General features: G+C 63.3%; 48 protein-coding genes and 1 tRNA gene. 17 read left to right on the forward strand and 32 right to left on the reverse strand.

Annotation, left to right across the window (positions count from 1 at the left end; genetic code table 11):
• Positions 1-259: 259 nt before the first annotated feature.
• From ACYCTF_RS07225 to ACYCTF_RS07240, 4 genes are all read right to left on the reverse strand, one after another.
• Positions 260-333: transfer RNA gene (locus tag ACYCTF_RS07225), tRNA-Gln, on the reverse strand.
• A 12-nt stretch (positions 334-345) separates the two neighbouring features.
• The gene (gene rpsI, locus ACYCTF_RS07230; protein WP_461283114.1) at positions 346-738 is read right to left on the reverse strand and encodes a 30S ribosomal protein S9; all 393 of its coding nucleotides are present in this window, start codon (positions 736-738) and stop codon (positions 346-348) included.
• A 9-nt stretch (positions 739-747) separates the two neighbouring features.
• Positions 748-1,185 carry a 50S ribosomal protein L13 gene (rplM, locus tag ACYCTF_RS07235; protein ID WP_461283115.1) on the reverse strand — a complete coding sequence of 146 codons (438 nt, stop codon included), beginning with the start codon at positions 1,183-1,185 and terminating at the stop codon, positions 748-750.
• Positions 1,186-1,510: 325 nt separating this feature from the next.
• Entirely contained in the window at positions 1,511-1,840 is a 330-nt protein-coding gene (locus tag ACYCTF_RS07240) for a (2Fe-2S) ferredoxin domain-containing protein (protein ID WP_461283116.1), read from the reverse strand.
• Between ACYCTF_RS07240 and ACYCTF_RS07245 the strand changes: the two genes are divergently transcribed.
• The gene (locus ACYCTF_RS07245) at positions 1,839-3,086 is read left to right on the forward strand and encodes a (Fe-S)-binding protein (protein ID WP_461283117.1); all 1,248 of its coding nucleotides are present in this window, start codon (positions 1,839-1,841) and stop codon (positions 3,084-3,086) included. The two genes, ACYCTF_RS07240 and ACYCTF_RS07245, sit on opposite strands and share 2 nt — an antisense overlap.
• Positions 3,087-3,096: 10 nt before the next feature.
• The gene (gene coq7 / locus ACYCTF_RS07250) at positions 3,097-3,732 is read left to right on the forward strand and encodes a 2-polyprenyl-3-methyl-6-methoxy-1,4-benzoquinone monooxygenase (RefSeq protein WP_461283118.1); all 636 of its coding nucleotides are present in this window, start codon (positions 3,097-3,099) and stop codon (positions 3,730-3,732) included.
• Here coq7 and ACYCTF_RS07255 read toward each other — a convergent pair.
• The 5 genes from ACYCTF_RS07255 to ACYCTF_RS07275 are packed head-to-tail and all read right to left on the reverse strand — an operon-like array spanning position 3,729 to position 6,962.
• Positions 3,729-4,160, reverse strand: a complete 432-nt coding sequence (locus ACYCTF_RS07255) for a VOC family protein (RefSeq protein ID WP_461283119.1) — start codon at positions 4,158-4,160, stop codon at positions 3,729-3,731. The two genes, coq7 and ACYCTF_RS07255, sit on opposite strands and share 4 nt — an antisense overlap.
• Positions 4,150-4,569 carry an OsmC family protein gene (locus ACYCTF_RS07260; protein ID WP_461283120.1) on the reverse strand — a complete coding sequence of 140 codons (420 nt, stop codon included), beginning with the start codon at positions 4,567-4,569 and terminating at the stop codon, positions 4,150-4,152. Before ACYCTF_RS07260 ends, ACYCTF_RS07255 begins: the two co-directional genes overlap by 11 nt.
• The gene (trpC, locus tag ACYCTF_RS07265; RefSeq protein WP_461283121.1) at positions 4,553-5,365 is read right to left on the reverse strand and encodes an indole-3-glycerol phosphate synthase TrpC; all 813 of its coding nucleotides are present in this window, start codon (positions 5,363-5,365) and stop codon (positions 4,553-4,555) included. Before trpC ends, ACYCTF_RS07260 begins: the two co-directional genes overlap by 17 nt.
• A complete protein-coding gene (trpD, locus tag ACYCTF_RS07270) occupies positions 5,362-6,390 on the reverse strand; it encodes an anthranilate phosphoribosyltransferase (protein WP_461283122.1) in 1,029 nt (342 codons plus the stop codon). Before trpD ends, trpC begins: the two co-directional genes overlap by 4 nt.
• Complete coding sequence (locus ACYCTF_RS07275; RefSeq protein ID WP_461283123.1) at positions 6,387-6,962, reverse strand: anthranilate synthase component II; 576 nt, start codon at positions 6,960-6,962, stop codon at positions 6,387-6,389. Before ACYCTF_RS07275 ends, trpD begins: the two co-directional genes overlap by 4 nt.
• Before the next feature lie 860 nt (positions 6,963-7,822).
• Between ACYCTF_RS07275 and ACYCTF_RS07280 the strand changes: the two genes are divergently transcribed.
• The gene (locus ACYCTF_RS07280) at positions 7,823-9,097 is read left to right on the forward strand and encodes a nitronate monooxygenase (protein WP_461283124.1); all 1,275 of its coding nucleotides are present in this window, start codon (positions 7,823-7,825) and stop codon (positions 9,095-9,097) included.
• Positions 9,098-9,215: 118 nt separating this feature from the next.
• Here the strand turns inward: ACYCTF_RS07280 and trpE are convergent, their stop codons facing one another.
• The 3 genes from trpE to rpe all read right to left on the reverse strand — a co-directional run bounded on the left by trpE (position 9,216) and on the right by rpe (position 12,193).
• Entirely contained in the window at positions 9,216-10,751 is a 1,536-nt protein-coding gene (gene trpE, locus ACYCTF_RS07285) for an anthranilate synthase component I (RefSeq protein ID WP_461283125.1), read from the reverse strand.
• Positions 10,752-10,820: 69 nt separating this feature from the next.
• Positions 10,821-11,528, reverse strand: coding sequence for a phosphoglycolate phosphatase (locus tag ACYCTF_RS07290; protein WP_461283126.1), 708 nt, complete (start codon positions 11,526-11,528; stop codon positions 10,821-10,823).
• Positions 11,525-12,193, reverse strand: a complete 669-nt coding sequence (gene rpe / locus ACYCTF_RS07295; protein ID WP_461283127.1) for a ribulose-phosphate 3-epimerase — start codon at positions 12,191-12,193, stop codon at positions 11,525-11,527. Before rpe ends, ACYCTF_RS07290 begins: the two co-directional genes overlap by 4 nt.
• A 285-nt stretch (positions 12,194-12,478) precedes the next feature.
• Between rpe and zwf the strand changes: the two genes are divergently transcribed.
• Together zwf and pgl are read left to right on the forward strand one after the other, a co-directional pair.
• A complete protein-coding gene (zwf, locus tag ACYCTF_RS07300; RefSeq protein ID WP_461284761.1) occupies positions 12,479-13,996 on the forward strand; it encodes a glucose-6-phosphate dehydrogenase in 1,518 nt (505 codons plus the stop codon).
• Positions 13,993-14,694, forward strand: a complete 702-nt coding sequence (gene pgl / locus ACYCTF_RS07305; protein ID WP_461283129.1) for a 6-phosphogluconolactonase — start codon at positions 13,993-13,995, stop codon at positions 14,692-14,694. Before zwf ends, pgl begins: the two co-directional genes overlap by 4 nt.
• 3 nt (positions 14,695-14,697) lie before the next feature.
• On the opposite strand, the gene ACYCTF_RS07310 is transcribed toward pgl, so the two are convergent.
• The 3 genes from ACYCTF_RS07310 to ACYCTF_RS07320 are packed head-to-tail and all read right to left on the reverse strand — an operon-like array spanning position 14,698 to position 16,527.
• Positions 14,698-15,420, reverse strand: a complete 723-nt coding sequence (locus tag ACYCTF_RS07310; RefSeq protein WP_461283130.1) for an energy transducer TonB family protein — start codon at positions 15,418-15,420, stop codon at positions 14,698-14,700.
• Positions 15,421-15,439: 19 nt separating this feature from the next.
• Positions 15,440-15,838: an ExbD/TolR family protein gene (locus ACYCTF_RS07315; RefSeq protein WP_461283131.1), complete on the reverse strand. Its 399-nt coding sequence runs from the start codon at positions 15,836-15,838 to the stop codon at positions 15,440-15,442.
• On the reverse strand, positions 15,835-16,527 hold the full coding sequence (locus ACYCTF_RS07320) for a MotA/TolQ/ExbB proton channel family protein (protein ID WP_461283132.1): 693 nt from the start codon (positions 16,525-16,527) through the stop codon (positions 15,835-15,837). Before ACYCTF_RS07320 ends, ACYCTF_RS07315 begins: the two co-directional genes overlap by 4 nt.
• 283 nt (positions 16,528-16,810) lie before the next feature.
• Here ACYCTF_RS07320 and ACYCTF_RS07325 point away from each other — a divergent pair, with 283 nt between their 5' ends.
• Together ACYCTF_RS07325 and rimO are read left to right on the forward strand one after the other, a co-directional pair.
• Positions 16,811-17,260 carry a CopD family protein gene (locus tag ACYCTF_RS07325; protein ID WP_461283133.1) on the forward strand — a complete coding sequence of 150 codons (450 nt, stop codon included), beginning with the start codon at positions 16,811-16,813 and terminating at the stop codon, positions 17,258-17,260.
• Positions 17,261-17,307: 47 nt separating this feature from the next.
• Positions 17,308-18,663, forward strand: coding sequence for a 30S ribosomal protein S12 methylthiotransferase RimO (gene rimO, locus ACYCTF_RS07330; protein ID WP_461283134.1), 1,356 nt, complete (start codon positions 17,308-17,310; stop codon positions 18,661-18,663).
• A gap of 121 nt (positions 18,664-18,784) precedes the next feature.
• On the opposite strand, the gene ACYCTF_RS07335 is transcribed toward rimO, so the two are convergent.
• From ACYCTF_RS07335 to ACYCTF_RS07380, 10 genes are all read right to left on the reverse strand, one after another.
• Entirely contained in the window at positions 18,785-19,204 is a 420-nt protein-coding gene (locus tag ACYCTF_RS07335) for a DUF302 domain-containing protein (protein WP_461283135.1), read from the reverse strand.
• Positions 19,205-19,278: 74 nt separating this feature from the next.
• Positions 19,279-19,677 carry a hypothetical protein gene (locus ACYCTF_RS07340; RefSeq protein WP_461283136.1) on the reverse strand — a complete coding sequence of 133 codons (399 nt, stop codon included), beginning with the start codon at positions 19,675-19,677 and terminating at the stop codon, positions 19,279-19,281.
• Positions 19,678-19,896: 219 nt separating this feature from the next.
• Positions 19,897-20,961, reverse strand: a complete 1,065-nt coding sequence (fba, locus tag ACYCTF_RS07345; RefSeq protein ID WP_461283137.1) for a class II fructose-bisphosphate aldolase — start codon at positions 20,959-20,961, stop codon at positions 19,897-19,899.
• A 33-nt stretch (positions 20,962-20,994) separates the two neighbouring features.
• A complete protein-coding gene (pyk, locus tag ACYCTF_RS07350) occupies positions 20,995-22,437 on the reverse strand; it encodes a pyruvate kinase (RefSeq protein ID WP_461283138.1) in 1,443 nt (480 codons plus the stop codon).
• A 113-nt stretch (positions 22,438-22,550) separates the two neighbouring features.
• Positions 22,551-23,735 carry a phosphoglycerate kinase gene (locus ACYCTF_RS07355; protein WP_461283139.1) on the reverse strand — a complete coding sequence of 395 codons (1,185 nt, stop codon included), beginning with the start codon at positions 23,733-23,735 and terminating at the stop codon, positions 22,551-22,553.
• Between the two features lie 18 nt (positions 23,736-23,753).
• Entirely contained in the window at positions 23,754-24,767 is a 1,014-nt protein-coding gene (gene gap / locus ACYCTF_RS07360) for a type I glyceraldehyde-3-phosphate dehydrogenase (RefSeq protein WP_461283140.1), read from the reverse strand.
• 82 nt (positions 24,768-24,849) lie between these two features.
• Positions 24,850-26,895 carry a transketolase gene (gene tkt / locus ACYCTF_RS07365; RefSeq protein WP_461283141.1) on the reverse strand — a complete coding sequence of 682 codons (2,046 nt, stop codon included), beginning with the start codon at positions 26,893-26,895 and terminating at the stop codon, positions 24,850-24,852.
• Positions 26,896-26,923: 28 nt separating this feature from the next.
• Complete coding sequence (locus tag ACYCTF_RS07370) at positions 26,924-27,847, reverse strand: phosphoribulokinase (protein WP_461283142.1); 924 nt, start codon at positions 27,845-27,847, stop codon at positions 26,924-26,926.
• Between the two features lie 258 nt (positions 27,848-28,105).
• Positions 28,106-28,924, reverse strand: coding sequence for an inositol monophosphatase family protein (locus tag ACYCTF_RS07375; RefSeq protein ID WP_461283143.1), 819 nt, complete (start codon positions 28,922-28,924; stop codon positions 28,106-28,108).
• Between the two features lie 7 nt (positions 28,925-28,931).
• Positions 28,932-29,486 (reverse strand): thioredoxin family protein, encoded by a 555-nt coding sequence (locus tag ACYCTF_RS07380; protein WP_461283144.1) that lies wholly within the window; start codon positions 29,484-29,486, stop codon positions 28,932-28,934.
• A gap of 113 nt (positions 29,487-29,599) precedes the next feature.
• Here ACYCTF_RS07380 and ACYCTF_RS07385 point away from each other — a divergent pair, with 113 nt between their 5' ends.
• Entirely contained in the window at positions 29,600-30,397 is a 798-nt protein-coding gene (locus tag ACYCTF_RS07385; protein WP_461283145.1) for a phosphate/phosphite/phosphonate ABC transporter substrate-binding protein, read from the forward strand.
• 161 nt (positions 30,398-30,558) lie between these two features.
• Entirely contained in the window at positions 30,559-31,914 is a 1,356-nt protein-coding gene (locus ACYCTF_RS07390; RefSeq protein ID WP_461283163.1) for an adenosylmethionine--8-amino-7-oxononanoate transaminase, read from the forward strand.
• On the opposite strand, the gene ACYCTF_RS07395 is transcribed toward ACYCTF_RS07390, so the two are convergent.
• From ACYCTF_RS07395 to ACYCTF_RS07425, 7 genes are all read right to left on the reverse strand, one after another.
• Positions 31,890-32,351: a chemotaxis protein CheW gene (locus ACYCTF_RS07395; protein ID WP_461283146.1), complete on the reverse strand. Its 462-nt coding sequence runs from the start codon at positions 32,349-32,351 to the stop codon at positions 31,890-31,892. The genes ACYCTF_RS07390 and ACYCTF_RS07395 overlap by 25 nt on opposite strands.
• Entirely contained in the window at positions 32,335-32,790 is a 456-nt protein-coding gene (locus tag ACYCTF_RS07400; protein ID WP_461283147.1) for a hypothetical protein, read from the reverse strand. Before ACYCTF_RS07400 ends, ACYCTF_RS07395 begins: the two co-directional genes overlap by 17 nt.
• The gene (locus ACYCTF_RS07405; protein WP_461283148.1) at positions 32,787-38,141 is read right to left on the reverse strand and encodes a hybrid sensor histidine kinase/response regulator; all 5,355 of its coding nucleotides are present in this window, start codon (positions 38,139-38,141) and stop codon (positions 32,787-32,789) included. The genes ACYCTF_RS07400 and ACYCTF_RS07405 overlap by 4 nt, the downstream gene beginning before the upstream one ends.
• Positions 38,142-38,167: 26 nt before the next feature.
• Complete coding sequence (locus ACYCTF_RS07410) at positions 38,168-40,300, reverse strand: methyl-accepting chemotaxis protein (RefSeq protein ID WP_461283149.1); 2,133 nt, start codon at positions 40,298-40,300, stop codon at positions 38,168-38,170.
• A 54-nt stretch (positions 40,301-40,354) separates the two neighbouring features.
• The gene (locus ACYCTF_RS07415; RefSeq protein WP_461283150.1) at positions 40,355-40,900 is read right to left on the reverse strand and encodes a chemotaxis protein CheW; all 546 of its coding nucleotides are present in this window, start codon (positions 40,898-40,900) and stop codon (positions 40,355-40,357) included.
• A complete protein-coding gene (locus ACYCTF_RS07420; RefSeq protein WP_461283151.1) occupies positions 40,897-41,259 on the reverse strand; it encodes a response regulator in 363 nt (120 codons plus the stop codon). Before ACYCTF_RS07420 ends, ACYCTF_RS07415 begins: the two co-directional genes overlap by 4 nt.
• 64 nt (positions 41,260-41,323) lie before the next feature.
• Positions 41,324-41,674, reverse strand: a complete 351-nt coding sequence (locus ACYCTF_RS07425) for a response regulator (RefSeq protein WP_461283164.1) — start codon at positions 41,672-41,674, stop codon at positions 41,324-41,326.
• Positions 41,675-41,974: 300 nt separating this feature from the next.
• Between ACYCTF_RS07425 and gshA the strand changes: the two genes are divergently transcribed.
• The 8 genes from gshA to ACYCTF_RS07465 form a co-directional block, all read left to right on the forward strand.
• Entirely contained in the window at positions 41,975-43,285 is a 1,311-nt protein-coding gene (gene gshA, locus ACYCTF_RS07430) for a glutamate--cysteine ligase (RefSeq protein WP_461283152.1), read from the forward strand.
• Positions 43,282-44,247, forward strand: a complete 966-nt coding sequence (gene gshB / locus ACYCTF_RS07435; RefSeq protein ID WP_461283153.1) for a glutathione synthase — start codon at positions 43,282-43,284, stop codon at positions 44,245-44,247. Before gshA ends, gshB begins: the two co-directional genes overlap by 4 nt.
• Positions 44,244-45,113 (forward strand): energy transducer TonB family protein, encoded by an 870-nt coding sequence (locus tag ACYCTF_RS07440; protein ID WP_461284759.1) that lies wholly within the window; start codon positions 44,244-44,246, stop codon positions 45,111-45,113. The genes gshB and ACYCTF_RS07440 overlap by 4 nt, the downstream gene beginning before the upstream one ends.
• A gap of 183 nt (positions 45,114-45,296) precedes the next feature.
• The gene (locus tag ACYCTF_RS07445; RefSeq protein ID WP_461283155.1) at positions 45,297-45,860 is read left to right on the forward strand and encodes a YqgE/AlgH family protein; all 564 of its coding nucleotides are present in this window, start codon (positions 45,297-45,299) and stop codon (positions 45,858-45,860) included.
• Positions 45,857-46,321: a Holliday junction resolvase RuvX gene (ruvX, locus tag ACYCTF_RS07450; RefSeq protein ID WP_461283156.1), complete on the forward strand. Its 465-nt coding sequence runs from the start codon at positions 45,857-45,859 to the stop codon at positions 46,319-46,321. Before ACYCTF_RS07445 ends, ruvX begins: the two co-directional genes overlap by 4 nt.
• Before the next feature lie 26 nt (positions 46,322-46,347).
• Positions 46,348-46,806, forward strand: coding sequence for a bifunctional pyr operon transcriptional regulator/uracil phosphoribosyltransferase PyrR (gene pyrR, locus ACYCTF_RS07455; RefSeq protein WP_461283165.1), 459 nt, complete (start codon positions 46,348-46,350; stop codon positions 46,804-46,806).
• The gene (locus ACYCTF_RS07460) at positions 46,803-47,774 is read left to right on the forward strand and encodes an aspartate carbamoyltransferase catalytic subunit (RefSeq protein ID WP_461283157.1); all 972 of its coding nucleotides are present in this window, start codon (positions 46,803-46,805) and stop codon (positions 47,772-47,774) included. Before pyrR ends, ACYCTF_RS07460 begins: the two co-directional genes overlap by 4 nt.
• A partial coding sequence (locus ACYCTF_RS07465) for a dihydroorotase (protein ID WP_461284760.1) occupies positions 47,771-49,051 on the forward strand: 1,281 nt, incomplete at its 3' end. The genes ACYCTF_RS07460 and ACYCTF_RS07465, both read left to right, overlap by 4 nt.

Consider the following 49,051-nt stretch of genomic DNA (forward strand, 5'->3'; position numbering starts at 1 on the left):
GATGACTGACTGCCTGCCCGACCCGGTGACAACACCCCCCGGATCATGGTCGACTGGGGGTAGCAATCATGCCGGGCCGGACTGGCCGTACCTCTATTGTAGAGGCAGGAACATAGTAACGGGGGTGAGGAGCGGAGCACGACGCCTGCGCCTGAAAAGAAAACGAGCGTTGGAGGCGAAATCGCCTTGTATCTGGAGGCGATTCCGCCTCTCGTCACACAACGTGGGCCTAGGCGACTACCTAGGCCCGTCACGGGATTGGCTGGGGGACGAGGATTCGAACCTCGGTTAACGGAGTCAGAGTCCGCTGTCCTACCACTAGACGATCCCCCAAGAGGGATGTCTTTACCGCTTCGAGTACTGCGGCCGCTTGCGGGCCTTGTGGAGACCCACCTTCTTGCGCTCCACCTCGCGCGCATCGCGCGTAAGGAAGCCGGCGCGGCGCAAAGTCGAACGCAGCGATTCGTCATAGGCGAGCAAGGCGCGCGAGATGCCATGCAGCACGGCACCGGCCTGACCGCTTGGGCCGCCGCCGCGCACATTCACACGGACATCAAATTGATTCTCGGTCTCGGTGACCGCGAATGGCTGGCGCACCAGAGTCCGCGAGGTCTCGCGCCCGAAATACTCGTCGACGGGCCGGTTGTTGACCAAAAACGCGCCCTTTCCACGGCTCAAGTACACACGCGCATTGGCGGACTTGCGCCGTCCCGTCCCGTAATGCTTGGCTTCGGCCATATCGCTTCCTTATACCTTTCTCAATTCGAGCGGCTTGGGTTGTTGCGCCGCGTGCTCATGGGTAGTGCCCGCAAAAACCTTCAACTTACGCAGCATCTGGCGCCCGAGCGGCCCCTTGGGCAGCATGCCGCGCACCGCCGCCTCGATCACCTCTTCGGGCGCGCGCTGCTTCATTTCCGTGAAGGTGTGGGTCTTCAGTCCGCTCTGATACCCCGAGTAGCTGTGGTAGAGCTTGTTCTGGGCCTTGCGGCCGGTCACCTGGACCTTTTCCGCATTCACCACGACGATATAGTCGCCGGTATCCACATGCGGCGTGAACTCGGGCTTGTGCTTGCCCCGCAGACGACGGGCGATCTCGGTCGCGAGTCGCCCCAATACATGATCCGTGGCGTCGACGACAAACCAGTCGCGCCTTACTGTCTCTGACTTAGCCGTGAAGGTCGTCATGGAAATTGTTCCGAGGCGAAGAGTACGAAGGGCCGCATGGTACGGAGGAGCGGACGCGCTGTCAACGTTTCGCGTGCCTCTGGCGGTTGACCCGGTCGCTGTTTGTGGTATATAGGGGGGAGAAAAAAAGAAGGCGTGGGGTTAACCACGCCTTGAACCACCACTAGGAGGATGGAGGAGCCGGTACACAGATCGGGCTTGGTGGGCCCGATCTGAAAGAAGCATATAATTATTATCTAATATGGTCCCCTGCTTGTCAAGGGGACGTTTTCCGTCTTGCTTACTGAGACTGCGGGGGTGAGGCTTGGTTCCCCACCCCCGCCGATTATTCGTCCGGGTCGAGCCGTAGACGCAACACCGGTTTGCCACCGATGACGTGCTGCTCCAGGATCTCGTCAATATCCTCCTGATCCACGTAGGTGTACCATACGCCCTCCGGATAGATGACCAGGACCGGCCCTTCCTCGCAACGATCCATGCAGCCTGCGGTATTGATGCGCACACCCTCCCGGCCGGCAAGACCCAGCGCCTTGATGCGTTGTTTCGCATAATCACGCAAAGCGCGCGCGTCCTGCTGCTGACAGCAGCGCCGACCGTCGGATCGCTCATTGGTGCAGAAAAAGACGTGCCGTTTATAGTACAAGAGGTCCTCCATGCCGCCTTCGGGTAATGATCAATCGAACGACAAGGCCATACCCGCGCGCGCCGCTGCCCTGCGGGCCGCCGCCGATCGCTGTGTGGCCTGCGGCCTATGCCTGCCCCACTGCCCCACCTATAGCGACAGTCTAAACGAAAACGAATCACCCCGCGGGCGAATCGCCCTGCTGCGGGCGACGGCCGAGGGCGTCTTGAAGGCCACGCCCACCGTCGTCGCCCATATCGACCGCTGCCTCGGCTGCCTGGCCTGCGAATCGGTCTGCCCAAGCCGCGTGGAGTACGCCACGATCCTGAAAGAAGGCCGCGCCCTTCTCGCCCGGGAAGGCGCCACATCGTGGCGCGCGTGGCTACGCCGCACGCTGATACGCTCAGTCGATCTCCCCGGGGCGATCGCCACCACTTACGCCGCCGCGCGCCTCATCTCACGGCTGCCCTGGCCCCACACGCGGCGAGGGCCTCAGGCCACGGCGCTGCGCGGACTACCCGCGCGGCCACGCCCGCCTCTCGCCCCGACCGAAGAGGCGGATCACGCCGATGTGGCGCTCTTTCTCGGATGCACGGCTGACCTCGATCGGGCCACCCTGAACGCGGCGATCCGTGTCCTGCAGGCAAGCGGCCAACGCGTCCATATCCCCCGCGACCAGGGCTGTTGCGGGGCGCTCGCCGCCCATGCCGGACTCGCCGATCGAGCCCATCGCCAAGCCCTACGCAATCTGCGCGCCTTCAGGGGCCCGGCCCCGGCGCTCGTAGCCATCGCCTCCGGCTGCGCCGCGGAACTGCGAGACTACGACCCGGACACCTTCGCCCGGTTCCCGGAGGTATTCGACATCCATCGCTATCTTGTCGAAAAAACCGACCTCGACCGCCTGAAGCTCCGACCTTGGCCGCGGACCATCGCCGTGCACGACCCCTGTTCCTTGCGCAACGCCCTGAAGGGTGAGCGCTTCGTATACGAACTCCTGAAGCGCATCCCCGGGGTCCGGATCATCGAGTTGCCGGGCAACGGAACCTGCTGCGGGGCGGCCGGCGACTATTTCCTGCGGGAACCTAAGCGCGCGCAGGCCCTGGCCGCCACCAAGGCCGCGGCGGCGGCCGCAAGCGGCGCCGATATCATCGTGTCGGCCAACATCGGATGCGCCTTGCACCTATCCGCGCAGCTCGCCCAGGCGGAGTGTGCGCTGCCGGTCTTGCATCCCCTCTTGGTCCTGGACCAACAACTCCCGCCATCGCCCAACGCATGTTAAAGTGGGGTCCATGAGAATGTTCACGCTTGCCGATCGCATCGTAGATCAGCTCGACCAGGGCCTGAAGGCCATGCTGGTGGCACCCCCCGCAGACTCCTACCCGGAGACCGTCCCCCGCGAACAAGAGGACTTGTCGGCGGAAGATCGCGTCTTGGGCGGGCGCCTTATGCGAGTGAACCACGCCGGCGAGGTCGCGGCCCAGGCGCTCTATCAAGGGCATGCCCTGTGCGCACGCGACCCCAAGACTCACGCGACCATGCGGGCGGCCGGCCGCGAGGAGCTTTTGCATCTCCATTGGACCGGGGCGCGCATCAAGGAATTGAAGACGCACCGCAGCTACCTTACGCCCGTGTGGTATGCGGGGGCGTTCACCATCGGGGCGGCCACCGCTCTGTTCGGGGACAAGTTGAGCCTGGGCTTCGTCGCCGAGACCGAACGCCAGGTCGTCGAACACCTGCAAGGCCACCTCGGGCGGCTTTCGGTCGCCGACCAGAAGACCCGGGCCATCATCGAGCACATGGCGGCCGATGAGGCACGCCATGCGACCTCGGCCATGGAGGCCGGGGGGCGCCCGCTGCCGCTGCCAGCACGACTTGCGATGCGGCTTGCGGCGCGGGTCATGACCAAGACCGCCTTCTGGATCTAGCGGTCGGAGACTCGCCCCGCGGCCGGACGCAAGGCCTGCGGCGGAAGGTAGATCAGCTGCACCAGCACCCCCCCGGGGTCCTTGCAATAGAGACTGCGCGATCCATCCCGGTGCGTACGCGGCGCAGCCGCGATCGGCACCGCTGCCACCTGCAACCGCTCATGCCAAGCATCAACCTCATCCGGGGTCGCGACCGAAAAACCGATATGATCGAGGGCGCCACCCGACTGTGGCGTGCCCCTATGGAGGGCAAGATTGTCGGTCCCCGAGGACAGGTAGACATTATCGGGGTCCGGACGCCAGACGACCGCAAGACCGAGCACGCCTTCATAAAACGCCTCGCAGGCCTCGATATCGGCACACACGAGCGCCACATGATTGAGATGCAGGCGCCCAAGAGCGCCCGAGCGGGCACCGTTACTCGACATCCACGATCTCGAACGAATGACTGATTTCGGCGGTCTTACCGAGCATGATGGAGACCGAACAGTACTTCTCCGCGGACAGACGGATGGCGCGCTCCACGGAAGCCTCCTTGAGGTCGCGACCACTGACCACAAAGTGCACATGCACGCGGGTGAAGACCTTCGGGTCCTCCTCGGCGCGCTCAGCCTCTAGACGCGCCGTGCAGCCGCGCACATCGGCGCGCCCCTTGCGCAGGATATGCACCACATCGAAGGAGGTGCAGCCGCCCATGCCGAGCAGGACCAGCTCCGTGGGTCGCGGACCGAGATTGCGCCCCCCATGATCTGGCGGCCCATCCATCGCAACTCGATGTCCACTCTCCGTGGTCCCCGTAAAGGCGACCTCACCATCCCACTCAACGACTGCCTTCATGCGCCCACCCCTCGAACAATTCACCAAGCCTCGCGCCGGGGTCGGGCGCGACCATGAAGGCCTCACCTACAAGAAATCCCCTTAGTCCGGCGTCTTTCAGGCGCGCGACCTCGCTTGGTCCGAGAATCCCGCTCTCCGTCACTACAAGACGTCCCGGCGGCACAAATCCTACCAACTCCAGCGTCCGATCTATGCTTGTAAAGAACGTCCGCAAATCGCGATTGTTGATACCAAGCAGCCCGCCTGGGAGTGTAAGCGCGCGCTCGAGCTCGGGGGCGTCATGCACCTCGATCAAGGCATCCAAGCCATAGGCCCGCGAGGCCGCGAACAGTTCATGTAGCGCGCCATCATCCAGGGCGGCGGCGATCAAAAGGACACAATCGGCACCCATCGCGCGCGACTCGGCGATCTGATAACTGTCGATCATGAAATCCTTGCGCAACACAGGCAGGGCGCATGCCGCGCGCGCTTGCGCAAGATCGTCTGGACGGGCCCCAAAATAGCCCTCGTCGGTCAAGACGGAAAGTGCCGCCGCCCCGGCGCGCTCATAGGCGCGCGCCACCGCCGCCGGCTCCAGGTTCGCCCGCAACACGCCGCGACTGGGCGAGGCACGCTTCATCTCCGCGATCACAGCGGGCCGTCCCGATGCGACCGCACGGCTCAAGGCATCAATGAAGCCCCGCGCCGGCGTCTGCGCGCGGATCTCGCTTTCGAGATCAGCGAGGGACCGGTGCGTGCGTGCGCGGCCCACCTCCTCACGCTTGTCGGCCAAAATACGTGCCAGCACCTCGTTCATGCGAAGTTCTGCGTGAAGGCCGCGAACTCGCGCAACTTGGCCGCCGGCAGACCTTGGGCGAGGAGCTCCCGCGCACGCACCACTCCGGTCCGCATATCGGTGGCGATACCCGCCACATACAAGGCCGCCCCCGCGTTCAGGGCGACTGCGACCATGGCCGGACCCGCGTCGCCGCCCGCGAGCACGCGCTCAAGGATACGGAGGCTTTCGCTCGCCGACTCAACCTTGAGCGCACCCAGGTCCCCGGAGGGGAATCCGAAGTCGCCGGGCGTCACCCGATAGCGACGGAGCCGGCCGTCCTGCATTTCGCACACCTCGGTCGGCGCCGCCGGACTGATCTCGTCGAGGCCATCATCGGAGTGCACGACCAGCGCGTGACAGGCGCCTAGCCCCGCGAGCGCCTCCGCGAACGGCCCAAGCAGCGCCTCGGAGAAGACACCCACAAGCTGGCGGCGGGCGCGCGCGGGATTGGTGAGCGGCCCCAGAAGATTGAAGAGGGTGCGCACGCCGAGCTCCTTGCGGGCCGCCGCGGCATGACGCATCGCCTCGTGATGGCGCGGCGCGAAAAGGAAACCAACGCCCACCTGGTTGATGCAAAGAGCCACCTGCTCGGGGGTAAGGGCGAGGTTGGCACCCGCCGCCTCGAGCACATCGGCGCTCCCCGAGCGGCTCGAGACCGAACGGTTGCCATGCTTGGCCACCCGGGCGCCCGCGCAGGCACACACGAGGGCGGTAGCGGTCGAGATATTGAATGTCGATGCCCCGTCACCCCCGGTGCCGCAGGTGTCAATCAAGTGGTCGGTGTCGGTCACCGCCACCGATGTCGACAGATCGCGCATGACTTGGGCGGCGGCTACAATCTCCTCGACGGTCTCACCCTTGACTCGTAGCCCCATGAGGAAGGCGCCGATCTGGGCCGGCGTCGCGGCGCCGCTCATGACGATCGATAAGGCCTCCCGCATCTCGCCTGCGGCCAGATCGTGGCCCGCAGCCAAACGCGCAAGCGCGTGAGTGAGACCACTCACGACCGCTCGCCGCGCAGGAAATTTTCGAGAAGGGTGTGGCCGTGTTCGCTTAGAATCGACTCCGGATGGAACTGCACACCCTCCACCGGCCACCACTTGTGGCGCAACCCCATGATCTCGCCGTCGTCCTCGCTTACGGCTGTGACCTCCAAACACTCCGGGAGATCATCTTGGGCCACCACGAGCGAATGGTAGCGGGTCGCCGTGAAGGGGTTGGGCAGGCCGCGGAAGACGCCTTCCCCCTTATGCACAATGGCCGAGGTCTTGCCGTGCATCACCCGTCCGGCGCGCACCACACGGCCGCCGAAGGCCTGCCCTATACTCTGATGACCAAGACAAACGCCCAGCAAAGGGATGTGTTCGCCAAAGCGCATAATGAGGTCAAGGGAGATACCCGCCTCATTCGGCGTACAAGGCCCCGGCGATATGACGATGCGCTCTGGCGCCAGGCGCTCAATCTCGTCTAGGGTGATCTGGTCGTTGCGCGCCACCCGCACCTCCTGACCGAGCTCGCCCAAGTACTGCACGAGGTTGTAGGTGAACGAATCGTAGTTGTCGATCATCAGCAACAAAGGCGCTCTATCTCCTTGTCAAACATGCGCTTATGTGGCGACCACGGAATCCGATGCCCATCAGGCCTTTCGATGATCTCGTGGTTCGCTGGCACTACGCGAAAACTCCGGCATTGTGCCAGACGCACGGGCACTTCGTCGATCAATTGGCGGCGCAGAGGGCTTTAGGGGCACCGGAATCTCGTCCCCCTTCGGCAGGCCAAGGCCCGGCGGTGGGCTCCTTGCGCAACGCAGAGGCCAAGCGGCGTCTTTGGGCCCCGATCGGGCCTCGTTTCGTCGCGGCAGGGGGTCTTTTGGCGCCAAGGGCCAAAGTTGACGCGGGGGCACCATCCCGGAAGGCCGCAAGCCGGATCGGCGGGCGGCAGTGGGACGGGCCCGGCGCGCCGGGGGTTAAGAGCCGGGCGCCTCCCTCGCAAAACCCCGGGCGCAGCGGCCCGAGGGGACGCCGGGACCGAACCCGGAGGCGGATTGCGCAGCGGGTCCTGGTCCCGTAGGGACGAAGGGGTATCATTGATCGTGACGCCAGAGAGGCGCTCATGCTTGGGGTGTACAATGAATTGTGCGTACACTTTGGGATCGACGACCTCGTCCCGAGTCAGCGCGAGGGGACGGATTGAGGTCGATCCGCCATGGGCCCGTCGATTCGCGGCCACTGCGATCGGCGCGCACTATCTCATTGACCGCCGGCACTCCATGGCAAGGGAGCGGCCGGGCTATCGGGAGTAAAGCGGTATGCTGGAAGCGGGCGCGCATAGATCACCGGCAACAACCGCCCGGTGGCGACGGGCAAAGGAAGCTCTTTGCCGCGCTTGCCGATACGCTTGTCCCCTACTATTACATCCCGGTGGCTTGGAGCACAAATGAAGTGTGTTGATGATTTCCGATGGCGGATCGGCACGAAGGAGCTGATACCCATCATGACCGGCGGAATGGGCGTCGATATCTCCACCGCGGAGCTATCACTCACCGCAGCGCGCCTGGGCGGAATTGGACACATTTCCGATGCCATGGTGCCGACCGTGTCCGACCGGCGCTTCAAGACCCGGTTTGTGAGGGAAAAACAGAAAAAGTACAAGTACAACGTCCTAAACCAGGACAAGTCGGACGTGAAGTTCGATCTCGAACGACTGGCCGAGGCCACCAAGCTGCATGTAGGCCGCACCATGGAGGCGCGACAGGGTGAAGGCCTGATCTTTATCAATTGCATGGAAAAACTGACCATGGGCAGCCCGCGCGAGACACTGCGCGTGCGACTATCCGCGGCGATGGACGGGGGCATCGACGGCATCACGCTGAGCGCAGGGCTACATCTGGGCTCGCTCGCGCTGGTAGCGGATCACCCACGCTTTCGTGACGTGAAGTTCGGCATCATCATTTCCTCGCTACGGGCACTGGTGCTGTTCCTGCATAAGAGCGTGCGCCTAAACCGCCTGCCGGATTACATCATCGTTGAGGGCCCGCTGGCGGGCGGGCATCTCGGTTTTGGCTTGGACTGGGCGCAGTACGACCTGAAGACGATCGTAGGCGAGGTTCACCGGTATCTCGGCGAGAAAGGGTTGGCTATCCCACTGATCCCAGCCGGCGGCATCTTCACAGGCACCGACGCTGTGGAATTCCTGGAAGCGGGGGCGGCCGCGGTGCAGGTCGCGACACGCTTTACGGTCACCAAAGAGTGTGGCCTGCCGGACAAGGTGAAACAGGAGTACTTCAAGGCCCGAGAAGAAGACATCGAGGTCAACCTGACCTCCCCCACGGGCTATCCCATGCGCATGCTCAGCAATAGCCCCTCCATCGGCGCTGGTATTCGCCCCAACTGCGAGGCGTACGGCTATCTGCTAGATGCATCGGGTCATTGCGCCTACATAGACGCCTATAACCGCGAGGTCGACAAACATCGCGACGTCGAACACATATCCGTGCCGGACAAGACCTGCCTATGTACCCACATGCGCAACTACGATTGCTGGACCTGCGGGCACTACACGTATCGGCTGAAGGACGCCACACGCCGATTGCCGGATGGATCCTATGAGATGTTGGATGCGGCCCACGTGTTCCGCGACTATCTCTATAGCGTGGATCATCAAATCATGCTGCCCGACAGTTATCGGCAAACGATGCCGGCGCAGGAGTAGAGACCGGCAAGGTCTCAATGGACCACGATCCCGCGCCCTGACCCGGCGCGCGGCCCACCCCGCCGTCAGGGGGCCGCGCGGCCCTTTAAGGCGGAGGGACGCCAGTCGATCATAAGGATCATCGGTCGGTCGCTCGCGGCGTCGTGTTCGTGGACTCGTGGGTCTTGTCGCGCGGCCCGAAGCCGGACGCCGCAAGCTCCGCGGCCTTGATCATGGCCCGCGCCTTGTTCATGGTCTCTTCCCACTCGCGCTCAGGGACCGAATCCGCAACGATCCCCGCGCCAACCTGCAAAAACAACCGACCGTTGCGCAGGACGGCCGTGCGGATCGCGATCGCCATATCCATATTGCCGTTCCATCCCACATAACCCACGGCGCCCGCATAGAGTCCGCGCTTGACAGGCTCCAGTTCGTCGATGATCTCCATGGCGCGCACCTTGGGGGCGCCGGTGAGGGTGCCCGCTGGGAATGTCGCGCGCAACACGTCGAAGGCATCGAGACCCGGGCGCAGACGCCCTGTGACGTGCGACACCAGATGCATGACGTGCGAGTAGCGCTCAATGGTCATCTGGTCGGTGACGGCCACACTCCCCGTCTCCGCCACCCGTCCCACATCGTTGCGACCGAGGTCCACAAGCATCACGTGCTCGGCCCGCTCCTTGGGATCAGCGAGCAACTCGGCGGCCAAGGCCGCATCCCGCCGCTCATCCTGGCTGCGCGGACGGGTGCCCGCGATCGGCCGCACCGCCACCTCACGGTCCTCCAACTTCGCCAGGATTTCGGGCGAGGACCCGACGACATGGAAGTCGCCAAGGTCGATGAGGTACATGTAAGGGGATGGGTTGACGCGGCGCAACGCCCGATAGAGATCGAGCGGCGTAAAGGCCGCCTTCGCCGACAATCTTTGCGACAGCGCGACCTGCATGATGTCGCCGGCCGCGATGTATTCGCGCGAGCGCCCAACCGCCGCCTCGAAACCCGCTTTCGTGAATCCCGACACAAAATCGCCTTCGCAAACCGGCTCGGCTGACGCGGGCAGGAACATCGGGGCCTCGAGCGGCTCGCGCAGGATGCCTTCAAGCTCGTCCAGGCGACGCAAGGCCTGGGCGCGGCCCTCGGCCCCCGCGGCCTCATCGACATGCACCACGAGCGACAAGGTGCCGCGCAGGTTGTCAAAAATCACCACCTCCTCGCTCAGAAGAAACAGCGTATCTGGTCCCCCGATCTCATCGGGCTTCGAGTTTTCGCCCAGGGTCGGCTCGATGTGGCGCACAGTCTCGTACCCGAAATATCCGACCAGACCGCCGTGGAACTTAGGCAGCGCCGGATCCGACGCGACCTGAAAGCGGGACTTGAAGGCCCTGATGGTCGTGAGGATGTCGTCAGTCTGTCCGCGCTCGACGACAAGCCCGTCGCGCTCGACTGTGACGTCGCGTCCGAACAGGCGCACACAAATCCGCGCCGGCAGTCCGATTAACGAGTAACGCCCCCACTTCTCGCCCCCGTGCACGGATTCCAGCAAATAGGAGTACGGCCCCTGGGCAAGCTTCAGGTAACAGCTCAAGGGGGTATCGAGGTCGGCCAAGACCTCGCGGATGACGGGGACGAAGCGGCCGCCTACCGCATCAAATGTCAAACTGCGCTTTTCTGGCATGACGTCTATTCCTCAAGGGGTCCGGGTTCATCATGGTTCCCTCAAGGCGCCATCGACGGCCAAGGCGCGTCATGGCATGGCCTTCGAGAGCAGGAAGCGCCCCTCGAAGCGGAAGAAATTACGGATGTCGGCAAAGGTCGGCGTAATCGCTGCCGCGCCCAAGGCCGTCAAGTCGACGCCGTGATGGTAACCGTAAGCCACCGCGACCGCGGGTATCTCGGCGGCCTTCGCCGCGCGCATGTCGTTGCCCGAGTCCCCGATCAGTGCGACCCCGTCGCGCGCCACGCCGAGGCGCTCGCAGGCCACCACAAGCGGCAAGGGATCAGGCTTCACGCGCGCAACCTCGTCACCGCTCAAGATGACATCGAAAAACGCGGCAATCCCCAAGGCCCTCAAGAGCGGTCTCGTGAAACGTCCCGCCTTGTTGGTCACGCAGGCCATGCGGAAGCCATCGGCCCTGAGGGCCGCCAGGGTCTGCGCCACGCCTGGGTACAGGAGGCTGCGATCCGCCACATGCGCCTCGTAATAATCGCCGTAGAGCGCCTGCGCCTCCTCGAAAAGCACCGGATCCGGTTCCCCGAACCGCTCCCCCGTGAGGGCCCGCTTGATGAGCCGGGGGACGCCGTCGCCGATCCAACTGGCGACCGTCGCCTCATCCTCAGGCGGGCGCCCGAGCGTCTGCAACATGTGGTTGGCCGCCAAAGCTAGATCCGGCGCCGTATCCACCAAGGTACCGTCCAGATCAAACAGGAGCCCCGCCGTAAGGAAGGTGGTCATGCCTTGGAGAGCTCCTCGCGCATCTTCTGGATGGTGGCTCGGTAATCCGAGGTTCCGAAGATCGCGGACCCGGCCACGAAGGTATCGGCCCCCGCCGCGGCGATCTCGCGTATATTGTCGATTTTCACGCCGCCATCGATCTCGAGGCGGATCGGCCGGCCGCTCGCATCGATCAGCTTGCGCGCGGCGCGCAGCTTGTCGAGGGCGGAGCGGATGAAGCTCTGGCCGCCGAAGCCCGGGTTGACGGACATAATGAGGATCATGTCGACCTTGTCCATCACGTAATCGAGATAAGAGAGCGGTGTCGCGGGATTGAACACAAGGCCGCATCGGCAACCGCTGTCCTTGATCAAGCCCAGGGTCCGATCGACGTGCTCGCTCGCCTCCGGGTGGAACGTAATATAAGTCGCGCCGGCCTTCACAAAGTCCGGAACGAGGCGATCGACGGGCTTCACCATGAGGTGCACGTCGATATCCGCCTGCACCCCATTCTTGCGCAGCGCCTCGCAAACAAGCGGCCCTATCGTCAGGTTGGGTACATAATGGTTGTCCATGACATCGAAGTGGACCATGTCCGCGCCCGCGGCGAGCACGGTATGGACCTCCTCGCCGAGCCTAGCGAAGTCAGCCGAAAGAATCGATGGTGCAATCTTGAAGTCGCGCATGAATGGCCCCAAAGCTAAAGTCGGCAATGTACCCGATAGCGCGTCGATTTGCAGCACCTGCCGCGGCGCTCGACTCAGCGTGAGGGCTCGCCTATGGTTTTCCTAGTGGGCGCCCGAATCCCCGAGCCGAGCCGGCCAGGCGATCCCTGGGGCCGCCCGCGCGCCACCCCAGGGATCGCGGCAAAACCCCCGGAGGACCCGCTTGCGCAAGCGGCCTCCCCGTTACCATGAACCCGGATCGGGCGCTTTAGATGCGCGCTTCGAGTCCCAGGCAGAGGTCGAGTGATGACAGAAGCACCGCAACCATGCGTACTCCTCATATTTGGAGCCACAGGCGACTTGGCGCGGCGCAAGCTCGTGCCCGCGCTCTTCCGGCTCCACGCCAAGGGCTTGCTCCCCAAAGGCTTCGCCATCCTGGGGGCCAGCCGCAAACCCTTGTCCCATGACCAGTTCCGGGCGCTCATGCGCGAGGCCTGCGCCAGCTTCTGCGCGACCCCGCCGAGCGACGAAGAATGGCGCGACTTCGCCGGCTGCCTCTACTACGAGGCCGGCCACTTCACGGATCAGACCCTGTTCCAGCGCCTGAATATGTCGCTGCGCGAGATCGATCACCGTCATGCCACCGAAGGCAACCGCATCTTCTACCTAGCCACACTGCCGAGCAGCTACCCCCTGCTCGTCAGACAGCTCAATGGCGCGGAGATGATCAACAAGGTGGATGACCGGCCGTTTACGCGGCTCATCGTCGAAAAGCCCTTTGGTCGGGATCTAGACAGCGCCATTGCCCTGAATGACGAGATTTCGACTGTGTTTCGGGAAGACCAGGTCTATCGGATAGACCATTACCTTGGCAAGGAGACGGTGCAGAATATCCTGGTCTTTCGGTTCGCCAATGCCATATTCGAGCCCCTCTGGAACCGCATCCACATCGACCATGTGCAGATCACGGCGGCCGAAACCCTGGGTATCGAGGGGCGCGGTGGCTACTACGAGGAGAGCGGTGTGCTGCGGGACATGGTGCAAAATCACCTCCTGCAGGTCTTGAGCCTGATCGCCATGGAGCCGCCGTTAACGTTCGACGCCGACGCCGTACGTGATAAGAAGAGCGAGGTATTCCGGGCGCTTAGGCGGCTTGTCGATCCGGGCGATATCCTGACGGCCACCGCGCGCGGCCAATACGGTCAGAGCCCGGACGGCGCCCTCAAGGCCTACCGCGAAGAACCTGGGGTCGACCCCCAATCCACGGTCCCGACCTATGTCGCACTGCGCGTGTTCGTCGACAATTGGCGCTGGCAAGGCGTGCCTTTCTATATCCGGACGGGCAAGGGTCTACGGCACTCCTCGACCGAGGTCGTGATCCAATTCCGCCAGATCCCCTTCTGCCTGTTTGGGCAGGACGAGGTCTGCTCCCGCATCGAGCCGAACCGCCTCGTGCTGCGCATCCAGCCCTACGAGGGCATCAGCCTGGGCTTTGGCATCAAGGCCCCCGGCAACGAGGCTCACGTGGATTACGCGCGCATGCGCTTTGCCTATGGAAACCATTACGATGGCGAGATGCCGCTCGCCTATGAACGGCTTCTGACCGATGCCATGCGCGGCTATGCGGCGCTCTTCGCTCGACGCGACTCAGTGGAAGAGGCGTGGCGTTTTGTGACACCCATCTTGAACGTCTGGGCTGAACACCCAGCCACAGACTTCCCCAACTACGCCTCGGGCAGTGATGGGCCCCACGGCGCCGATGCGCTCATACGCGCCGACGGCCGGGCGTGGCATCCCCTGGATCCTCCGGTGCCGTCATCATGATCTTCACTGTCGCCGATGACGCCGACAGCCTGGCCCAAGCGCTTGCCGACCGCCTCATCGTCGAAGCCCAGGCCGCCTGGGCCCATGCGCGCCCCTTGCGGATCGCGCTCTCGGGAGGGTCCACCCCGCGCCGCCTCTATGAAGAGCTCGGGCGGCGCGCCGCCACGCTGCCCTGGCAAGCGCTCGAAATCTTCTTCAGCGACGAACGTGCGGTAGGCCCGCAGGACAGCGCCAGCAATTACCGTCTCGCCTACCTGCCTTGGCTCTCTCAGGCCCCACCCGGTGCCCTCATCCATCGCATCCCGGGCGAGCTCGGCGCGCAAGCTGCCGCCTATGCCTACGAGGATATCCTCCAGCGGGCAGCGGGCGCAGGTCGCGATCTCGACATCGTCTTGCTGGGCGTGGGGGCCGACGGCCACATCGCCTCGCTGTTCCCAGGCGCCCCGCTCATCACGACAAAACTCGCGCAAGCAGTGGAGGCGACGCCGGAGCGCCAGGCTCGCATCACCCTGACCTTGCCGGCCCTCGTGGCCGCGCGCCGGCGCATCCTCTTGGCCGAGGGGACCCACAAAGCGGACGCCTTGCGGGCAAGTCTCGCCCCGCACGCCGACACCCCGCTCGCTCGTCTCCTCGCGCAGGCGCCCGTCGAGTTCTGGCTGGACCGCGCGGCGGCACAGGCGCTGTGCCCACCGCCTTAAGCGTTAAAAACCGCCGTGATGCCGGTCGTTCAAGCCGACCCGCACGCGGAACACCGTCGCATGGTGGGGCATGTTCTTTGTGAAGGGCGGATAGCGACGGCTGCGAACCGCGGCCCGCGCCGCACGATTCACAAGACCTATGCCGCTCGAGCGCACGATCCGCACCCATAACAAGCGACCGCTCGGGGTCAACTCAAAGGCCACGAGCGCCTTACCCGACAAGCCGAGCGCCGTGACCCGAGGAGGCACGACCAGGCCCCTCTGTATACGCGTCCGCAACATCACCGCATAGCGATCCACGGCCTGCGCCGCCACGGCAGGCGCGGGCGGCGGCACAGGTGTCGGCACGCGACGCACGGGTTTGGGGGGAGGCGGCTGCTTCTTGACCGGCACGGCCAAGGGAACCGGACGCCGATGCACGACCGGCGGCCGCGGCTTGGGCTTAGGCATGGGATGGGGCCTTTGGTGCACGACCGGCCGCGGCTTGGGCACCACCTGCGGCGGCGGGGGTTTCGGCACGACCCGCGGCGGTGCCGGCAAGGTCACGAAATGCACGGCCATGGGCTTGCGATGCAGCCCCAGGGTCTTAGGGGGGTGCGCCGGCAACACGATTAACCATGCGCCCAGTAGCAGGCCTTCGAGGGCGATCGCCGCCAGTGCAGCGCGCCCAAAGGAAGACCGGGCCGGGGCGTCTGCCCGGGCGGGCGACAGCAGGGAAGCGTTCATAAAGTCGTCCTCGTGACCCTCAAGATCTGTGCGCGGCTATGCCTATATTCGCCACGCCGGCCTTGCGAGCGATGTTCATGACCGCGACGAAGTCCTGAAAGGGCAGGGCCTTGGATGCGGCTATGGTGACATCGGGACGCCGGCCGCCTGCCTGCCGCGCCAGCAGTTGCGCAAGCGCCGCCCGACGCACCACATGCCCTTGGACATGGATGGCGCCATTGGCCGTCAAGCTGATCAAGACCTGCGGCCGGGGTAGGGTCTTCGCACGGCTCGCCTGCGGCAAGGCGAGCCCCAATCCCTGGTCCGGAATCATGCGCAACGTCAGGATCATAAAAAAGATCAACAAGAAGAACATAACGTCGATCATGGGAATGAGCTCGATGCGCCCCTTCTTGGTCTCGAAATAGCTCATCTTCATGACGATTTCGCCATCGCCGAACGTGGCGCCCCGCGGCCCGCGACCGACTCGTCATCCGTCACGATCAAAACCGGGGCGCCATCCATGCGGTTTAAGAGCATGGTCTTTACGATATCGAGCTGATGCAGGACGACACGGACCTTGTTGTTCAGGCCATTGAAGGCGAGCAGGCCGGTCATGGCCACAAATAAGCCGGACGCCGTGGCGACCAAGGCATCGGCGATGCCGCCGGTCACGGCGGCCGGCGGGTGGCCGGGCTGCGACAGCACCGAGAATGCATGGAACATGCCCACAATGGTCCCGAAAAGTCCAAGCAGCGGGGCCAAAGTCACAATGGTATCGAGCATCCAGAGCCGCTTGTCCAGGGCCGGGGCCAGACGCAGAGTGGCCTCGTCCAGACGATTCGCCAACTGGGTTCCATTCGTCACCCCCCAGTGACGGGCCGCGATATCCAGGAGAACCGACTCCGGAAGGCCCGGGGCCTGGGCAGCGAGGGCCGACAGTTGGGCGCGGGTCGTCTCTTTGCAGGCCCCGAACTTCTCGACGAGCCCATTGCCCTCGAGCAGGGTGCGCCGCAGATACCACGAACGATCGATGATGACGGCCAAAGCGACCGTCAGGATGACGACCATGAGATAGAGCACGCCGTCCGAGTAGTTCGCGAGGTGAATCAGGTAGTGAATGGTCATCGTCAGTCCTCCGTAGAGCGCCTAGAGTGGGGCCTGCATATGACCTGCGTTTGGCGCAACCATGACAGTATGGTGACAAGGGACGCGCAGTGGGGGAGCCGGAACACGCGGTGAACACCCCTATGGCGCCCGGGCCACACGTCGGGCGCCATAGGGGCGCCTGAGCGAGCGCATGCCCTGGCCGCTCGCCCCCTCAAGAACGGCAGCCAGGGCGCAGCGCCAATTGACAGGGACCGCCGACTTGCGTATGAGAGGGGGGTTTAACCTGAGGCGATCTCTTATCATGTCCTACCTGATTGCGCTCCACGGACTGCTCGCCGTTATCTGGGTCGGAGGCATGTTCTTCGCGTACATGATCTTGCGGCCCGCCGCCCAACCCCTCGAGACCCAGCAGCGGCTCTCCCTGTGGGCACGCACCTTCGGGGGCTTTTTCCCATGGGTGTGGGGCGCCGTCCTCATAGTGCCTCTGACCGGTTACATCGTGGCGATCATGCGTTTCGGGGCCATGGCGGCCCTACCCATGTACGTCAACGTCATGCAGGGGCTCGGAATCCTCATGGTCCTGCTCTACCTCCATGTCTTTTTCGCCCCCTACCGGCGTCTGCGCCGCGGGGTCGAGAGCGGTGACTTCGTCAAGGCCGGCCACGCGCTCGCGCAGATCCGGCAACTGGTGGCGATCAACATGGTGCTCGGACTTATCACCATCTTCGTGGCCCTGGTCGGGGCCAACTGAGCGGGCCTCGGTTCTGTTAGCATAATCCGTTTTCTCGGGACTCTTCCATGGCGCGTCCGTCACCCACGAACCCTCAGGTCGGCTTTGTGAGCCTAGGCTGCCCCAAGGCGCTAGTCGACTCCGAACAGATCCTGACCAGACTGCGCAGCGAGGGCTACGATACGGCGGCCTCCTACCAGGACGCCGACCTCGTGATCATCAACACTTGCGGCTTCATAGACGCAGCTGTTGAAGAGTCGCTCGACGCCATAGGCGAGGCGATGAAGGATAACGGCCGCGTGATCGTGACGGGCTGCTTGGGCGCGAAGGCGGATGTCATCCGGGCACACTACCCGGAGGTGTTGGCGGTGACTGGACCGCACGACGACGCGGCGGTGATGGCGGCCGTGCACACCCACCTCCCCAAGCCCCACGACCCCTTTCTGGATCTGGTCCCGCCCCAAGGCATCAAACTCACGCCCCGGCACTATGCTTACCTCAAGATCTCCGAGGGCTGTAACCACAGCTGCAGGTTCTGCATCATTCCCTCGCTGCGCGGCCGCCTCGTGAGCCGCCCGCTCGGAGACGTCATGGGCGAGGCGGAACGCCTCGTGCGCGCCGGCGTGAAGGAGCTGCTCATCGTATCGCAGGACACGAGCGCCTTTGGGTCCGACCAAAAACACCAGGTGGCTTTCGTGAGCGGTCGCCCGGTCAAGATGTCGTTTCCGGGACTTGTTACGGAACTCGCCCGCCTCGGGGTTTGGGTCCGGCTGCACTACGTCTATCCCTACAAGAGTGTCGAAGCGGTCCTTCCGCTCTTCGAGATCGACGGCGTCCTGCCCTACCTCGACGTCCCCTTTCAACACGCCCACCCGCGCGTCCTGACTGCGATGCGCAGACCGGCGGGGCGGGCGCATCCAAGTGCCTGCGTCAAGACATGGCGAGCGGCACGGCCGGATCTCGTCCTGCGCAGCACCTTTATCGTAGGCTTCCCAGGCGAGACCGATGCTGAATTCGAGACCTTACTTGCATTTGTCGAAGAGGCCGGCATCGATCGGCTCGGGGCCTTCGCCTATTCGCCCGTGGAGGGCGCGGCGGCCAACGCGCTGGCAGACCCAGTTCCGGAGGCCGTCAAAGACGAGCGTCTGGAACGACTCATGACGCTCCAGGCGCGCGTGAGCGAAGAGCGCCTGCGGGCACGGATCGGCCGGACCTATCGGGTCTTGATCGACGAGAAGACGGCGGCGGGCGCCGTGGGGCGTACGTACGCCGAGGCGCCCGACATCGACGGGCTGGTGCATGTCTCCGGGGGTAAGACGCGGCCCGGAGATTTCGTGGACTGCGAGATCGTCTCGACCGACGCCCACGACCTCTTTGGCCGGATCTCTCCGGCTTTAAACGGGCACCCAAGCACCAGGGCCTGATCTCGACTCGGTTCCCTTGCGAACGTCGCGCCAAAGCGGCGTAGCCCCAGAAGGACACCTGACAAGGAGCCCGGCCGCCGCCTTGCTAACCTTAGACCTGACGCCCCGGCGCAGCGCCCGCTTAAGGAGATGTCGTCGTCAGAGAATCGCGCACGGCCTCGAGCTTGGCGCGCACCTGCCAACCGACCTCGGTAACTCCCGCGTTGTTCACAAGCGCCAAGACCGAGACCGGGTCCATAAAGGCCACCTTGATCGCGCCCTTGGGCGTCTCACTCACGACCACGTTGCAAGGCAACAGGAGCCCGATATCGGGTTCCATGGAGATGGCCTTTTCCGCAAGCACGGGATTACAGGCCCCGAGGATGTTGTAGCGCGGCATGTCCTTGCCGAGCTTCGCCTTGAGGGTGGCACTCACGTCGATCTCCGTGAGCACACCGAAGCCCTGCCCCTTGAGCGCATCGACGACCCGTCCACGGACTGCCTCGAAAGATCCCGTCACTTCCACATCGAACCCGTAAGCCACCTGCCCTTCTTCTAACATGCGCACTTCTCCTTATCGTTATTCCGTCTGTCGTTCGCTCACGCCCCGTAAGGGCAGACTCGAGCCCTCGCGCCTCACGAGCGCCTCACGAGCGCCGTGACAGCAGCCCGCGGCTGGCTACGGCGCTGTCGTCCCAAGCGTTCATCGAGCGCGTTGGCGAGCAGCTGGGGGGTATGCCCCATCAAAAGACCTGCATGAAAATGATAGAGGCGCACCTGGCAGGGAACGGGCTCGTGCAGCCCGCGCTCGCCCACATGAAACTCGACCCACGCCATGAGCGGGATGTCGTTGACGAGAGACCATGCGGCCCACACCTTACGCTCCACGCGGACAGCGATCCGCAACGGCGCGATCTCCACATCCAAGGGCTCGCCGAGACGGGTAAGCGCGAGAGACACCCGGTTATAGCATGCCGCGTCTATCGTCTTTGGCAGGGTCCGGATCGGGACGCGTGTCCTGGGATCGAAGGCCATGGCGCCTCCCCAGCTGACCTGAGAGTCATTGAGTATGCCACGAAAGAGCGTCCGCGCGACAGAGCCGCCCCTTACCGGCGATGCACCGCGCTTGCGCGCGCAGCCCCGAGCCCCTTGCCGGGGCCACGCGCGGCGGCACACGAGGCTCGCACCCAAAGAAAAAGGCCCCGGCGGTCCCATGACCGACGAGGCCTTGCTCGAACAGAGTTTATTCGAGGTCTAATTCACGCGCGGGTTCAACTCACCCTTCGTGTAGCGCTTGGTCATATCTTCAAGATCGACGACGCGGATCTTGGACGCCTGACCGGCAGAGCCAAACGCCTCATAACGAGCCTTGCAGATGTCCTTGCCGGCCTGAACGGAATCCTTCATGAACTTCCGAGGATCGAAGTTCTTGGGGTTCTTCGCCAAATTCCGGCGGATCGCGCCCGTTATGGCAAGCCGGAGGTCGGTGTCGATATTGACCTTGCGCACGCCGTGCTTGATGCCTTCCTGAATCTCCTTCACCGGCACGCCATAGGTCTCTCCGATATCCCCACCGAACTCATGGATGATCTTCAGCCATTCCTGGGGAACGGACGAGGAGCCGTGCATGACGAGGTGCGTGTCGGGGATCCGCTTGTGGATTTCTTTTACGCGCTCAATCGCGAGGATGTCGCCTGTCGGCGGCCGCGAGAACTTATACGCCCCGTGGCTCGTGCCGATGGCGATCGCGAGCGCGTCCACTTTAGTCTTCTTCACAAAATCCGCGGCCTGCTCGGGATCGGTCAGCAACTGGTCGTGCGACAACTTACCCTCGGCCCCCGAACCATCTTCCTCGCCGGCCATGCCGGACTCGAGCGACCCTAGGCAACCGAGCTCGCCTTCCACCGACACACCCACCGCGTGCGCCATGTCGACGACTCGGCTCGTCACCTCGACGTTGTATTCATAGCTGGAGGGGGTTTTCATGTCATCCTTCAGCGATCCATCCATCATGACCGAGCTAAAGCCCGAGCGTATGGAGCGCTGGCAGATGGCGGGGCTCGCCCCGTGGTCCTGATGCATCACGATCGGAATATGCGGATATTGCTCGATCGCTGCCAGAATGAGGTGGCGCAAGAACGGCTCGCCGGCATAGCTGCGTGCCCCCGCCGAGGCCTGCACGATCACAGGGCTGTCGACCTCGTACGCGGCCTGCATGATGGACTGAATTTGCTCCATATTGTTGACGTTGAAAGCGGGAACACCGTAGCCGTGCTCCGCCGCATGATCCAGTAGTTGGCGCAGAGATACCAGGGACATAGTCTTCTCCTTAAGATTCCTTGTGGAACGAGTTCAATCGATGGGTCCGAAATCGCCAGCGCGCACGATCTTCAGGGTGTTTGTACCGCCGGGTTTCGCAAGCGGCTCGCCGATGCTCAGGATGACGAGATCGCCGTCCCGAACTGCGCCACGCCTACGCAATTCGTCGATGGCTTCGGCCATGATGCGCGCGGGATCCGCGGAGGTCAGGGAAAATCCCACGGGATAGACGCCACGATAGAGGGTCACCTTTCTACGGGTTTCCACATGCGGCGTCAAGGCGTATATGGGCACGGCCGAACTGATGCGCGACATCCAAAGAGGCGTGGACCCGGATTCGGTGAGGGCCGCTATGGCCCGCACCGGCAGGTGATTCGCGCTATACATCACAGCCATCGCGATCGCCTCGTCGACCCGCTCGAAATGAGTGGACATGCGGTGCATGGAAAAGACCGCCTCATCCTCCTTCTCGGCCTCCCGGCAGACGCGGTCCATGGCCGCGACGGCGGCCACCGGATGCTTGCCGGTGGCGGTTTCCGCCGACAACATAACTGCGTCGGTTCCATCCAGAACGGCGTTGGCGACGTCGGATACCTCGGCGCGCGTCGGAATCGCGTTTTCGATCATCGATTCCATCATCTGCGTGGCCGTAATGACCACCCGATTCATTTTGCGCGCCAGGCGGATGATGCGTTTCTGAACGGGCGGCAAGGCCGCGTCGCCTATCTCGACGCCGAGATCGCCCCGCGCGATCATGACGGCATCCGACACGCGGATGATCTCCTCAACCGCCTCGACCGCCTCTGCGCGCTCGATCTTGGCGACAATCCCGCCCATACCGCCTGCGGCACGCAGCAGCGCACGAGCCTCTTCAATATCTTTGGCATTGCGCGGGAAGGAGATCGCGACATAGTCAGCCTGGATCTGCGCCGCCCACTTGATGTCCTCCCGATCCTTGTCGGTCAGTGCGTGGGCCGACAGACCGCCGCCTTGGCGGTTCACGCCCTTGTTGTCGGACAGCTCCCCTCCGACCACGACGCGGCAGACGATCTCGCCGCCACTTACCTCATCGACCCAGAGGACGATACGTCCGTCGTCCAGAAGGAGCGTCGCTCCCCGCGAGACATCCTTGGGAAGCGCCTTGTAGGTGAGCCCCACACGCGTCGCATCGCCCGCATCCAAAGGCATGTCCGCATCGATCACGAAGCGCTGCCCTTCCTCGAGCTGCACGCGCTTGCCCTTGAAACGCCCGATGCGGATCTTCGGGCCCTGCATGTCGGCGATGACACCGATCTGCCGCCCGTGGGCCTGCGCCCGGTCGCGGACGAGCTCGGCGCGCCGCCTATGGACCTCCGGGAGATCGTGTGAAAAATTGAGACGCACGACATCCACGCCGGCCTCGATCAGTTTATCGAGGACCTTGGGATCGTCCGTGGCAGGACCAAGTGTTGCTACGATCTTTGTTCTGCGCTGCATGACTCAAGACGCAGCGACGCTGTTCGCCGTCGCCGCCTCGAAACGCTTGCCCTTCATCACCTCTACCTTACTCCCCTGCCTGTCGCAGACCGTGTCACACCTAGGATGCCGCATCAAGATCCAGCGCCCCGCTCTTCGAGTATCGCGACGGCTGGCAGCACCTTACCCTCGAGAAACTCGAGGAAAGCGCCGCCGCCTGTCGATATATAACTAATCTTGTCGGCAACCCCGTACTTGGCGACCGCCGCCAGCGTATCGCCGCCGCCTGCGATCGAAAACGCCTCGCTCTCCGCTATGGCCTGAGCCAAGGCGCGGGTACCATCCCCGAACTGATCGAACTCGAAGACGCCGACAGGCCCGTTCCAGACTATGGTGCCCGCCTTTCTCAAGGTATCGGCGAAAAGCGCGATAGTCTTTGGGCCCACATCAAAAATCATGTCGTCCGCCACCACGTCCTTGGCGTCCTTCAGGGTCGCTTTGGCGTCTGGCGCAAACTCCTTGCCGCAGACCGCGTCCACTGGGATCGGGATCGACGCCCCGCGGGCATTGGTCTCGTGTATGAGACGCTTGGCCGTATCGATCAGATCCGGCTCGGACAGCGACTTGCCAATCGGCAGACCCGCAGCCGCCATGAAGGTGTTAGCGATACCTCCGCCCACGATCAATTGGTCGACGCGCTTCGACAGGCTCTCCAGAACCACGAGTTTGGTTGACACTTTAGAGCCGCCCACAATCGCGACCATGGGACGCTTGGGATTGTGGAGGGCGCGTCCTAAAGCGTCGAGTTCCGCGGCCAGCAAGGGGCCGGCGCAGGCGATCGGCGCGTACTTCGCCACCCCATGTGTCGAGGCCTGAGCGCGGTGCGCGGTACCGAAGGCATCCATGACGAACACATCGCAGAGCGCCGCCATCTTACGTGCTAAATCGTCGTTGTTCTTCTTCTCGCCCTTGTTGAAGCGGACGTTTTCGCAGAGCACGACGTCCCCGTCCTTCATCCCGGACACGCCGTTCAGCCAGTCGGCAACAAGCCGCACGGGCTTACCGAGGAGCTTGCCCAGATGATGGGCGACCGGCGCAAGCGAGTACTTGTCGTCGGGCACGCCCTCCTCGGGACGGCCCAGATGCGACATCAGCATGACCCGCCCGCCCTTGCGACTGGCCTCCATGATCGTCGGGAGACTCGCGCGGATACGCGTATCGTCGCCCACCCCGCCGTCCTTCAACGGGACATTCAAATCCTCTCGGATCAAGACCCGCTTGCCGGCGAGGTCGAGATCGACCATCTTCCGTATCGTCATATTGGTCCCTCGACGCCTTTAGCGCGCCTTCATCAAGGCCACAGTCGTGTCCAGCATCCGGTTAGAGAAGCCCCACTCGTTGTCATACCACGCGAGAACTTTGACGAGGTCCCCCTCCATGACCTTCGTGAGGCTCTCTTCGTAGGTCGACGAAGCGGGATCGTGGTTGAAGTCCATCGACACGAGCGGCTTGGCGTTATAGTTCAGGATTCCCTTCAGCTCACCCTCGGAGGCCGCCTTCATGATGGCGTGGATCTCTTCCTTGGTCGTCTTGCGCGCAGCAGTAAAGGTGAGATCGACGAGCGAGACATTGATGGTCGGCACACGCACCGCGAAGCCATCGAGCTTGCCGTTCAGATCCGGCAAGACAAGGCCCACCGCAGCGGCGGCGCCGGTCTTGGTCGGGATCATAGACTGTGTCGCCGAGCGCGCCCGGCGCAGGTCGCTATGATAGACGTCCGTCAAGACTTGGTCGTTCGTATAGGAATGCACAGTCGTCATGAGGCCGTGCTTGATGCCGATCTTCTCGTGCAGGGGCTTTACGAGCGGTGCCAAGCAGTTCGTGGTGCAGGAGGCATTGGAAATTACGGTATCTGAGGCCTTCAGTACGCCGTGGTTCACGCCATAAACGATAGTCGCGTCCACATCCTTGCCACCGGGGGCCGAGATGATGACCTTTTTCGCGCCGGCCTTCAGATGCGCGGAGGCCTTCTCCTTGGTCGTGAAAAAACCCGTGCATTCATGCACGACATCGATCCCGAGATCCTTCCAGGGAAGCTGCGCCGGATCGCGGTTGGATACCACGCGAATCTTGTCGCCGTTGACGATCATGTAGTCGCCATCGACTGACACCTTGCCCTGAAAGCGGCCGTGAACCGTGTCGTACTGCGTGAGATGCGCATTGGTCTCGGCGTTTCCGAGATCGTTGATCGCGACGATCTCGATCTCCTTGTTCCGTCCCGACTCATAAAGCGCCCGCAAGACATTGCGTCCGATACGCCCATAGCCGTTGATCGCGACTCTGATTGCCATACCACCATCTCCCATAGAATGAAATTCGAAAAAGGCGCAGGGCGCGCGCGGCATTTAGCCCCGCAGCCCCGCCCTCCTAAAACTATTTCAAAAGCGACAAGACGGTCTCGGTCACGCGGGCCGCTGTAAAGCCGAAATGCTGGAACAAGGCCTCGGCGGGCGCGGACTCCCCGAACCGGTCGATCCCGACCACGGCCCCGTCGAGCCCCACATACTTGCGCCAATAGCTCGTGACGCCAGCCTCGACCGCCACGCGCTTGGCGACGGCCTTGGGCAGGACGGACTCGCGATAGGCCTCGTCCTGGGCATCGAACACCTCGGCGTTCGGCATGGACACGAGGCGCACGCGCCGCCCCTTTTCAGTAAGCGCTTTATAGGCTTCCATGGCGATGCCGACCTCGGAGCCCGTAGCGATGATCAAGGCCTCGGGTGCACCGCCCTGTGCGTCGGCCAATACATAGCCCCCGCGCCGGATCTGCTTCAGAGTCCCCTCGGAGCGCGCCTGGTGTGCCAACTTCTGCCGCGAAAACACGAGGCAGCTTGGGCCATCTGTCCGATACACGGCCTCCTTCCAGGCCACTGCGGATTCGACCGCATCCGACGGGCGCCAGACCGACATATTCGGGATCAGCCGCAAGGTGGCCAGCTGTTCCACCGGCTGATGCGTCGGGCCGTCCTCGCCCAGGCCTACGGAGTCATGGGTGTAGACGAAGATCACCCGTTGCTTCATGAGGGCCGCCATGCGCAAGGCGTTGCGGGCGTACTCGGAGAACATCAGGAAAGTGGCGCCGTAGGGGACGAAGCCCTTATGCAAGGCGATACCGTTCATGATGGCCGACATGCCGAATTCGCGCACGCCGTAATAGATGTAGTTGCCGCCGGGATTCTCCGCCGAGACCCCTCGGCACCCCGACCAAATCGTGAGGTTCGAACCCGCCAGATCAGCGGATCCGCCCATGATCTCGGGCAATTTCGGCCCCAGGGCATTCAATGTGTTCTGCGAGGCATTGCGCGAAGCGATGCTCGCGCCCTTGGCATTGGTCTCGGCTATGAAGGCATCCGCCTGCACAGCAAAGTCCTTGGGCAGTTCGCTCCGCATGCGTCGCGAGAATTCAGCCGCGAGGTCGGGATGCGCCTTGGCGTATTTCTCGAAGCGCTGCTGCCAGTCAGTCTCCGCCTTCGCGCCGCGATCCTTGGCATCCCATCCGCGATAGATGGCTTCAGGAATTTCGAAGGGCCCGTGGGTCCAGCCGAGTCGCTCGCGGGTCGCGGCAACCTCCTTTTCGCCCAAGGCCGCCCCGTGGGACTCTTCCTTGCCCTCCTTGTTCGGCGACCCAAAGCCGATCACGGTCTGGCAGCAGATGAGCGAGGGCTTGTCGGTGACCTTGCGCGCAGCCTCTATCGCCGCCTTTACGGCCGTAGCGTCATGGCCATCGACCCGCGGGATCACGTGCCATCCGTAGGCCTCGAAACGCTTCGGGGTGTCGTCGGTGAACCAGCCGTGGACCTCGCCGTCGATCGAGATCCCGTTGTCATCATAGAATCCGATCAATTTTCCGAGACCGAGGTGCCCCGCAAGCGAGCAGGCCTCGTGGGAGATCCCCTCCATCAAGCAGCCGTCGCCCATGAAAACATAGGTATGGTGGTCGACGATATCATGCCCGGGCTTGTTGAATTGGCCCGCAAGCGCCCGCTCGGCGATTGCCATCCCCACCGCATTGGCGAGGCCCTGGCCGAGGGGCCCCGTTGTGGTCTCGACACCGGGCGTGTATCCATACTCGGGATGCCCCGGGGTCATGGATCCCATCTGGCGGAAGCGCTTCAGCTCATCCATCGGCAGGGCGTAGCCCGTGAGATGCAACAGACTGTAGAGCAACATGGAGCCATGACCGTTCGACAAGACGAAGCGGTCACGATCGGCCCACATCGGATTGGCGGGATTGTGTCTCAGATAATCGTTCCAGAGCACCTCGGCGATATCTGCCATACCCATGGGCGCGCCCGGGTGGCCGGAATTGGCTTTTTGCACGGCATCCATGCTGAGCGCGCGCACGGCATTAGCAAGTTCGCGGCGACGGGGGTCGAACTGACCCTCCGCTCTCGAGCGGCTTTCGGGTTTCACAGACATGATCGATCCTCGAAAAGAACAGTAATCTTTACTGGTAATGGCCAGACGCGGCCTTCAACAGGTGGTAGGCGACCAGCAACTGCGTCAGCGCCAGCGGGTGCGACCGGAGCTTCTCGCCCGTCGTCCCGGTGATATCGCCTATGCCATCGTGCCGGAGGTGGTGGTGTTCGCCCGGAATATGGCGCCACAACAGATCCTCCAGGCATTTAGCCTTCTTGTCCGAAATACTGCCGTCGATCTCGAGCCGGTCGACCGGCAGACCCATATCGCGGTCCAGTTCCATGTGGATGCCGTTGCCGCCCTGCTCCAGGACATCCGACAGATCCGGATGCGGCAAGGTCGGGCGCAAGACCAGAGAGGCGTTCAGGCGGCTACCGGACTCCTCCTTGTCGGTCTCGGGCGGCCAGAAACAGATGACCATGTCCGCCCATTTCCGCTGAGGCCGGATGAAGGCCTCCGAATCCGGCTCACGCAGCTTCATCTCCTTGGCGACAGCCTCGGCCGTGTGTCCCCGCTTTTGCGTGTCGCGTCGCATCTTCCAAAGGAAGCGTAGCTCCTCAGGCGGCGCGAGATAGAGTTTGACATCATACGCGTCTCGCATTGCCTTGGTCGAGAACCCGAGCAAGCCCTCGACAATGATGAAATCCTTGGCCTCGACGTAGGTCGGTGGGTCGAAATCACCCGTGGAGTGGTTATAATGGGGCTTAAGGATCGGCTGGCCATTCTTGAGCAGGTGCAAGTGCTGCTCAATGACGTCCATGTAGTTGCAGTCCGGATGCAGGGCCGTGAGCCCCTTCTCGGCACGCTGTACGCGGTTATACTTATGATAGTCGTCAGTGCAGATGATCGTGCACCTATCCTGCCCGATAACCTTCGCGATGCCGCTCGTAATTGTCGTCTTTCCGGCCGCCGAATCACCGACGATCCCCAACAGGATCGGTCTCTTTTGCATCTTGCTGCTCCTCGATCAGGCTAGACGGCCCAGGCAGATCCTGCCCTACCGTCCGCCCCACCCATGATGAAACATGCCTTTAATCGCGCCCAAACTTTCGGTCTACTGACAAGAAAAATCCCCTTGGCGGTTCAATCTCCCACCAAAGGGACGCAATCTACCGTCACCTGGGTCGGGCGCAACGAACCCAACCGCGGTCAAGAGCCGCGTATTTTCCCTCACCTGCCCCTGTTCGGCAATAGCCGCGCGCAAGCGGCCTCAGGCGTTATGGCTAATCCAGGCCCGCCAAGCCTCATAAAGATCAGCGGACCGCGCCGCCACGGCGGAGGCGGGCTTCAAGTCACCATAAGACAGGCGATCGCCCTCAAGAGTGGTCGCAATGCCGCCCACCTCTCTCAGAATCAGGCTGCCGGCCGCGTAATCCCACAGTTTCTGACCTCCATGCAGATAGAGATGGACGCGCCCGGCTGCCAGCCAGCACCAGTCGAGCGCGCACGATCCGCAGTTGCGCTGCGACCCGTAGGGCGGATCCACGCCGAGGCGTCCCGCGAGCCGGGGCTTTAATCGCTTGAAATCCACGAACGCCAGGCAGCGGCGCAGGGCGGGGGGGCGTCCGGGCTCGGGCAGGCGCTGTGCATTCAGCCAAGCGCCCTGGCCGCGCAGCGCCTTGAAGCACTCCGCGCGTACCGGATCATAGACCAGACCGAGGACCGCCTCACCCTCTTGCAAGAGGGCCAGGGACACGGCGAAAAAAGGCAGCCCATTGACGAAATTGGTGGTCCCATCGAGCGGATCGAGACACCAGACACCATGCGGGGACTGAAGTGCGGCGTACTGCTCGGCTTCCGACATCTCCTCGCCGACCATGCCGAAATTGGGCCAACGTATCCGGAGTTCCTCCGTAAGCCACGCCTGGACTGCGGTATCGGCTGCGGTCACAAGACTCCCGTCTTCCTTGAGCCGCGACCCGCTCGCGCCGAAGCGCGGCATGATCTCACGATGGGCGACGGTCCGAACGAGACCTTCCAGGACCTCGAGTCCGGCATAGCTGCAAGGATCGAGGCCCTGATCGCCCATCAAACGGTCATGCCTCCTTCCATTTGATCGAGCAGCCGATACTTGGAATCTGGTCGTGCGGGCCTACACCGGTACGCGCCACTTGGACCATAGCTTCGAACAGATCACGCCTGGCGTCCGGCGCAGGCTCCTTGCGGCTCGCATCAAGGCGGCCGCGATACTGAAGGGTCAGGTCGGCCCCATAGCCGAAGAAATCGGGCGTGCATACGGCCCCGAAACGACGTGCAACCTCCTGCGTCTCGTCGTACAGGTACGGAAACGGGAAACGATATTCCTGCGCAATGCGCTGCATATGGGCGAACGAATCTTCCGGATAGTCCTTGGGGTCGTTGGACATAATGGCGCAGCTGCCGATCCCCTCGGCGCGCAGGGCCACCACATCGCGGATGAGGCGGTCGCGGATGGCCTTCACGTAGGGGCAATGATTACAGATGAACATGACAAGCAGGCCACGCTCGCCGCGCACATCGGCCAGCGTGAGGACCCGGCCGTCGGTGGCGGGAAGCGCAAAATCGGGGGCGGGCCGCCCGAAATCGCAAACCGGAGTTTCTGTGCTGACCATACCGCCTCATGTATCTGGCACGCCGTGGGGTCTGCATTATGGCACACCTTGATCGAGCCCTGTCTATACTTGGGGCGAGACATAAGTCGCAGGGCGCAAGCTTGGGGGTGTGTATGGTGAGGCAAACACGCACTGCGCTGCAATCAGCGCTATGGGCATTGTCCCTGGTCTCAAGCCTCCACGCGGCCCAACTTTCGCTGTCCATACAGCCCGTCTTGGGACAGCGGGCAACGCATAAGGCCTTCGCGCCGCTCGCACGCTACCTGGGACAGCTGCTTGGCGATCCATGCCACATCATCACGAGCCCCAACTTCATCGTCTACTGGCAGAACATGGGTCGGCAGCCGGGCCCCACCTTCGTGCTGGACGCTGCGCACTTCACCGACTACCGGCTGCAGCATTTAGGCTACCACCTGCTCGTCAAGGAGCCGGGAACCGTCTCTTATTCCCTGGTGGTGCGTGGCTCGGAGATGGTGCTTGGACCCTCCGCGCTCGTAGGCCTGCCCGTGGCCTCGCTCGGCATACCGAGCATGGGTGCGGCACTCTTGAATCGTATGTTTCCGCACCCTACCCGGCGCCCCATCGTCGTAGGCGCGCGCGATGCCGCGGCCGAATTTCGCCTGCTGGCCACGCACAAAGTCGATGCCGCCATGATTCCGACCCCACTGGTCGCCCAAGCCATGGCGCAAGGAGCCGATGTCTCGGTGGTCGTCACGACGCCCCCCATCCCCAACGTGGCCCTGTCCGTGGGCCCCGGCTGGTCGGCAGCCCAGCGTGCGCAGATGAGGCGGGCACTCGTCAACGCCCCCGCATCGCTTTTCAAGGCCATCGGCCTGCAGCGCTTCGTGGTAGCGACGCCTGCCGAATACCGCGGCCAAGATCATGTCCTGAAGAGCTATTGGGGATACTGAAGGGCGACCGACCCCCACCGACGCAAGGTGTGGTTTGGTGCCAAGCGGCGCCCACGCTATGATGAAAGACCGCAACCCGACATACCCCCGCGGGGGGCAGCAAAGGAACGGGGCCCCAGCCGGTGCCCCGCTTGCGCATTCACATCGGACCGATTGCCACTATGCCCAATAGCCCCTTAGTCGAGCGTGACCTCAAAGTCCTTTGGCACCCGTGCACGCAGATGCACGACCACCCGGCTCTCCCCTTAATTCCCATCCGCCGCGCCCATGGCGTGTGGCTCGAGGACTTCGAGGGGCGACGCTATCTGGACGCGATCAGCTCCTGGTGGGTGAACCTCTTCGGTCATGCGCATCCGGCCATCAACGAGGCCATCCGGCGACAACTGAGTGAACTTGAGCATGTCCTGCTCGCGGGCTTCACGCATGAGCCCGCCATAACGCTCTCCGAAAAGCTGATCGCACTCGCGCCCCCGGGCCTTAGCCGATGCTTCTTTGGGGACAACGGTTCGTCGGCCGTCGAGATCGCCCTCAAGATGAGTCTCCATTACTGGCGCAACATAGGACAAGCACAGCGGACCGAGTTCGTGACTGTCGCGCACTCCTACCATGGAGAAACGGTCGGCGCGCTGTCGGTGAGCGACGTTGGGCTTTACAAAGCGCCCTACGAGCCGCTGCTCTTCAAGACCTATGTCGCTCCATCGCCCGACTGCCGACAAAACGAGGCCGGCATGGACTGCGCCCGGCAGGCCGAGCGCGCCCTGGCGGGCATGAAAGAGATCCTGGTGCGACACAACCAGACCCTATGCGCCGTGATCGTGGAACCCCTTGTGCAATGCGCGGGCGGGATGCGCATGCACGACCCTGCGTATATCAAGGGTCTGCGGGCGCTGTGCGACGAGTTCGGCGTACACCTCATAGCCGACGAGATCGCAGTCGGCTTCGGGCGCACGGGGACATTGTTCGCCTGCGAACAGGCGGGCATCCGCCCGGATTTTCTCTTGCTGGGGAAGGGGCTCACGGGGGGCTACTTACCCCTTTCGGTGTGCCTCACGACGGATACGGTCTACGAGGCATTTTTTGCCGACTACAGCACGGGCAAGGCCTTCTTGCATTCGCACAGTTATACGGGTAACGCCTTGGCGTGCGCGGCCGCCCTCGCCACGCTCGAGATCTTTGCGCAAGGCGACTGGATTGCCTCGAACCGAGTGCTGGCCACCATCATGGGGGAGGCCCTGGGCGCCTTACGCGACCACCCGCACGTCGCCTCGATCCGCCAGACCGGCATGATTGCCGCTTTGGACCTCGTCGCTGACAAAACGACCGGCCAAGCCTATCCCGCGAGCGAACGCCGGGGACTTGCCGTTTATCGCTATGGCTTGGATCACGAGGCCCTCTTGCGACCCCTCGGCGACACCCTCTACCTCATGCCGCCCTATGTGATCCAGGAAGACGAGATCCGCAAGATCGTGGCGGTATTGATTGCAGCGATAGATCACGCCACGGCGGTGGCGTCGTAAAAGAGCTCTTTCAGACTCACGATATCCGGTATGCCGGCGCGCTTTCCGTCGATGTCGAGCGACACCGCAAGATAGGGATGCACCGCGTCATCGTCGGTCAGTAGAACCGCCGGGGACTCGATCGTCCGCGATTGCGGCTCGGCGTTCGTGAGGACCGCAAAGAACTCGGTCGGCAAACGGCCCGGCAAGGGATAGAACACCACAGCACGCGATTTAGGCTCCACGGTCGCAGGCGGTCCCCAGAAGCGTCCCAGGTCACAGAGCGCAAGTGGCCGTGAGCGCCATATCATGGCCCCGAGGACCCACGGCGGACTCAAAGGCACCGGCGTCAGCGCATCGACGACCGCGATCTCGGCCACGAGCGCGCTCGGAACCAAGAGATAGCGATCCGAGACCGGCAATAACAAGGCGTGAATACGATCATTCGCCAAGGCCATTATCACCTCCTAACGAGCGCAGATAGGCGGCGAGGCCCTCGGGTGCCATGACCAGAATGGGCGCGCGCCCGCCCACGGCCGCCGCCGGGAACAGGTGCCGCCCGGGCACGGGCGCGGGTCCGAGAGGCGTAAAAGGCTCGATACGCAGGCTGCCGACCGGCATGAGTTTGAGTTCGTCAACCAAGAGCCCGACCGGCTGAGAGGCCCCGAAGCTCATGAACACGGCCCGCGTCCAAGGACTCTCTGAAAGCGGCGACCAATCCGGGTCCAGGGCATAGGCGAGCCACGACTCTCCTTGCACCGTGCGCAAGGCGGCGGCCCGAGCCCTGCGCTCAAGCTGCATATTCTCGCGCGGCTCGACCGAAATATCCGAGCTATTGGGCATAAGGAAGGTCTGTCCGGCGAAGCGTAGCTCCAGATAGTGTCGTGAATCCGTCATACGTGGCCTCGCCGCAATAAGACCTCGATCTCCTTACGCAAATCTTCCTCTTGGTACGGCTTCCCGAGATAGACATCGACCCCGAGCGACATGGCCCGATCGCGATGCTTATGGCCCGACCGCGACGTGATCATGATGATGGGGATGTGACGGAGTCGCACGTCCTCGCGTATGCGCGCGGTGAGCTCGTAACCGTCCATGCGCGGCATCTCGATATCGACGAGCATCACGTCCGGAACCCGCTCACGAAGTTGCTCCAGGGCTTCCACCCCGTCTTTGGCGGTGGCCGCATCGAATCCTTGTTTTTGCAGGAAGCGGCTCGTCACCTTGCGCACGGTCAAGGAATCGTCGACCACCAGCACATAAGGCCGCGCCGCCACGGGCACGTCCACCGGGGCGTGCGCGACACGCAAGCCCTCGTCCTCGCTCCACAACGCCGGGATGTCGAGGATGAGCAGGACGCGCCCATCGCCTAGGATCGTGGCCCCGAAGAGCCCCCGTATCTCGGTCAATTGGGGTCCTAGAGACTTGACCACCACCTCGCGGGTACCCGAGAGGGTGTCAACGGCGACCGCCACCTCGCGGGCGTCCAAGCGCACGAGCAGAACCGGGAGCTTGCGCGGCAAGGCGACCCCGCGGGGGACACCGAGACGCGCGCCGAGGTCCATGAACGGATAGTCCTTCCCACCATAACGCAGAGTTGGGCGGCTGGCCCGCAAGGCCTCCGCCACCGCCCCGGCCGGCGCCTCGACGATATTGACGATGGCGGCGAGCGGGACCGCGAACACCTGGTCACCGCACCCGACCACGAGCGCCTGCGCAATCGACAAGGTGAGCGGTAGTCGGATCACGAAAGATGTACCGTGCCCGACACGCGTATCGACGCTGATGGAGCCGCCCAGCTTCTTCACCTCGCTGTGCACGACATCCATACCCACGCCGCGACCCGACAGGTGCGTTATCTTCGTGGCGGTCGAGAAACCTGGGAGCAGAATGAACTGCATAACCTGCTCGTCGCTCACGAGCGCTGCGGTCGGAACGAGCTTGCGCTCTATGGCCTTGGCGCGTATGCGATCAATGTTGAGCCCCGCGCCGTCATCCGACACACGGATTACGATCTCGCCGCTTTCCTGTGTTGCCTGGATGGTGATGGTACCGACCGCACGCTTCCCTGACTGTCCCCGCTCGACGACCGGCTCGATGCCGTGATCTATGGCGTTGCGGATCATGTGCTCGAAGGGACCGACCATCCTCTCCAGCAGATGGCGATCGAGTTCAACGTCGGTGCCGCTTAGCACGAGCTCGACGCGCTTGTTCAGTTCGCGCGACGTCTGCCGGACGATCTGGCGCAACCTGTGGGCCTGCGTCGCGAAGCTCACCATGCGCGTACGCATGAGTCCTTCCTGGAGCTCCGTGTTGACGCGCGCCTGTTGTTGAAGTACGGCCTCTGCCTGACTTGCCACCCCGTCAAGGGTGCCGTGAAGCGTGATCAAATCGTGCAGGTTTTCGGTGAGGCCACGGGACAGCTGTTGCAGCCTCGAGAAGCGGTCGAACTCCAAGGGATCGAAGTCCTGAGCCACATTGCCCTCGTCGATCTGCGCGCGTGACACGATCTGCGATTCGGCCTGGATCTCGAGCTCGCGAACCTGCTCCCGGAAACGCTTCACGTTTCCGTTTAGCTCCGCCAGATGATCCTTAAGGCTGAAGACCTGCTGCTCCATACGCGAGCGCGCGATACTGACCTCGCCTGCATACGCCACCAGCCGATCCAGAAGCGCGGTCCGCACCCGCACCTGGCTTGCGGTCTCAGTCTTGAATAGGTCCTCAGCCGGATCATTGGCCGGTGGCGAATCGGTGGTCGCCGCAGTGGGTGCGAAGACCGGTGCCGGTGTCGCTTCGGGGACCCACTCCTGCGCCGATTCGGCCGGCTCTGACGCTACCGGCTTCCCCTGGAGTTGCGCGAGCAAGGTCCGTTCACGCGACCCATCCAAAGTGCTGCGACCGGAAATGAATGCCTTGTAGAGCTCTCCCAAATGCTCAGCCGCGGAATCCAAAAGCGCGAACAAAGCCTCGTCGCGCGGATAGCTGCCCTCCTCCACGCGTCGCAAGAGATCTTCGGTAGCGTGCGCGAGATCGCCCATGCGCAACGCCCCGCACATCCGCGCGCCCCCCTTCAGGGTATGCAAGACCCGCTTTAGAGAGTCGAGCTGGTCGGATCTTTCGCGATGAACGCGCCATTGAGCAAGCGCCGCCTCGAAACCATCCAAGAGGTCGCGCGCCTCGTCACGGAATATGTCGCGCAGCTCTGGATCGATCGCCTCATCGGCGGGGGCACCGACATCCTCCCGGACGGGTGCCGAGACGACCGTCTCCTCGCGCACATCCGATATCGAGCCCATGACATCGGGGGCCGGCGCCCAGGCCTCCGGCGGGCTCGCGGGCTCACCCGCTTCCGTCGGGGCCTCACGGGGCCCTTCGGCCAAGGCCAGATTCTTTTGCCACCAAGTGAGCCCTGGAGCGGGCATGTCCTCGCGGGCGCGCACAGCTAGGTAGGCGCTGAGTTCCACAAAGGGCGCCGCCGGGTCTGTTCCGCTATCGAGCGCCGCCAGCAGGCCCTCGGTCGCGGTGGCAAGACCGGTCAGTAAATCCACGCCCTCAGCCCCCAGGGGCTTTTGCTCAATTTCGCGTGCCTGCAAGTAATGTTCGACGCCAGCGCAGGATTCGGCCATGGCCACGAGCGCCACCGAACGGGCGCTCCCCTGCATGGTATGGGCGGCGCGCAGCAGATGCGCCGACACCGCGCGATCGAGCCCTTCCGATATGGCGGCGCGCAGAACACGCAGATGGTCACGCGTCTCTGCGGCAAAGATATCGCGTAGCAGCGGGTCCGCCAGCACCAGGGGGATGCCGTCCGAGTGGCCCGTGGCCGCCTCGGAGGACAGCGCTTGCGGTTCGGACGCAACGTCTTCCGGGATGGGAGCCGCGTCCTCGGGAATGGATACGGCCTCAAACGTTTCCTGCGGGAAGCGGGCTGCGCCTTCCGGAAAGAGATTCGCATCTCCGGGAAGGGTTACAGCCTCAAGCGACTCCTGGCTCCCTTGGTCCTCGAACGCCGGGATGGGTACCAGACCCTCGGGCAAAACGGGCTCAGCATCCATCGCGGGCGCCTGCGCCTCGAACGGCCGGGGTTCACGGCCCGCGACCAAGGCCTGAAGCGCCTCGCGGATCGTGGCCATTTCCGGGAGCCTATGACCTTGCTCGACGGCCTGAACCCAATCACGCACCGCTTCATAGGCCCGCACGATCCAGGCCAACACCTGCGCATCGGAGACACGATCGCGCGCACGAATTTTATTCAGCAGGCTCTCGGCGTCATAGGAAAGCTCGGCGATCTCACCGGCCTCCACCATGCGCCCACTGCCTTTCAGAGTATGGAAGGCACGCCGCGCCACGCCCACGGCGCTCTCATTGGATAGATCGGCCCCCCAAACCGGCAGCGATTCCTCGAGCTGCGCCACGGCCTGATGCGCATCCTCCAGGAAAACCGGGAGGATCTCCGGGTCGATAGCAAGATCGGCGACTGACAAGGACGGCCCCGCCACCGCGTGCGCGGGCGCGCCTTCCACGCGCCCTTCCCGTGCCGCTACACGGCCGCCCAAGGCGCCGTCCAGGGGCCGCGCGAGATCAGCAAGCTCGATGGGACGCAGGGGACGTCCGCGCTCCAGTCCATTGACGTGGGCCTCGAGGCCCGCAACCCCCGCCGCCACCGCCTCGGCCACCGCGCCTTCCGGGGAAATCCCGCCTTGCGCAAGTTGACTCAAAACGCCGTGGAGACTGCGAGCCAGTCCGGCGGCCGCCTCCTCCTCTAGAACGCGGAAAGCTGCCTCGACCTGAGCGGCAAGGCTTGGGATGCCAGCCAACCCATCGCGATCACGTGGGGAGGCCACGAAGGCCAAAAAGGCCTCTTCAATACGCGCGAGGTTGGCGCGTATCTCGCCTGCAACCGCGCCGACCAACTGGCGCCGATCCTGCGCTGAGAGCGGCGCCTCGGAGACCTCCATGCCACTCGTATCCGGCACCGAGGCGAGATTCGCAAGCACGCGGCACTGCTCGTCCACCCCTAGACGCCAACCAGAGGACCCGTAAGGAATTTCGCGGGCCGCCCCTTCGATCTGTAGGAGCCCCTGGGCCAAGGCCATGGCAACCGCGCCCGATTTCTGGAGAGATCCAGCGGCAAGTGCGCGGCAGGCCTCAGCGATCGCCAAGGCCAGCTGACCCAAAGGAACGACCTCCAGGGTCGTAAAGGTCTTGGCCATCTTATCGAGCAGCCGCACAAGTTCATCGTTGGCGGAGGTCCCGTCTTCCTGCGGATCGAAACAGCGCGACAGCAACGACTGCGCCTGCGCAATCTCCTGACTCAAAGCGCTCGCGATCGACCGCAAAGCGGCGATTGACGCTTCACGCGGCCCCTCCTCGGACGGCGCCTCGAGTTCAAAGGCGGCCCGTACGGCACTGACTGTGCCGTCTTCCGAATGGGCATCCCGCAAGACGAAGAGCATGTCCCGCGTAAGCCGCTCACAGGCGCCGCGAATGCCGCCCTTATCTTGTCCATCGGCGAAGCGCTTTAGAAGTTGATCAAGGCGCGAGATGAGCTTTTTGTCATCAGTACGGGGAGCGGCTTGCTCGAGAAGGAAACGGAGAAAGGCCTCCGCCACCCACAGACATTGAGCAATCGGCGCAAACGCCACCCGTGGACGCCAAAGACCCAGGAGATCCGGCATCGAGGGCCCACTCACATCGCGGCTCACGCCCTTCAACCATTTCAGCAAGGCTGCCTGGAAGATGGGGCGCTGCTGGCGAAAAGCCTCCACGAAGCCTTTGTCGTCACCGGCGAGCGCGCCGGGTGGACGCGCCGATAGATCCACATGGAAAAAGGCTTGCGGCGGCAGCGCCTGCGCACCGCGACTCTCCCGCAACTCGTTTGCAAGCTCAAGCAGGCTCAAGCCGTCTCCTAGACCTCGGGTCTGGACACGATCGAGAATGTCGGGGAGCAACAACAAGGTCCGGGCCAGGGGTTCGAGTACCTGCTCGCGGGGCGCCTCGGTTGTCTCGAGCAAGGCCTGGACTGCGGCCTCCGCCTCAGCTACGAGATCCGCCAGCGCATCGACCTCGACCATCTTCAGGGTCCCACTCACCTGATGCAGATAGGTCGCGCAGAGCCGCAGCTTCGTCTCGTCGCCCTGGTGCTCGATGAAGGCCTCAAGGGCAAGCCGCGCCTGCTTCAAGGTCTCATCGATCTCGTCTTTTACCCACCCCAGCGTCCCAAGGTCTACAGTGCTTTCGGTGACCATCTTACCCCCGGCCGGCACGCCGACCCTTAGGCCGGCAGCTTGAAGCCGGCAACCGACGCCTGCAGTTCGCCCACGAGGTCGGACAACTTGGCGATGGATTCGGCGGTTTGCTGCGTGCCCGCGGACGTCGTCGCCGTTGCCTCCTGAATTTCCGTCATGCTGGTCGACACCGTGGTCGCCGCCTGGGATTGCGTGTGTGCGTCCTTGGCAATGCGCACGATAAGTGACGATAGTTGCTCTGAAACGGACTCGATCTGGCCTAGGGCCTGGCCCGCGGCATCGGCGAGGCGCGTTCCCTCGACCACGCCATTGGTCGCCTTCTCCATCGAACTCACGGCCTCGTTGGTATCAGCCTGAATGGTCTTCACGAGATCCGCGATCTGCTTGGTGGCGCCACCGGACCGTTCCGCAAGTCGTTGCACTTCGTCCGCAACCACCGCAAAACCGCGGCCGGCGTCACCCGCCATAGCGGCCTGAATAGCCGCGTTCAAAGACAAGATATTGGTCTGCTCGGCGATGTCATTGATGAGCTCCACGATCTCACCGATCTGCTGCGAGCTTTCACCGAGACGCTTGATGCGCTTGGCGGTTTCCTGTATCTGCTCGCGCATCTCGTCCATACCCTTGATCGTGTTCTGCACGGCCTCCGCGCCGCGCTTGGCCGTGAGCACTGAGCCTTGCGCCACCTCCACCGACTTCCCGGCGCTCTGCGACATCTCGTCCATCGATTTCGCCATGGTCCGTATGCGTTCGGTCGTCGCAAGAATCTGCGCGGCCTGGCGCGTGGCGGCCTCGTTCAGTTCCGCGGCGGTGCGGCGGCTTCGATTCGAGGCGCTTGCCACTTCCTGCGCCGTCGTGTTGATTCGATACACGACGTTGCGCATCTCCTTGACGGCATAGTTGATCGAGTCCGCGATCGCGCCTGTGATCTGCTCTGTAACCTGCGGCTGAATGGTCAGATCGCCATCCGCGAGGTCACCCATCTCGTCTAGCAACTTCAAGATGGCGTCTTGCGTCTCGCGGTTCTGATTCGCGCTTTGCCGCGCACGGACGCGCTCGTCGCCGACCAGCTTACGGCCAAGCAAGAGCAGGAACACGAGGGACAGCCCCGCCAAGCCGTAACCCACGAACTTTTCAAATCGACGCTGATGCGAGAGGGCCACGTAGCCCTTCACGAGCGCACGGCTTTGCGAGAGCAGCTTGTTACTCCTATGGAAGATCACGGCGCCCGACCGCTGGGCTACGAACAGCGGAGCGGCGTTGGCCAGGATGCCCTGGACGCTCTGATCCATGGCCGTGAACGTCTGCGCGGCGCGGGTGAACTTGGAGCGCACCGATGCCGGGAGCTGCGGCCCGAGCTGTGTCTCAGTCTCCTTGAAGAGTTTGGTATCCTCGCCGAACTCAGCGGCCGCGACCGCCGCGGAGCTGCCGCCCTGAGCGAACAAGTTCACCTCCATTGGGATACGCTGGCTCAGCATGCCTTGGCGGGCCCCAAGATAGATGAGCTGGGGCGACATGTGGGCGCGTATGCCCCGGGTCACGATCTCATCCCATAAGGCGAGCAACATGGGCGCGGTCTGATTCACGGTTGCCACATAGTCGTGCATCATGAGCGCAGGCTCTTCCTGCTTCACGATCTCATCGACGTGATGGCGCACACCCACCCAGGTGGTGTCGAGGGCCAAAAGCGCCGACCGTACCGCCGCCGGGCTTGCCGGTATGCCTTGAGCCTGGTTGCCATTCTTCAGGGTATCGATGATGCGCTGGTAATCGACGCGCGAACGCTTTAAGTCGCTAAACGCGCTCTCCTCGCCGAGGGTCGCCGCCGCCGCGTCCTTCGCGATCCGCTGCGACAGCATAAGCAACTGGTCCGACTGCTCGATGTACTTGGCGTCGCGATTGGCTTGCTGCGCCTCCGAACCAAATAGGAAGGCCACCCCGACCAGCGAAATCACCATGAGGAAAAGCAGGACCGAGACGCCCGTTATGCCGCGCCCGGATCGCCCCTCCTTCTTGCCTCGTTCAGCCTGGGCACGCTTTTTCTTGGATGTCGGCTGCATGTCGACAAACTGCTCGCCCTGCGCGCCGCCCAACGATGCCAATTCTTCGGTCGGCTGATCCAAAACGACCCCCTTCTTTTTGGATAGTCTCGCCACCATATTCAGTATTCCTCGTAGTTGTTCTTGCGCGTTCAACGACTTCCCGTGCCGTTGTCAGGCCGCCACATGCTTGAAAGTCAGGCTTTCCGTCAGCGAACGCAGATCAAAGACGCCCCACAACGTCTCGTCCTGAACATATGCGGTCTGCACATGCATAAGGACCGCGTTGTCGAGCCCCGCGATGTCGCGCCGATCCCGCTCGGCATCGAAATGCTTCAAACCCAAAACCTCGTTTACCACCAGCGCCGTACTGAAATCCCCAACATGCATGACGAGCAGGCGTGCCTTGTCGTCCACGGGGACGGGTGCTTTCCCGAAGTACTCAGCAAGATCGATGATGGTAAGCAGGGAGCCACGCACATTGGCGACACCCTTCACCCATCGTTTCGTGCCCGGAACCCGCGTTACCTCGGGCCGGACCAAGACCTCGGCTATTTGGTCGAGAGACACAAGAAGCGATAACCCTGCCAAACGAAACCCAAGCCCGCTCCATAAGGGGGTCGCCTCCGCCTGTTCCGGCAAGCCGGGGGCGCAAGCGCGCGCCTCAGCCTGCATCTTGACGAGCAGGGCAAAGGCGCTGTCTTGGGCGCGATCGCTCACAGCGCCCTGATCTTGTCGAGCAGAACGCTTTCCACCACGGGCTTCACGATGTAATCCTTAGCCCCTTGGCGCAATCCCCAGGCCTTGTCGGTTTCCTGACCCTTGGTCGTGCAGATAATGATCGGGATGCCGGCCGTAGCCGGGCTCTTCGATATGGTCCGCGTGGCCTCGAAACCGCTCATTCCGGGCATCACGACATCCATGAGGATCAAGTCCGGACGCATGGTCTTCAGCTTCTCCAGGCTTTCCTCGCCACTTCTGGCCGTGGTAATCGTGAAGCCGTTGCGACCCAGCATCTCCTGCAGGAGATGAAGTTCGGTTGGCGAATCGTCGACCACCAAGATACTCTTAATCGCCATTATTGCGTCTCTCCTCTCTAATCAAAAACTGAAAAACCCGCAGTATCTTGCGACAGCACCCCGATTAATGCACATATCGGGCAATGACCTCTACCAGCTCTTCCTGCGTAAAGGGCTTGTTGACGTGCTCCTCGGATCCTGCGATGCGTCCCCGGGCCTTGTCGAAAAGGCCATCCTTGCTGGATAGCATGATAACCGGTATGTTCTTGAAGTCCTTATTATTTTTTATCAAGAGGCAGGTCTGATACCCGTCCAGCCTAGGCATCATGATGTCCACGAAGATGATGTCTGGCCGGCGGTCAGTGATGACCGACATCGCCTCGAAACCATCGCCCGCCGTGTAGACGTCGTAGCCCGCCTTCTTCAAAAGGGCCTCCGCCGTACGCCGTATCGTATTGCTGTCGTCGATTACCATAACCTTGATACTCACGGGATTCCTCGCCGCTATGTCGAAGGCGGCCTCTTCGAGCCGCTCCTGCGCTTCTTTGTGCACCCTACTGATTTACTAGCATACGCCATAGACAAAATCCATTTAGCGCGCACATAAAAAATTCTAGGCCTTTAGCGCGCGGATCGCCAACCCGGCCGCCAAGGGGTCGCGATATCGGGAACAACCGGTGCGCAAGCAAACTCAGCCGGACCCCCCGCGCCGCCTTTCCTTTGGTCTGCTCATGATGTCACTATTCGCCTTCTCTTGATCACACGAGGTTCGCTCATGGACTTTGGGCCCGCCCACCAAGCCGTCCCCCACCTCACGACCGCACTGACCGGCCCGCTCTTGGCACTCGAGGAGCGGTTTCTGGAGCGCGAAACGCGGATCGAGCAGTGGTTCCACGAGAGATGGCTCGACGCCCCCACGCCCTTCTATGCCTCAGTGGACTTGCGCAACGCGGGATTCAAACTGGCCCCCGTAGACACCAATCTGTTCCCAGCCGGCTTCAACAATCTGAATCCCGCCTTTCACCCCCTCTGCGTCCAAGCCTTGCAGGCGGCGGTCGAGCGCCTCTGCCCCAAGGCCGCCCGTATCCTGCTTGTGCCCGAAAACCACACCCGCAACACATTCTACTGGGAAAACATTGGCGCGCTCGTCCTGCTCCTCGAGCGCGCCGGTTACCACGTCCGAATCGGGTCCTTGCTCTCCGACGGGGAGACGCCCCCGTCGATGACCTTGGCTAACGGACGCGTACTCCCCGTGGCCCCCATCATTCGCGACGGAGATCGCGTTGCCGTGGCAGGCTTCAATCCTTGCCTCGTGCTTTTGAACAACGACCTGTCCGCGGGACCGCCTGAGATCCTGCAAGGGCTCGCACAACCCGTCATGCCCCCACTCTCCCTCGGCTGGTGGAATCGCCTCAAATCGGACCACTTCACCCAATATCAGCGACTGGCAGTCGAATTCGGCGCAGTCAACGACATAGACCCCTGGCTCATCGACCCGGTCTTCCGCCGCTGCGGCCGCATCGACTTCCAGAAGCGCGAGGGCGAGGATTGCCTGGCCCAAAACGTGGATGAGGTCTTGGGGCTAGTCCGCGAAAAATACCGAGAGTACGGCATCACTCAGGAGCCCTTCGTGATCGTCAAGGCCGATGCCGGCACCTACGGCATGGGGATCATGACCGTACGCCACGCCGACGAGGTGCGCCAGTTAAACCGCAAGCAACGCAATAAAATGTCGGTGATCAAGGAAGGCCAGACGGTCCGGGAGGTCATGGTTCAGGAGGGCGTCTACACCTTCGAGACACTAGGACCCCAACAGGCGGTGGCGGAGCCAGTCGTTTACATGGTGGACCGGTTCGTGGTGGGCGGCTTTTACCGCGTGCATAGCACGCGCGGCATAGACGAGAACCTGAACGCGCCCGGCATGCACTTCCAGTCGCTCGCCTTCGCCGACAGCTGCTCGAACCCGGACGATACGCAGGCCCCCGACGCGGGACCCAACCGCTTTTACGCCTATGGCGTCATAGCGCGCCTCGCGCTGCTCGCCGCCGCCCGCGAACTCCAAGGCACGGCGGGAGACAAGGCATGACGCGCAGCTTAGCCGTGATCATGGATCCGGTCGACCATATCAAGGCCTACAAAGACACGACCGTAGGTCTTCTGCGCGAAGCCGGGCGACGCGGTTATCGAATAGACTACCTCGAGGCGCGCGATCTCGAGTTGCGCGGCGACCGTCTGATGGCGCAGGCACGCAGCATGGTGGTGCGTGAAACCGATGAGGATTGGTGCGAATTGGGTGCGCCGCACGAGCTTGGGCTCTTGGACGTCGATATCATATTGATGCGCAAGGACCCGCCTTTCAACATGGATTACATCTACGCCACCTACCTCCTCGAGCACGCCCAACGGGCCGGAGTACTCGTGGTCAACGACCCGGCAAGTATCAGAGACGCGAACGAAAAACTCTTCGCAACCTGGTTTTCTGACTGCATGCCGCCTACGCTCGTCACAAGCCGCAAAGGCGCTTTGCGCGCCTTCCTGGAAGAGCATGGCGATATCATCGTGAAGCCCTTGGACGGCATGGGGGGCAGCTCGGTCTTCCGCGTCGCCCAAGGCGATCCAAATATGAACGTAATCTTCGAGACCATGACCGACAATGAAGGGCGCTACACCATGGCGCAGCGCTACCTGCCGGCGATCGCCCAAGGCGACAAGCGCATCCTCATGATCGATGGCGAGCCCGTGCCGTTTGCCCTGGCGCGCGTACCGGCGCCGGGCGAGACACGAGGCAACCTCGCCGCCGGAGGGACGGGCGTTGGACAGGCGCTCAGCACCTCGGACCGGCGCATCTGCGACCGCGTAGGCCCGGTATTACAAAAGCTGGGGCTCGTGTTCGTGGGGCTCGATGTCATCGGCGAATCGCTGACCGAAATCAACGTCACGAGCCCGACCGGCCTGCGCGAACTCGATCGCATCTTTCATCTGAACATCGCCGGCGACCTTTTTGACGCACTGGAACGCAAACTGGTCGCGGGTGTCCGCCCTGCATGACGGCGGTCCGCCTCAAAGCCGCCGATCGTCTGGGGATCGCGCTCTTCCTGGCGGGGCTTTTACATCTCGTGCTTATCCTGGGCCTGCGCTTCAATGTCCCGCACGGAGCGCCCGGTCGCGTCCTCGATGTGACGCTCGTCCAGAGCGCGAGCCATGCAAAGCCCCGCCATGCGCGCCGGCTTGCCCAGGTCAACGTCCGGGGCGGGGGCGGGATCCACAAGAAACATGCCGCTCATACACCCTTTGTCGCGACACCCAGAAACGGCGGTACACCTCGACCGACGCCCCAAAGGCGCGCGCGGGAATCCACTGTTGATCACCTGCGACTTTTGCGCACGCGGCGCGGTCCGCTCAGACTCACATTCGCGAAGCCCGCGTGGCAGTTGCATGCGGCGATCGCCGAAGAACTCGGTATCGCCAAACAACTGGCCGGCGAAGAGGCACGCCTGAAGGCCGAAATTCGTCGGGACTCGCGCGCCGGACGCGTCGTGGGCGCCGGCCGTGGCGGGATCACGGCGCGGCGTTTCGCCTATGCGAGCTACATAGCACGCTGGGTCCGCCGCATGGAACATATCGGGAGCCTGCAGTATCGTCACCTGTTCGGGGCGCGCGGCCTCACAGGATCGCTCGTGCTGGAAGTCGAAATCCAGAGAAACGGCGACTTGAGGAGCGTGAAGATCATACGTCCATCACCCTATCCAGCGCTTGATCACGCCGCGCTTTCCATGGTGCGCAAAGCCGCCCCGTTCGCGCCCCTTCCGGCCGTGCGGGGATCCAAGCTCGCAGTCTTGCCCATTATCGAGACATGGCGTTTCCGAGGTGGGCATATGATCGAGGGATCGCCCGCGACCACTGCGGCCCCCTGACCTTCACTTCCCTTGAAACACCCGCGGGCATGCCGGATACTAGATGCGTCTCACACACTGCGGTTCGGTGCAGGAATATCGACGAGCAGGGCGGCTTGGAACCCCTTCCGCCCGGCGATGCGACGCTCCCGGGGCCTCGGCCTTGGGCGGGCTCGCCCACCCACCACTTCGTTGCGAGGGCCTATGAATACGACCATACCGCTCGCCAATCAATTCCTGATCGCCATGCCGGGCCTTGGCGATCCGAACTTCTTCCGCACGGTGACCTTGGTCTGCGAACACAGCGCCGAGGGGGCCATGGGCATTATCATCAACCGGCCGGTCGACCTCACGCTCGGCGACGTATTCCGGCAGCTCGACATCGAGAGCCCCGAGGGACTGACAACGGGCCGGGTCGTCTATCTGGGCGGCCCCATACAAAACAATCGCGGCTTCGTGCTCCACGAACCGCTCGGGGCCTTTGAGTCGACCCTGGCCGTAAGCGAGACGCTCGGCGTATCGACCTCGCGCGATATTCTCACCGCCATTGCCCACGACAGCGGACCTGAGCATTTCCTGCTCGCGCTCGGTTACGCGGGCTGGGGCCCCGGGCAACTCGAAAAGGAGATGGCCGATAACGCCTGGCTCAGTGTCCCGGCGAGTTCCGAGATCCTCTTCAATACGCCCGTGGAGGCGCGCTGGTCGGCAGCCGCCCATCTGCTCGGCGTCGACATGGCCCAACTGTGCGGGGACGCGGGCCACGCGTGAGCGCGCAGACCTTCCTGGGATTCGACTTCGGCACAAAAAGCATAGGGGTCGCCGTCGGCCGCCTTCCGACCGGGCGCGCGGAGGGGGCCGGGTGCGTCGCGGGCCTGAAGAGCGGGCCCGATTGGGACGCCATCGCGCGCCTCATACAGCTCTGGCAACCCGAGGGCTTGGTCGTGGGCTTACCGCGCAACATGGACGGCACCGACAACCCCATGACAGCCTTGAGCCTGCGCTTTGGGCGACGTTTGGACGGCCGCTATCATCTGCCGGTATACTGGGTCGATGAACGGCTGACCACAGTCGCGGTGCGCGAGCACGTCAAGGAGACGGGCGCGCGCAAGACCCGGCGCAAGGCCATGCTCGACACGCTGGCCGCCGTCACCATACTACAGGCGTTCTTTGATGAGCCGCGATTCAGGGCGCGCTCACATGAACTGGACAAAGGAATGGGGCATCCGTGATCGACGTGGAAGGAGCGCTTGCACGCATGGCCGATGGCGCTCAGGCCTTCATGGAGCGCCATCCGGTCCTGATCGGAATCCATACGGGCGGTGTATGGGTCGCTGAACGCCTCCATGAGCGACTCGGACTCGAAGAGCCGCTCGGAACGCTCGACATCTCCTTTTATCGGGATGACTTCAGCCAAATCGGCATACACCCGCAGGTCAAGACATCGCATCTCCCGATCGCCCTTGATGGCCGCCACATCATTCTCGTGGACGATGTCCTGCATACGGGACGCACGATACGAGCGGCGCTGAACGAGATCTTTGATTTCGCACGCCCGGCATCGATCGCGCTTGCGGTACTCATCGTACGGGATGGCCGCGAACTGCCCGTGCAACCCGATATTGTCGGGGCCGCAGTCGCGCTCAAACCACGGCAGCACATTAAGCTGACCGGCCCCAACCCCCTCGGCATCAAAATACTGGAGAAGACCGAGTGACTCCCGCGCGAACCGGCAATGGCCACAGGCTCAGGCACTTCCTCACGACCGAGGACCTGAGCGCCCAGGCGATGACCGAGATCCTGGATACGGCCGAATCGTTCATAAGCGTAGGTGAGCGCGAGATCAAGAAAGTACCGCTCTTGCGCGGCAAAACGATCGTCAATCTGTTCTTCGAGTCGAGCACGCGCACCCGCACGACCTTCGAGATCGCCGGCAAGCGCCTGTCGGCCGACATAATCAACATCAACACGAGCGTGTCGGCAACCCAGAAGGGCGAAAGCCTGCTCGATACGGTCCGCAACCTCGAAGCCATGCACACCGACCTTTTTGTGATCCGCCATCCGGTCAGCGGGGCGGCGGACCTCGTCGCCCGATCTGTGCCCAACCACGTGCATGTCGTCAACGCAGGCGATGGGCGCCACGCACACCCCACCCAGGGCCTGCTCGACATGTTCACGATCCGCCGCTACAAAGGGGATTTCCGGCGCCTTACAGTGGCGATCGTAGGCGACGTGCTGCACTCACGCGTCGCCCGCTCACAAATACATGCCCTCACGGCCTTGGGCGCAAAGGAGGTGCGGGTGGTTGCTCCCCGGTCGCTGCTGCCGGCCGCGGTGGAAAGCCTGGGCGTCACAGCCTACACGGACATCGCCCGAGGACTTAAAGACGCAGACGTCATCATCACGCTGCGGCTCCAGTTCGAGCGCATGGGCGGGGCACTCATCCCAAGCGCGCGTGAATACTTCGACTTGTACGGGCTCACGCGCGAGCGCCTGGAGCTTGCCGACCCGGGCGCCATCGTGATGCACCCCGGGCCCATGAATCGCGGGCTTGAGATCGCGTCGGAGGTGGCCGACGGTCCACAGTCGGTCATCCTCCCACAAGTCACAAACGGCATCGCGGTGCGCATGGCCATACTCGCGCGCCTGGCCGGCGCCTCCGCCGGGGAGGGCAAAACACCGTGAACATAGCCATCATTGGCGGACGGGTGATCGATCCCGCGCAAGACTTGGACGCGGTGTGTTCGCTGTTCGTACGCGACGGAGTCATCGTGGGCGTCGGCGAGACGCCCTCCGGCTTCGAGGCGGATCGCACGCTAGAGGCCCATGGGCTTGTCGTCTGCCCGGGGCTCATCGACCTGCGCGCGCGGGTGCGCGAGCCGGGACTCGAGCACAAAGGCACGATCGAGAGCGAGACGCGCGCGGCGCTCGCCGGTGGCATCACGCGCCTATGCTGTCCGCCGGACACGGATCCGGTCGTCGATACCCCCGCCACCGCCCAATGGCTGATCGCCCGGGCCCGGCAATGCGGGGGTGCAGAGATCCTGCCGATCGGCGCCCTCACCCGCGGCTTGAGCGGGACCCATCTCGCCGACATGCACGCCCTTTCCCGGGCCGGCTGCGTGGGAGTCGGTAATGCCGCGCTGCCCATAAAAGATACCGCGGTCCTGCGCCACGCCTTGGAGTATGCCTCGGGACTCGGGCTGCTCATCTTTCTGACACCCGAGGATCCCTGGCTTGCCGGGATGGGCGTCGTACACGAGGGACGCATCTCGACCCGTCTGGGACTTGCCGGCATACCGGAAAGCGCCGAAACCATTGAGATCTCGCGCACCCTCATGCTGATCGAAGAGATCGGGGCGCGTGCGCATTTTTGCGGGATATCGACGGCGCGCGGTGTGGCGCTCATCGCCGAAGCCAAGCGGCGGGGTCTTGCCGTAAGCGCTGACACGGCCATCCACCAGCTGTACTTCACGGAAGACGACGTCGGCATCTTCGACACCAATTATCGCCTGCGACCGCCGGTGCGCACGACCGCCGACCGCGACGCCCTGCGTGACGCCGTGGCCCGGGGCGTGATCGATGCGCTCTGCTCCGACCACCTCCCGCACGAGGAAGACGCCAAGGAGCGGCCCTTCAGCGACGCGGAGCCCGGCATCGCCGGACTCGAAACGCTCCTGCCCCTGACCTTGCGTCTGGCAGAACTGAAAGTCCTCACCCTCAAAAACGCCTTGGCCGCGGTCACCGTCCGTCCGGCAACACTCCTGGGCCTCGCGGCCGGCACGCTTGCGATCGGGCGACCTGCCGACATCTGCCTCTACGATCCAGAAGCCGAATGGACGCCGACGGCAAACTCGGTCCGGACCCGTGGCCGTAACAGCCCCTTCTACGGGACCTTGATGCGTGGACAGGTCGTGATCACGATCCAGGGCGGCCGCATCGCCTACGAGCGGCCCGATCCC

It is taken from the genome of Acidiferrobacter sp., from assembly GCF_054609335.1.

Bases quoted from the DNA above. Each gene is read 5' to 3' on its own strand.
- rpsI (WP_461283114.1), bottom strand. From the start codon at position 738: ATGGCCGAAGCCAAGCATTACGGGACGGGACGGCGCAAGTCCGCCAAT.
- rplM (WP_461283115.1), bottom strand. From the start codon at position 1,185: ATGACGACCTTCACGGCTAAGTCAGAGACAGTAAGGCGCGACTGGTTT.
- ACYCTF_RS07245 (WP_461283117.1), top strand. From the start codon at position 1,839: ATGCCGCCTTCGGGTAATGATCAATCGAACGACAAGGCCATACCCGCG.
- ACYCTF_RS07240 (WP_461283116.1), bottom strand. From the start codon at position 1,840: ATGGAGGACCTCTTGTACTATAAACGGCACGTCTTTTTCTGCACCAAT.
- coq7 (WP_461283118.1), top strand. From the start codon at position 3,097: ATGAGAATGTTCACGCTTGCCGATCGCATCGTAGATCAGCTCGACCAG.
- ACYCTF_RS07255 (WP_461283119.1), bottom strand. From the start codon at position 4,160: ATGTCGAGTAACGGTGCCCGCTCGGGCGCTCTTGGGCGCCTGCATCTC.
- ACYCTF_RS07260 (WP_461283120.1), bottom strand. From the start codon at position 4,569: ATGAAGGCAGTCGTTGAGTGGGATGGTGAGGTCGCCTTTACGGGGACC.
- trpC (WP_461283121.1), bottom strand. From the start codon at position 5,365: ATGAACGAGGTGCTGGCACGTATTTTGGCCGACAAGCGTGAGGAGGTG.
- ACYCTF_RS07280 (WP_461283124.1), top strand. From the start codon at position 7,823: ATGAAGTGTGTTGATGATTTCCGATGGCGGATCGGCACGAAGGAGCTG.
- trpE (WP_461283125.1), bottom strand. From the start codon at position 10,751: ATGCCAGAAAAGCGCAGTTTGACATTTGATGCGGTAGGCGGCCGCTTC.
- ACYCTF_RS07290 (WP_461283126.1), bottom strand. From the start codon at position 11,528: ATGACCACCTTCCTTACGGCGGGGCTCCTGTTTGATCTGGACGGTACC.
- rpe (WP_461283127.1), bottom strand. From the start codon at position 12,193: ATGCGCGACTTCAAGATTGCACCATCGATTCTTTCGGCTGACTTCGCT.
- zwf (WP_461284761.1), top strand. From the start codon at position 12,479: ATGACAGAAGCACCGCAACCATGCGTACTCCTCATATTTGGAGCCACA.
- pgl (WP_461283129.1), top strand. From the start codon at position 13,993: ATGATCTTCACTGTCGCCGATGACGCCGACAGCCTGGCCCAAGCGCTT.
- ACYCTF_RS07310 (WP_461283130.1), bottom strand. From the start codon at position 15,420: ATGAACGCTTCCCTGCTGTCGCCCGCCCGGGCAGACGCCCCGGCCCGG.
- ACYCTF_RS07315 (WP_461283131.1), bottom strand. From the start codon at position 15,838: ATGAAGATGAGCTATTTCGAGACCAAGAAGGGGCGCATCGAGCTCATT.
- ACYCTF_RS07320 (WP_461283132.1), bottom strand. From the start codon at position 16,527: ATGACCATTCACTACCTGATTCACCTCGCGAACTACTCGGACGGCGTG.
- ACYCTF_RS07325 (WP_461283133.1), top strand. From the start codon at position 16,811: ATGTCCTACCTGATTGCGCTCCACGGACTGCTCGCCGTTATCTGGGTC.
- rimO (WP_461283134.1), top strand. From the start codon at position 17,308: ATGGCGCGTCCGTCACCCACGAACCCTCAGGTCGGCTTTGTGAGCCTA.
- ACYCTF_RS07335 (WP_461283135.1), bottom strand. From the start codon at position 19,204: ATGTTAGAAGAAGGGCAGGTGGCTTACGGGTTCGATGTGGAAGTGACG.
- ACYCTF_RS07340 (WP_461283136.1), bottom strand. From the start codon at position 19,677: ATGGCCTTCGATCCCAGGACACGCGTCCCGATCCGGACCCTGCCAAAG.
- fba (WP_461283137.1), bottom strand. From the start codon at position 20,961: ATGTCCCTGGTATCTCTGCGCCAACTACTGGATCATGCGGCGGAGCAC.
- pyk (WP_461283138.1), bottom strand. From the start codon at position 22,437: ATGCAGCGCAGAACAAAGATCGTAGCAACACTTGGTCCTGCCACGGAC.
- ACYCTF_RS07355 (WP_461283139.1), bottom strand. From the start codon at position 23,735: ATGACGATACGGAAGATGGTCGATCTCGACCTCGCCGGCAAGCGGGTC.
- gap (WP_461283140.1), bottom strand. From the start codon at position 24,767: ATGGCAATCAGAGTCGCGATCAACGGCTATGGGCGTATCGGACGCAAT.
- tkt (WP_461283141.1), bottom strand. From the start codon at position 26,895: ATGTCTGTGAAACCCGAAAGCCGCTCGAGAGCGGAGGGTCAGTTCGAC.
- ACYCTF_RS07370 (WP_461283142.1), bottom strand. From the start codon at position 27,847: ATGCAAAAGAGACCGATCCTGTTGGGGATCGTCGGTGATTCGGCGGCC.
- ACYCTF_RS07375 (WP_461283143.1), bottom strand. From the start codon at position 28,924: ATGGGCGATCAGGGCCTCGATCCTTGCAGCTATGCCGGACTCGAGGTC.
- ACYCTF_RS07380 (WP_461283144.1), bottom strand. From the start codon at position 29,486: ATGGTCAGCACAGAAACTCCGGTTTGCGATTTCGGGCGGCCCGCCCCC.
- ACYCTF_RS07385 (WP_461283145.1), top strand. From the start codon at position 29,600: ATGGTGAGGCAAACACGCACTGCGCTGCAATCAGCGCTATGGGCATTG.
- ACYCTF_RS07390 (WP_461283163.1), top strand. From the start codon at position 30,559: ATGCCCAATAGCCCCTTAGTCGAGCGTGACCTCAAAGTCCTTTGGCAC.
- ACYCTF_RS07395 (WP_461283146.1), bottom strand. From the start codon at position 32,351: ATGGCCTTGGCGAATGATCGTATTCACGCCTTGTTATTGCCGGTCTCG.
- ACYCTF_RS07400 (WP_461283147.1), bottom strand. From the start codon at position 32,790: ATGACGGATTCACGACACTATCTGGAGCTACGCTTCGCCGGACAGACC.
- ACYCTF_RS07405 (WP_461283148.1), bottom strand. From the start codon at position 38,141: ATGGTCACCGAAAGCACTGTAGACCTTGGGACGCTGGGGTGGGTAAAA.
- ACYCTF_RS07410 (WP_461283149.1), bottom strand. From the start codon at position 40,300: ATGGTGGCGAGACTATCCAAAAAGAAGGGGGTCGTTTTGGATCAGCCG.
- ACYCTF_RS07420 (WP_461283151.1), bottom strand. From the start codon at position 41,259: ATGGCGATTAAGAGTATCTTGGTGGTCGACGATTCGCCAACCGAACTT.
- ACYCTF_RS07425 (WP_461283164.1), bottom strand. From the start codon at position 41,674: ATGGTAATCGACGACAGCAATACGATACGGCGTACGGCGGAGGCCCTT.
- gshA (WP_461283152.1), top strand. From the start codon at position 41,975: ATGGACTTTGGGCCCGCCCACCAAGCCGTCCCCCACCTCACGACCGCA.
- gshB (WP_461283153.1), top strand. From the start codon at position 43,282: ATGACGCGCAGCTTAGCCGTGATCATGGATCCGGTCGACCATATCAAG.
- ACYCTF_RS07440 (WP_461284759.1), top strand. From the start codon at position 44,244: ATGACGGCGGTCCGCCTCAAAGCCGCCGATCGTCTGGGGATCGCGCTC.
- ACYCTF_RS07445 (WP_461283155.1), top strand. From the start codon at position 45,297: ATGAATACGACCATACCGCTCGCCAATCAATTCCTGATCGCCATGCCG.
- pyrR (WP_461283165.1), top strand. From the start codon at position 46,348: ATGGCCGATGGCGCTCAGGCCTTCATGGAGCGCCATCCGGTCCTGATC.